Raw genomic sequence first — 57,671 nt, 5'->3', positions numbered from 1 at the left:
ACTGCCTTTGTTCGGTGAATTAATCACACGGGTTGAAACCGCCAAATTTACCCGCACCCTGGGCACTCTGGCAGACAGCGGCGTGCCCTTACTTTCAGGATTGCAGGTGGCCAGAAAAGTGGTGGGCAACACGGTGATTGCCAAAGCCATTGCCAATGCCACGGAAAAAGTGAAACACGGTTCGCCGCTGGCCGATGCGCTGGCTAAAGAAGAGGCGTTTCCAAAGCTGGCGCAGCAGTTATTGAGTGTGGGCGAGGAAACCGGCCATTTAGATGAGATGTTGGTGCGCACTTCGGACACCTATGATGGTGAGGTCAAAAACACCATTGACCGTATGCTGTCTGTATTGGTGCCGGTTCTGGTATTGATACTGGCCGGCTTAATTTTTACCATTGTGTTTGCCATTTTGATGCCCATGATGAACATGAGTGAATTAGTAGGATAATGTGAGAAATGATTATGAACAATAAGAGAAGACAACACGGTTTTAGTTTGATTGAAGTTCTGGTGGTGATGACCATTTTGGCCGTCATTTTCGGTTTGGTGGTACGCAATGTCACCGGTGGTCAGGATAAAGCCAAATATAAACAAGCCCAGTTAGAAGTACAAAAACTGACGGCAGCGGTTCAGGAATTTTATCTGGATACCGGTAATTTACCCAATAATTTAGAGCAGTTGGTCAATGACAGCGGTGATTCCATGTGGATGGGGCCGTATGTGAAAGAAAAAGAATTGACCGACCCCTGGGGAGAATCCTACCAGTTCTCCGCCCGCAGCCAGCACGGCCAGAGTTTTGATATTTATTCTTACGGTAGTGACAAAGCGCCCGGCGGTGACAAACTGGCCTCTGACATTGGAAACTGGCAGTAAAGGTGTGTTCTTGGGACTTCATTCACTTTTGTCCCCGACAAAAGTGAAAGCGGCCACGGCGAACACTTCTTATAACTTCGCGCGCTTCGCCTCTGATTGGTCTCCACGGATGGAGGTCTGCCGCGTGAGCTTGGAGCGGAAGCGGCCGCTTCGCTCACCAACCGGCTTGGCGGGTCGTGCTGCTCAGCAGCACTCCAGGTTACCACTTTGTATGGCGCATAAGCACCGCGGATTTACTTTAATTGAGATATTGGTGGTGATGGTCATGCTGGCCGTGATTGCCGGTGCGGTGGCTTATAATATGTCGGGTTCCTTGCAGGCGGCGAAAATTCGTGGCGCTTCAAAAGACATGGTGGCTGCCTTGCGTCAGACCCGCTCACAGGCGGTGGTGAAACACGAAGAACAAAGCCTGACCATAGACGTAGAAAATAAAACCTACCGCTATCCGGGTAAAGAAGAAGCCGTGGCTTTACCCGAAGGTATGGAAATAAAAGTGTATGCCGCGGCTTCTGAAGTGCCGTCTGAAAAACAAGCCGGTTTTCGTTTTTTTTCAGACGGCAGCTCCACCGGTGGTCGCATCACCTTAATCTATGAAGACCGTTTCTGGCGCATTAACGTGGCCTGGTTGACCGGAGAGATCAGATTATTTAAAGACAGTGAAATTGATGATGCCTAAGCGTAATCAACAACAGGGTTTTACCCTGATAGAAGTGATTGCCGCGTTCACCATACTAGCGATGACCTTTATGGTGGTGCTGGAAATCCTGAGTAACGCAAGTGCCAACACCATCAAATCCTCAGAACGCACTGAAATCGCCTTGGAAGCTGCCAGTAAAATGGCAGAAGTGGGTGTCACCATTCCAATTGAGGCCGGTGGTGTTTCCGGTGAGTTTGAAAACGGCCATCGATGGGATATCAGCATGACACCTTACGAAATCAGTTACGAAGGCGATACGGTTATGGACTTTGCGCCGATTGAATTGTATCGCGTGACCTTAACCATTCGCTGGGATTATGGTGATGTTCAGGAGCGAACCGCAGAATTCACCACCTTACGGGCGCTGGCAGCGACTTATGGTGAAGAGCCATGAATAACAAACAAACCGGCTTCACTTTATTGGAAGTGATTGTGGTGTTTACCCTGTTGGCCATGATTATGGCGATGATTTTTTCAGGGATTGACTCAGGTCGCCGCATGGTTGCTAAAGGTGAAGCCAAAATCACCGCCATTAATGAAATCAGGGTGATTCAAAACATCATTCGTCACCAGGTCAGTCGGGCCATGCCGGTGGCCATTGAAATGACGGACGAGGGTGAAATGGTGAAATTTATCGGTCAGCCCAAACAAATCACCTATGTTTCACCAATGCCCGGCTATCTTGGCAGTGGCGGACCCCATATTCAGGAATTAAAACTGGTGAATGCCCGCGGTGGTATGGTGTTGGAATACCGCCATGGTCTGGTGTCCAATTATGACGATGAGGATGAGCATTCCCCTTTTGAAACCTCTGAGCCGATGGTTTTACTGGAAAATATAGATGACGGATATTTTGAGTTTGTGGCCATGGATGAAGCCCGGGAACCCACGGAATGGCTGAGTGAATTGGAGAAGGGCACAGACATGCCTTTGATGGTGCGATTAAACCTGAAGATGAATGAAAACGCCAAACAATCGTGGCCGGATTTGCAGATAGCGCTGCAAATGGATGGCGGGCGACACAGTGCCAGAAGACCCTCGATATTAAATCGTTTTCAACGATTACAGTCAGGGGAGTCTCAATAATTATGTTTTATGGGCCACGCCACAGTCAACAAAAAGGTATCGCGCTGGTGCTGGTGCTTTGGGTGGCCTTGTTAATGTCTGTGATTGCCGGTGGTTTTGCATTATCTGCACGCACCGAGAGTGTTCAGTCGAGAATTTTGTTTAATCAGGTACAAGCTGAATTTCTGGCGGAAGCCGGCTTGAACCGGGCGGTGTTTGAATTGCGCAATCCGGATCCTGAAACCCGCTGGATTGCCGATGGCCGTTCATATGAATTTACCCTCGATGAAGCCAAAATCAACGTTCAAATCACTGATGAGTCTGGTAAAATCGACCTCAATTTGGCCAATGAGGAACTTCTGGTCGGATTATTTGCCTCAGTGGGGGTTGAATTTGATGAGGCCCTGGCTTTAAGCGACAAAATTCAAGACTGGCGTGACCCGGACGAAGAGACCCGTTTGGCAGGTGCTGAAGATGCTGATTATTTTAGCGCCGGATACACCCATGGCGCCAAAGATGCGCCCTTTGATACGGTGCCTGAAATTTTACAGGTGATGGGCATGAGTTATGAATTGTACCGTAAGATTGAGCCAGCGATTACGGTTTATTCCGGCCGGGGGAATCTCAATCTGGCGTTTGCGCCAAAAGAAGCGCTGATGGCACTTGGCGGTATCAATGCGCAAGTAGCTGAAGATTATATCAATCAACGCCATGAAATTTTTGATATGAGTGAATCGTTGCCGGTTTTAATCGAAGGTCAGACCGGCAGTTTGCGAAGTGGTAGCACCACCTTTAGTATAGTGGTGAAAGCCACACTGCCCAATAAACAATGGGCCGAATTAGACAGCACCATCCGGCTGGGTGGCAATGTCAGTGGTCGGCCGTTTCAAATCATACGATGGAGAGACAATAAAAACAAATGACAGCTTTACTGGACAATTTAATTAATCCGATGAGTCAATGGTATCGTGATTCCAGTATCCGTGCTTTTATGCAGTGGTGGAGCGGAGAGCTGATTCGTATGGTCCCTGAAAAATACCGTGACAGCATTTTTCCCGAAGCCCAGGCCGTCTATATCAACCAGGGTGACCGGGAAAAGCCGATGTTGTGGCGTTATCAAAACAATCAATTCACGCCTTTAGATGAGGACACTGATTTACAAAACGATGAATGGTGGCACCGGATAAACCATTTTATTGCCGAAAGTGAAGTGAATATCAGCACCACCTATTTGTTGTCGAATCAATACGCCATTGTTCGCAATGTGACACTGCCCCAGGCGGCGATGGGTGAGATTGATTCCGTATTGGCTTATGAACTGGATAAGTATGTGCCGTTTCGTGCCGATGAGGCGGTATTTGCCTGGCGACAAGGGCCTGTTGATGATGGCAGTGAAAAGGTGCTGATATTGCTGGCCGTGATTAAAAAGGATATTCTGGACAACATTCTTCAGGCCATTAACAGTAAAGGTGTTAAGCTATCGGGCATTGACATTAATGTTGGCAGCGATGAAGCGCCTCAACCGCTGGGGGTTAATTTACTGCCTGTCGAGATGCGCAAAAAAAAGGACTGGTCTAAATGGAAATTATACGGTGGACTGGGTCTGGCATTGTTGTTGCTGTTGTCTCTTGTTATGTTTAATTCGCTGGATAATAAGCGCAGTAAAATTGAAAACCTCAATGAACAGGTTGAATTACTCAGAAAAGACGCGCGTCGTGCCAAATTGTTGGAAAATCAGTTAAACCAGAGTATTACGGCCGCCAATTTTCTCGGTAATTTAAAACAACAAATTCCAAGCCGGGTGCTCATGATTCATGAACTCAATGAGAAAATACCCAACAACACCTATTTAAGCCGCATAATCATCGACAATGAACGCATGGAAATTGTCGGGCAATCGGATAATGCCAATGCATTGGTGCCGATATTGAACGACTCTGACACCTGGTATGAGCCGAAAATCGTCGGCAATGTCCGGCCTGACCCGAGAAGCGGAAAAGAGCAATTTACCATCAAAGCGGAACTGCAAGCTCAAAGTGCTGCGGAGGTGGACAATGGAGCTTGATCAGAAATCAGGCCGTTGGCTGGCATTGGCAACGTTACTCATGGTTTTAGTGATAGTTTATTTCTTGTTTTTTCACTGGTTTTTTGTGGACCACGCGAGCTTGAATGAAGAAATTAACAGCCTCAATGAATCACGCCAAAAATACATCAATGAAGCAGCCAAAACACCCTTACTGCAAGAAAAAATTCAGCAGGTCAAACAGGCTGTGGGTGACAACGATGAATTTTTAAAAGCCGATTCCGAAAATCTGGGCAATGCAGAAATCACCGCCATTTTAAAAAATATCATCACCGAGCAGTCGCCGGATAACAACGCCTGTCAGTCCATCAGTCAGTCACCGACCCAGGATCGTGATCCGCAACAGTTTGAAAAAATCATTCTTCGGGTTAGAATGCGCTGCCAGTTTGATGTCTTTATGCATGTTTTGCAACAAATAGAAGAACACAAACCCAGTTTGTTTATCGATGACTTGCGCATTGAATCCCGCAATGTGCAGCGCTATCGGCGTGGTCAGGAACAGGCTGAAGAGGAAAGTCTGGAAATACGATTCATTCTGTATGCTTACATGAAGAAATTGGTGGAGACCGGCGATGAAGAGTAATTGGCTGGTGAATGCCCTGGTTGCTGCGATTGGCTTATTGCTGATTGTGGCGGCTTTACAGTTTATCGGCTGGGGACGAGGTGTCAGCGAGATTCAGGCGGAACCTTTTGATGAAAACCAAATCGAACAGCTGGTGACCGCCAAAGATGATTTGGCGGCACCGGATATTAAACCGGAGGTGATTGATCGCATTACCCAGACCCCGTTGTTTCGTGAAGACAGACAGCCTTTTGTGGCACCTTTGGTGGTTGAAGAACAAACCGGGCAGGGGCCTGAAGTGATTGAAATTAAACCCCTCAAAGCTCAGGTAACGAGTATCATCATCACCGGTAACAGCAGTTATGTCATGATCCAGGACCAATTGACCAACGAACGATTGACTCTGAAAGAAGGGATGCCCTTAGACGGAGAACAAGGCATGTGGATGGTGGATCGGATTGATAAACGCAAAGTGACCTTTGTTGCCGAAGGCCAGGAACCGGTTGAATTGGAACTTGAAGTCTTCAGTGGTGCCTTAAACAAGAACACAGCCAATCAAAACCGGCCACAGAATAATCGTAACAACAAAAACAACCCAACTGCGGACAATGATGAGACAACATTGACGCCTGAACAACTGAGGCAAAAGAAGGCGGAAGAAATTCGCCGCAAAATTGCCGAACGACGCGCTGAAATGAGAGCCAAAGCAGCCCAAGGAAATGAACAATGAAAATTTACCCGATAACTAAATTAAGCCTTATTTTTGTCCTGATTTATTTAGGCGGATGTGCTTCCCAGCCGAGAGATTTAAGCGGTGAACTTGAACAGCCCAATTACCTCAAAGGCATGGATTCCACCGCTTACTCCGGAGAAGTCTTTAAAGAGGACAGCGACACCACGCCTGAAAAAACCGGCAATGAAATGTATCCGGGCAGCGGTGAATTCATAAATTACGATGCCACCCGGTCATCCGCACCGAGCGTTAGTCAAAAAGGGGAAATTACTTTTAACTTTGAAGGCGAGTCCCTGCAGGCGGTGGTGCATTTTATATTGGGTGAGATACTGAAAGAAAACTATGTGATTGCACCCGGCGTGAACGGTAAAGTCACCTTTGCCACGGCCCGCCCGGTGAGTCGCAAACAAATTCTGCCAATTTTGGAAATGATGCTGAGTTGGAATAACGCCGCCCTGGTGCGTAATGACGACCGCTATCATGTGTTGCCTCAAAAAGAGGCCATCAAAGGATTGTTAACGCCGCAACTGGAGCAAGCCATCAGCAGTCAGGGTTATCAGGTGATGGCCGTACCTTTGGATTACATTGCGCCGACTGAAATGGAAAAAATTCTGGAACCCTATGCCCAGGAGGGGGCCATTGTCAAAGCCGATAATGCCCGCAATATGCTGTTTTTGGCCGGCAATTATGCCGAACTGAATAACTACTTAAAAACCATCAAGATATTTGATGTGGATTGGCTGGCCGGCATGTCCACCGGCATTTTTTATTTAGAACGGGTGGATGCCGCCGATATTATCGTTGAGCTGGAAGCCCTGTTTGGTGAAGGCGCCGAAAACCCCTTGGCCGGCATGTTTCGTTTTTTGCCGCTTGAACGGCTTAATGCAGTCATGGTCATCACGCCGCAAGAAGATTATTTAAGCAAAGCGGAGAAATGGATCAAGCGTCTGGACCGGGCCGATGCCGATGGTGCCTCAAACCTGTATGTTTATAGCGTCAAAAACATCAAAGCCGATGACCTGGCCGGCTATTTAAATGATGTCTTTGGTGGCAGTGGCGGACGCAGCACCTCGCGCAAAGCCTCCGGTGGCTCGGTAACCCCCGGACAAGAAGGCCGTGAAGTGTCTTCCTCAGGAGCCGCAAACACCCCAACCTCGGTGCGCCGCAGCAGTTCGGGTGGTGGTGATAACGACATCCATATTTCGGCGATTGAAGACTCCAATCAGTTATTGATTAAAGCAGGGGTCAGTGATTATGAAAAAATATTATCAGCCATTAAGCGCCTGGATATTGAGCCATTGCAGGTTTTGGTTGAGTTAAAAATTATCGAAGTGAGTTTAGATGATCAGATTTCTCATGGTATGCAATTGTTTTTTGGCGAAGAGGCGAATACCGGACCGGTGAGTGGCCCTGAGAATAAGTCCTGGCCCTATGATTTTGGAACCATAGGTTCAACACTTAATTCAGGTGGGGCTTATTATCGTTTTGTCGGCACCAGTGCAGAAGCTATTTTAGACATGAAAGAATCATCAGGCCGGGTGGCGCTGTTATCCTCACCGTCTATGTTGGTGTTGAATAATAAAAATGCCACCATTAATGTCGGTGATCAGATTCCCATCACCAATGTGGGTAGTTTAGGCAATACCGGCAACAACACCGGCACCATCACTAATACACGTTATATCCAGACCGGTGTTCAGGTTGATATTACCCCGCGGGTGAATCCGGGCGGTTTGGTGTATATGGAAATTAATCAAGATGTGAGTGCACCCGGCACACCCAGTTCGGAGGGCGGACAACCGCCTATTTCAACCCGCGCGTTGACAACTGAAATTGCAGTACAAAGTGGCAATACCATTGTTATGGGTGGTTTGATTCAGGATAATGACATATATAATCGTTCCGGTGTGCCGCTATTAAGCCGCATACCGTTGGTGGGTAATTTATTTGGATCAAAAAGTAACACGACTAAGCGCACAGAGTTGATGTTACTCATTACGCCAACCGTTATTGAAAATCCCGAACAAGCGCGTCTTGTCACTGAAGAATACGCCAAGAAATTTAAAGGCTTGCAACCGATTAAGCCCATGACCACCACCGCAACCCGGGGCAAGTATGACACTGAAAATAATCAATCTGAAAAACCATTAGAAACTGAGCAAAATACCCAAGGAGATCAACCATGAAAAAAACCCTGTTATTGGCTGTATTAGCCGCTTTATTATCCGGTTGTGGAGAAACTGTGGATGATGTTGATACCAAAGCCGTCGAAAGATGGCAGGCTTTGGTCAACAGTGACTATAAAAAAGCCTATGAATATATTGCCCCATCCTATCGCGAGCTGGAAGATCTGGTGACTTACCAGATGCGCATCCAAAAAGCCCAAATGAATATCCAGTGGAACGGTGCTGAATTTATGGATAAAGACTGTACTGAGGATGCTTGTTCAGTCAACATGAAAATTGATTACACCTATAAGTTCTCTCGACGTGCTTTTGGTGAAGCCAGTGCAAAAACCGATATTAAGGAGAGCTGGATTAAAGACGGCGGCAAATGGTATTACCTGCCGAAGAAAAGCACCGAACTTTAATTCAGGCATACAAAAACCTTGTATTTATCTGTTAAAAGCACTTGAATTTTATTGCTTTCATGAAAAATGTTGTTAAAATAATCCATGCTTTTGTGCGAAGTAGCAGGAACTAACGAGCCCTGTTGTGCAGATCAGTGATTATTTTTTTTAAATTAGTCCTTGTGAAAGGCCTGTACTTATAATATGATTTGCCATGCTATCTTGTATAGCTTCGTTCATATGAGCGGGGATATTAATAAATAGCCCTGATTTTAATTATAATTTTGGAGTTAGAAATGAAGAAAAACAAACTAACTACTGCCGTTATCGCTGGTTTAGCGGGTGTAGCCGGTGTTGCCTCTGTGGGTAATGCCGTTCACGTTAACCCAGAAGGTACCGGTCAAGTATTGATTTATCCTTACTACAGTTTACATAACGGTTTAAACACCACGTATTCTGTTGTTAACACAACTGAAGCTGTTAAAGCGATTAAAGTACGTTTCTTAGAAGGTAAAAACTCTCGCGAGGTGCTTGACTTTAACGTTTACTTATCTGAGTATGATGTCTGGACCGGTGTGATTGGTCCTTGGACTTCTAATATCGCCAACGGTTACCTTAATCACGCTGGTGAAGACAGTGGTGCTCACGCTTCTTCAGACAATTCTTGTGCGCCGCGCTTGAACAAGTCTTTGCAAGAGTTCTTACCATATGAAATTGAAAAAGATTTCTTGTTAACTAATGACCCTTCAACTGCGGATTTAGTTCGTTCACGCGAAGGTCACTTTGAAGTATTGGAAATGGGTGAAGTAATTGGTGCTCACGGTGCTGCTGCGACCCATACTAGTTCTGGTGTGCCACTTGACTGTGGCTTCTTAGAAGACTCTTGGAACGCAGGTGCTTGGGCCGTGAACCCTAACACAGATATGGAACCTGCTACCGGCGGTTTATTCGGTGCGGCTTCTATTGTGGGTGTTGAAGAAGGTTTTAACGTCAGCTATGACGCCGTTGCTTTACAGGACTTCTGGCCTGAGGGTTCATTCAACCATACCAACCCAGGTTCTTTGTCACCAAACATTGCTGATGGTACTACCAACAGTGTCGTATTTAACGATGGTGTAGCATTGTCAAGCTCGTGGATATCTGGTGCACAAGCTGTATCTGCCGTGTTTATGCGTGACGAAGTGTACAATGAGTATAACTTTGAATCTGACGTAGAAGGTAAGTCACAATGGGTCGTTACATTCCCAACTAAATACTTCCACGTTAATGGCACGACCATTCCTCCGTTCACCAGCCAATGGGATGGTTATAAAGCTTGTGAAACATTCACCATTAATGTTTGGGATCGTGAAGAGAAATTTAATACCACTCAAGGCGGTATTTCTCCACCTCCTCCAGGTGGCTCGGATCCACAATTGTGTTACGAAGCGAATACAATTGAATTCCGTCCTCCAGGTGGTGTTGTTGGTGATTACAACTTCTTGGGTGCTAACAACCTGACTTCAGTGGAAGGCGTCAGCGGCGGAACTGCAAACGGTTGGGCGCGTGTTAACTTTAAAAACCCAGCTAATGTGATGGTACCTGCTAACGGTACTCCTTATGTTGGTCTTCCGGTTGCCGGCTTTATGGTACAACGTTTTACAAACAACAATGCTCAACCAGGTCTTCTGGCTCAGTATGGTGGTTTGTTTAACCACAAAGGTCGCGTTAATTCAGCGTTGCCTACACAGCCATAAACCAAAAGTTGGTTTGAAAATAAAAGGCAGGTTTTATACCTGCCTTTTTTTATGGTTTTAGGTCAATATAAATAGGATTGTTGCCAATTTATTTTAATTACCATTTTAAACTGAATAAATATATAAAAAATTAACATTATTTTGGCTATAATGTGGGTTACTGCGAAAATGAGATTCTCTATGAAAAAAATTAAATCCTTAACTTATATGGCTTTGTTACTGATGGTGTTAACCGGTGTGTCCCACGCACAAAACAAAAAGTTAATTTTCAGTAACGGCCAACAAACAGACATTCAAGGTAATGCCACCATTGATATCAACACCGGTGACATTACTGTACAAACCATTGGCAATAAATTGATTGTCGATGAGCCGCCCTCTCAAAAAGCCATTATCGGTTTTTACCCGAGTGAATACGCCATTAACCCCAATGACACGATTGATGTCAATTGGGCTGTTGCTTATACCGATGGAACCAACTGCAGCGCTTCTGTTACTCAGGGAGCGGCTTTATGGTCCGGTAACAAAAATGCGGCACCGGGCGCATATGTCCAACCCAATGTAACCGTAACCCAGTTGCCAACAACTTTACGTTTAACCTGCAACAACTACAATACAGGCAGCAGTTATCAAGAGTTTCAGTTGGTGCAGAAATCAGGTGGTAATACAACTCCAACCACTCCAACAATCAATACTTTTCAACTTTCTCAATATCCCGGTTCCAATCCGACCATTCCCAATGATGGCAATTACACCATTCAATGGAGTGTCTCTAATCTAACGGGGTCCTGTACTGCCACCAGTACAGCGTTTAATAATGGTGGATGGACCGGAACACGTGGTAGCTCCGGATCAGAGTCTATTTTTATCGAAGATGAACCTGTTTTACGTTTGACCTGTACTAATTCGGGCGGCAGTCCTGTTCAAAGAGCCATTACCATCGATAATGCAAGTAGCGGTGGTGGTGGAACTCCGGCCAATTGCGCTCAGGTTGATATTTGGAAGCCGCCGAGTTTAACAGCAACCGTATGGGATTATACCGACACATATACAGCTGGGAAAAGAGCCACACCTGGTGTTAATGGATTTGGCGCACCTTTTTATCACCCGGATAACACCACCAAACAAATGATTAATCACATTAATCCGGAAGTGAATTTTATCACCATTGAAAATGTACAGGTGCCCAATCAGGATTTAGATATTAAATTCTCATTTACCACTTCTCCGGGCTGGGGAGAACAAGGACCCACCACATTCTCAATCAGTGAATGTCCGGGTAACTTCAATCCTGCTACAGCGCGATGTGTTGCTCAAATCGTAGGAAATAACGTGTTGTTATCGACTCGAAGTGCGGTTGCTAATTCTTTTTGGGGTAATCAGCCTAACTTCTGTCATTTAGAAAAAGGTAAAAAATATTACATTAATTTTGTGTTCTCACAACCCTATGACGGTACCAACTTTAATAATGTCTTACAGGGTCCGGGTGAGGAATGTAATTCAGCTATCAGCAATGGCTGTGCCATTTTCTGGGGTGAAAAAGCATGGGATCCCTTTTAATATGAAACTAGTTGTATTGTTTATGTTGTTGCTCGGTCAAGGTGAAGTCTTGATCGAGCAACATGGCGCTCAGGTTCCGGTCGGTGATGTGGACAGTTATATCCATGATTTGCCCGGGCATGTCAGAAAAAGCATTTCCTATGATAAATATCAGTTAGAAAAAGATATTTTGGGTATGCTGAATATGAATATCATTAACCAGTACCTGAAAGATTCAAAATTAATAGATGACCCGTATTTTCAAGCTGTTATCGAAGATATTAAACAAAGTGAAAATGAATTGGATGATGAATTCATAAATCGAATGGGTTTATCGGTGGAAGTGTTTAAAAAATCTTATCAAGATTATTTAACTAAAAAAGCCTTATATGCGGCCCTGAAAGAATATATTTTGCAGGATATCGACCGAAAACAAGCGGAAAAATTGGCTTATGATCGCTACCGAACTGCCAAGTCGAATTACGTCAAACCAGAACAGAGGGATTTGGCCATGATTCAACTTTCGCAGGATAAGTATAGCCAGCAAGAGGCATTAACATTGGTTAAACAACTGATGGCGGATGATACGGTGTCGGCCTTTTCTGCAAAAGCCCAAGAATTATCAGAAGACAGCACCGCTGATATGAATTCAGGTCAATTGGGTTTATTTAAACAATCAGGTTTCCGCTATCCATTTGCGGATCAGGTCTTTCAATCTCAAATTGGTTTGGTTTCGGCTGTTTTTGAAAAAGATGAAAACTGGTATATTGTTCGTGTTAATAATATCTTAGCGGCTCAACCAATCCCTTTTGAGCAGGTAAAAGAAGAGATGGTTAACGAAATAGTGGCCAAAAGTATGCAGCGACGTTTCCAGAGTGTTATTGATGAGTATGCCCAATATGAAGTTGTTGTGAATAAAGAAATAGTGGATGATATATTCAGTCGCTATGAGGTGTTTCAATAACGCCTATTTATGTTCAGTTATTTTTTACGTAAAGAGATAACTGACCGTTATCTGGGAAGTTCATCGGCCTTATTATGGGTTGTGGTACAACCGGTGGCTTCCCTTTTCGTTTATTATCTGGTATTCGGTTTTATCTTTAAAGCCCGGGTTCCGGATCTTCCTCAAGAACTCTTTATAACCTATCTGGCTGTCGGTTTGTGGCCATGGATGGCTTTTTCAGAAGCGGTTTTAGGCAGTTTAATGACCATCTTAAATCGCAAAGATTTACTGGGGAAAGTCAAAATCGATTTACGTCAGGTGTTGTTGGCCGGTGTCACCGGCCATTTTATTTTGCATGGCATCGGCTTTATCGCCATTTTATTGATGCTGATGGTGATGGGTCGCTTAACGCCGCAATGGTCGTTGCTGCTGTTGATACTTCCTTATATAAGCTTGTTTTTGTTTGCGGTGGCTTTGGCATTTTTGTTTTCTGCCTTACAGGCTTTTTACCGTGATCTCAAACAAATCGTCACCGCCTTTATGCCACTGTGGTTTTTTACCACGCCAATTATCTATTCCTGGTCATTGGTGCCGGATGCCGGTCAGGCCATTCTGGTCTATAACCCGCTGTTGCCGATTATTCATTTTATTCATGCTGTAAGTTTAGGGGTTAATAGTCCAGATTACATCGCCTTGTTGATGGTCACTGCTGGGATTGTTGTTTTTATGTTTTTAAGCCATTTGTTTTTCCAAAAACTGGCACCACGTTTTGATGATTTTGTCTGATGCCGCTGATTGAAATAAAAAACCTCAATAAATTTTATCCGCATGTGAGTAACAATAAACAGCGGGTGAAAAGTATGTGGCAGATTTTAAATAACCGACCGGTGACAACCGGGAGCCATGTACTTAAAGACATTAACCTAACCGTTCATAAAGGTGAGTCTCTGGCCATTGTTGGTCGCAATGGTGCAGGCAAAAGTACCCTGCTTAAAATTTTGTCAGGAGTGATTCAACCAACTTCCGGTGATATTCAAGTCAACGGCACCATTGGTGCGCTGCTTGAACTGGGATCAGGTTTTGATCCGGAATACACCGGCATAGACAACTTAAAATTATCTGCTGCCTTAGCCGGCATTCGCGGCCAGCAAGCCAAAGAAAAGATCAATCGGATGATCGAATTTGCCGATATTGGTGATTATATCCGTGAACCGGTTAAGAATTATTCATCGGGTATGGTGGTGCGTTTAGGATTTGCGGTCATTACCGAAACCAAACCGGATTTATTGATTACTGATGAAGTGTTGGCTGTGGGGGATGAAAATTTTCAACGTAAATGTCTGGCCTGGATCGACCATTATTTAAGCAGCGGCGGTACCTTGTTATTGGTTTCCCACAGTATTTATCACGTACAAAAAATTGCACACCACGCCATCTGGCTGGAAAAAGGTCACATAAGAATGCGTGGCTCAGCCTATGATGTTTCGCAGGCCTATCACTATGACAGTGTCAGTGAGTTACCGGAAATCACCCCGGCCAAAGTGGATCAGTCAGGTTTTCATGTGGCTGAGGCTGCCATATATAATCATGAGCATCAGGTGATTGATGAAGTCAGGAGTGGAGAAACGGTTTATTTTAAAGCCAGGCTGTATTCCCCCACGGGGGAAGCGCCCGGTTTGTGTTTTGGTGTTGTCAGTTTTGATAATCAGCCGGTGTATGGGGTGTATTCGGAACAATTTAAACAACAACCCAAAAAAGCAGCCGATGGCTTATTTGAGTTTACCCTGCGCATTAAAAATATACCGTTGTTACCCGGTCGCTATCACATCAAATTCCATACCATGAGCCCTGATCAACTACAGCTCATTGATACACTGGAAAAACCATTGACCGTCAAAGGTGAAACCCGTGAAATGGGTATCACCAGATTGCCGATAGAATGGTTGTAAACGGAAAAAATCGCATACAAGTGGTGGTTCCTGTGTACAAAGCCCAACAGGCCACCGCCCAATGTCTGACTTTATTGTTAAAACACAACAAAAATGATGAAGTGGTGATAATAGATGATGGCTCTGATGATGCGGCAATCTCGTCTATGTTGTCAGATTTTGTGTCACAATCACCGCACTGGCAGTTATTTGTAAATCCGGAGAACGTGGGATTTGTTAAAACCGCCAACAGAGGGCTTAAACTCAGTTTTGGTCACAGTCTTTTACTCAACACGGATACATTGGTTTCTGCCGGCTGGTTGCAGAGATTTAAAGAATGTTTGCGCCATGTGCCTGATTTGGCCACCGCAACGCCCTGGTCAAATAATGCCGAAATTTGCTCCTGGCCAGACACCCTGCAAAACAACCCGATACCCACAGATATAGATGCGCTGGCCGGTGCTTTAAATCAATCGCATCAACCGGTTTATCCCGAACTACCCACAGCTGTGGGTTTTTGTATGTTGATTACGGCGCAAGCCAAACAAAAAATTGGTTATTTTAATGAGGCCGTTTTTGGACACGGTTATGGTGAAGAAAATGATTATTCATTGCGGGCAACTGCCTCCGGCTTGCGAAATGTGCTGGTAGATAATGCTTACGTGGCCCATGTGGGTAACCAATCTTTTGTGGAGCTGGGGCTGCAACCTAACCAGAAAACCATGCAACGGCTTCTGGCCATTCACCCTGAATACAGTGAATTAATTGATGACTTTATTAAAAAAGACCCGCTGGGGACATTAAGACAGTCAATCACTGATAAAATAGGCCGCTTTTGACAATACGAACTGTGTCATGACTGAACAGAAATTAGAATTTACAGGTGAACGCTTTGTGCCCGAGTGTGAACGTGAGATATGGTATGAACATTATCACCGATATCTGATGGCCTGTGATTTTGTGCACGGCAAAAAAGTTTTGGATGCAGCTTGTGGTGAAGGTTACGGAAGTCACCTGCTGGCCGGCTATGCTGATAAAGTGGTGGGTGTGGACATTGACCCACAAACCATCCATCATGCCAAACAACGTTATCACAAAAATAACTTAAAATTCATCAAAGCCGACGTCCTTAACATACCGATTCCTGATAATAGTTTTGATGTGGTGGTTTCGTTCGAAACCCTGGAACATTTGGCAGAGCAACACGCTTTGCTGGCAGAGTACAAACGGTTGCTGACAGAAGATGGTGTGCTGATTATCTCGACACCTGATAAAGCAGAGTATTCAGATAAGACCGGCTTTCATAATGAATACCATGTAAAAGAACTTTACCGGCATGAATTTCAAGACTTACTTAATAATTACTTTTCACAGCAATTGTGGTTTGGTCAAAAACTGATGTTTACATCCACCCTTTGGCAACTAGAAAAGTCATTAAATACGGTTAAATGGCAACATCTTGAAGATGAAAAAAACCTGCGTGAACAAGGGTTATCCTATGCGCCCTTGTATTATGTGGTGGTGGCCTCAAGCAATGAGAAAAGCATGACAGCAGTGAATGACAGTTATATTTTTACCGAACAGGCAGAATCCGTCTACGGCCATTACCATGCTGTGATACGCGCCCACATTCAAGCAGAACAGGACCATCGGGCGTTGGTGGAAAAACAACAAAAATGGTTGAATCATCCGGTTATCGGTCGTTTGATTCGCTGGTTAGATCGAGGATAAACCATGGAATTTGAATTTAATTTTGGCGAACAGCAATTAACACCCGGCCAGCCCCGTGACAATACCTTGTATGCATCTGTGGATGGCATTGCACAGCCATTGGACCAAGATGAGTTGGTTTTTATGGATTATGAAACCGGTCAAAACCATGTGATGACATTACAGGTGTTACAGGCCATGGGTTTAACCCAGCAATTCAGACCCATGCATGAGCACATCCAGCAAATAGCTGCTGCCATCCCTGAGTTAAAAAATCAACAGCAGGCGATTGAAAAAGTGTTGCGGTTTTTAAAGGATAAGCGATTAATCATCAGTGCGGATGACTGGTTAAACCAATTAAAGCACACAAAAGCTCAAAAGGATAACAGGCCTTATGCCGGGATGGTGGTTCGCACCTGTGATCGTCCGGAACAGTTAAACCGTTTGTTAGACAGTTTAAATGCTTATCAGCAAAAACACGGCAGTGAGCACCCGGTGCTGGTGTTTGATGATTCTAAAAATGCAGATAACCGCTCGGCCAATGAAAAAATTTGTCAAAAGGCTGCTGTTCATGCCACCTATCACGGTGAGTCCTGGCAGCAACAATTTATCGCCATGTTGCTAAAAGAATGGCCACAACATGAACAGTCGATTAAATGGTTATTACAAAAACGGGGCGGTTTTACAGGCGGTCGGGTGTGGAATCTGGCTTTATTGGCACTGGCCGGAAAACGCTTTGTTTTTTTTGATGATGATTACCTGATGCAGGCCAGAATGGCCAATGATGTTAAGCCGGATGAAATCAATCTCTCCGATGAAAAACCCTTGTCGGTTCAGTTTGGCCTGAACGTCCGTGACATCAAACAAAAAAGTGCGCCCTATGATAAGGATTTATTGCAGGAAATGGTGGAGGCCTGTGGTCAGTCATTTGGCGAGTGGTTATCCGCACATCCGCACATCAACAGCAGTTCACTGTATGGTTTAAGGTTAATGGACTTAAACCGCATTGCGGCGCAATCCACCATTAAAACCACCGGCAACGGCACCTGGGGCAGTCCGCGGGCGGCCGGTAACTACTGGCTGTATTTGCTCAAAAAAGAACAAAGGGAAGCATTTTGGCAAAACCGAGAAACCTATCTGGATAATATTGAGGCTTCTCAGTTGCTCCATTATTCAGACCATTATCAAGTGTTAAGTCAGGCCAATTTCGCACCCTCCTCCATTGACAACAGCGAATTTTTACCTTTTACCATGCCGACTGAAACCAATGAGGACTATTTTTTCGGAGGCATGACCGAAGCGTGTTATCCTGACAATGTTTCATTACAATTCCCAGTGATGTTGGGGCATTTACAAACTGAAGACAGGGAAAGAAGCCAATTTAATCATATTGCCAGACGACCGGGTATCAACAGCTTTGTGGCAGATTATGTGACCTCTGTGGCCCATCATTTTTTTGGTTGCAACCCCATACAAAGATTTGAGAGCACCCGGGCGGCATTGGCAGATTTAATGGAGAACCCTGATCACATGTTGCTGAACCGTTTACGCGAATATTTAAGCCGGACTCAGGCACAACTTATTCATCAGCTTCAAAGCGTATTGGCAGAAGTGGACAATCCGCCCATCTATTGGCAGGCCGACGTCAAAGAGCTGATCGAAGCCAATGGGGCCGCGATTAAATCCAATGATGTACCGCGCCTCGGGGGCTGGCCGAAGGATCTGGATGCTGACAGCTGTGTTAAAAAGTTGCGTGCTGAATTGTCTGAGATTATTAAGGCCATGGAGGTTTGGCCTGAATTATGGGATTTTTGCCGGGCTCAGTAATATGTTGCAGTGGGACCTTGTGACCATCACTTATCAAAACCAATCGACCCTCAACCGGTTTTTAGCCCCATGGTTATCGGATGATCAACGATTTTGTTTATGGGTGGTTGATAATGGGTCGAAGGATACCACGGTTGCTCAACTCAAAGCCCAGCTGAAAAATACTCAATATGAGTTCAATGCAGATAATCGGGGTTATGCATCAGCCGCCAATCAGGGTGCATCCATGGGATATTTTGATTATATTGTTTTTATTAATCCTGATTGTTTTGCAGGCCCTGATGACATAGAGCCCATGGTTGAATATTTACGGGACAATCCGCAAACCGGACTTGCAGGTTGTCGGGTGTTGAATGAAGACGGTCATTTGCAGCCGGCCAGTTGTCGCCGATTACCCACTTTCTGGCGTGTGTTTATTCACATGAGCGGTCTATATCGCCTGGGATTGCCGGGAATTAATAAATCGGCTCATAACGCCGAGACTTCGGGTTACGTGGAAGCTGTCAATGGTGCTTTATTCGTTGTTCGGCGTGATTTGTTTGAACAATTAGGGGGGTTTGATACAGACTTTCCTTTGCACTTTGAAGACCTTGATTTGATGCGACGTTGTCTAAACGCCGGTTACCGGATTCATTATCAGGCAGATGTCAGAGCGACCCACCTCAAAGGCCAGTCTTCTACCCGTTCAGATCTTATAAAACAGTGGAAAAAACAGGGCATACAGCGTTATTTTAGTAAGCACCGACCGCGCTGGGAGCAATGGATTCTTAATCGATTGCTTGTGTTGTTTTAACCTTTTTACAAACCGCTGATAAATTCATAAACCATCTTTTTGTTTATATCATAATGTTCTGCGACCACCGCAGCCGCCTGTTTGGGTGGCAGCAACGGTTTGAGTTGCCGAGCCAGGCGGCGGCTTTGGGCATCCATCGGATGCATCCGGGCTTTTGTCTGGCCGCTGACAGCCACCACAAATTCTCCTTTCTGGTGGTTTTTATCGGATTCAATGTCAGCCATCACTTTTTCAGCGCTACCAATAAAGAGCTGCTCAAAGCGTTTGGTTAATTCGCGGCCAACAGAAACCTGCGCATCGGCGCCCAAAACCAAAACCAGATCGTTTAATGAGTTGACAATGCGATGCGCAGATTCATAAAAAACATGGGTTTGATTCAAGGGTAATAAGTGCTGATAAAACGCTTGGCGCTGGTTTTGTTTGGGGGCTATAAACCCATGAAAAGTGAATGGCTGGACCGACAAACCGGCCACAGATAAAAAAGCAATCACCGCACTGGGCCCGGGAACAGGGACAACCTGAATGCCCTGTTGATGGGCCTGCTCAATCAAAGGAAAGCCGGGATCACTGATTAAAGGGGTGCCGGCGTCACTGATTAAAGCCATATTCTGGCCGGCTTTGATTTGTGCCAGCAGCTCCGGTGTGAGCTGATGTTCATTGTGGGTATGCAAGGACCGGGTGGCGGTTTCAATCCCATAGGTTTGCAGTAAACGCTTTGAATGGCGGGTGTCTTCACACAATACTAAATCACAGCTTTTCAGGGTATTAATCGCGCGGTAGGTGATGTCGTCTAAATGACCAATCGGTGTGGCCACCACATAAAGTGTGCCTGAATCTTTTGTATTCGCTTCTGTCATAACAAAGTATTTTAGACAATAATGCGGTAAAATCCTATTTATGAAATTGCATACGATTAAATACCTGATTCCATTGTTGACGCTTCTGTTAGCGGCCTGTGCCTCAGGTCCCGGCCGTGAACGGCCGAAAGACGAACGGCAGCTTGACAGAGCCTTAACGATTTATCAGCAGGGACGTTACTTTGAAGCGGCCGAATTGTTGTACCCCATGTGGCAACAGGATCCATCGAATCTTCAGGTTTACGAAGCTTTGTTGGACACCTATTTCCAATTGGGCGAACTGACCAGAATCTGGTCTCTGCAACAAAAGAACCGTCTGGACAGTGTGAAAATCGACGTTATTAACGCCGAGGTGGCCAATGTCAGTGAAGACTGTAAGGAAAATCTGCCGCTGTTATTAAATGCTGACACCACGTCACTGTCGCGCGAATGGCAACAGCGTTTGTACCGTATTCGCGCCTTGTGTGCCTTTGCTGCCGGTGACAAACTGGCAGCTGTTATTGATCGCATTCGTTTGGCCGACATGGCAGAGCCGGATCAACAATGGTTACTTTACGATGATATTGTGACTGATTTGAGCGCGCTTAAAACCGCTGATTTAATCATGCGCATTAGAGACTTCCAGAATGAGCCTTTGATTGAAGGGTGGCTGGAGGCGGCCTATTTGAATTTTGGTTCTGATGGCGAATCCACGCAGTTATTTCTTTCAGATTGGCCCAATCATCCGGCAGCGCGTTATTTTTATGGTTTTCAGGGTGATAAGGGTATGCGTAAAATCGCCGTCTTATTACCTTTGTCAGGACGTTTTGCCGGCGCCGGATTGGCGGTGCAAAAGGGCATGTTGACGGCCGCAAGCGATGATTTTGAACAAAGCCATGAGCTGTTGTTTTTTGATACCGGCAGTGCCGGGGAAAACATCGCAGGTGCCTGGTTTTCTGCACAGGCGGCTCAGGTGGACATGATCATTGGGCCACTGGACAAAGCATCGATTGAGCAGCTGACTCAGTTTTCTCCCCCCAGTGTCCCGATGATGGTGCTCAATCAGACTGATCAGGACTACTTTCAGTTTACTTTATCGCCCGAAGGTGAAGCGGAACAAGCGGCAAAGCGAATGTGGGAAGATGGATTGCGTCGGGTTTTGATATTTGCACCCGGTGGCGATTGGGGTCAGCGTATGAGTCAGGCTTTTGCGAATGAATTTGTTGCTTTGGGCGGTCAAATTTTAAACAATCATTACTTCAACCCGGCAACACGTGATTACTCGGCAACACTTCGTCAGCAGCTGGGTTTGGTGGAAAGTCAGTTGCGGGCTAAAAACCTGCAAAGCTATTTAAAGCTTGATTTGCAAAGTGAAGTGGTGGTCAGTGCTGAAATTGACGGTATTTTTATGCCTTCTCATCCTGATTTTGCGCGGTTACTGGTTCCTCAGCTGTTATTTAATCATGCAGGTCATGTGCCTGTGTATGCCACCTCTCACATTTACATGGATTCAAATGAATCACTGAATAATGATTTGTCCGGTGTTATTTTTGCCATCAGTCCCATTCAATTTCCCGACGGCTCCCTGCGTGAAACCCTCAATTTTGATTTAAACCGGATTGGTGACAGCCGTGATTTGTTTGCCCTGGGCTATGATGCCCTGTTACTGGTGGATCGCTTGCAATGGATGTCACGGGTCAGTGGAGGTCGTTTGCAGGGTCTTTCGGGATTACTGAGTATGGGACCGGATAAAAAAATCTATCGGACTTTACAATGGGCATTATTCGACAAGGGTGGCGTCGTTTCCATCAACTGATTTCGGGTCACAATAAACTGCCCGGAATCAATCGGTGGGAGCGCATGGCCTGCGAGTTTTTACAACAGCAGGGTCTGACCTTGCTCACCGGAAATTTTCGCATCAAAGCCGGTGAAGTGGATTTAATTATGCAGGACGGAGATACCGTTGTGTTTATCGAGGTACGTTACCGCCGTCATCAACAATGGGCCAGCGCAGAAGAATCCGTGACCCGTGCCAAGCAACACAGAATTTGTCAGGCGGCTGCGGCCTATTTGAAAAAAAAGCACATGACCAACCGCTGTTATTGCCGTTTTGATGTGGTGGCCATTAACGGTTCTTTAACCCCGCCACGTATAAACTGGATTGAGAATGCGTTCCAACAAACTTTTTTTAACTGAGGATTATTAAAAAATGAAAAAAATACTGCTGTTACTGATGTGTGGTTTACTGTTACAAGGCTGTGCCGCTGTTTTGGTGGGAGGTGCCATCGTCACAGGTGTCAATGTGGCGCATGATCGCCGTTCCAGCGGTCAGGTTTTGGACGATAAAATCATCACTGCCAGCGTTAAAAACGAAATCCGCAAACAAGTTGAACATGACAGCCGCATTAAAGTAGATACGTATAATGGCGTGGTGTTACTAGCCGGTGAAGTCAAAAATAATCAGGATCGCATTCGTGCGGAAGATGCCGCCGCCGTGAAAGATGGTGTGATGAAAGTTGTCAACCAGCTTAAAACCGTGGAAGAGGTCTCTAAAATGGGGCGACGTACCAAGGATAAATACATCGCTTCAAAAGCCAAAGGCTCGCTGTTAAAAATTGATATTCCCGATTTTGATCCAACCCGGGTGAAAATAACCGTTGCCAACGGAGAAGTCTTTCTCATGGGTTTGGTAACCCGGGATGAAGCCGATGCTGTGGTCGAACGCATCCGTCACTTACGGGGCGTGCACCGGGTGGTTAAAGTGTTTGAATATAAAGGTTAATCGGGTATCAGTCATTCAGACCTAAAAATTGTTGCAAATCGGCCATTGACAGTTGTTGCTTAACCAGCCAATGCTTGTCCTTTTTACTTAAACGTTTGATATGGTATTCTAAATTTTGGGCCCGGGCGCGACTTCCAACAGAGACCTGATAAACAAGCTCCAGTTGTTTAAACCGTCGGGTGAATTTAGCCCCCGGCGGTTTTTTTGACCGGTGTTGTTTTAGTCGGACTTCGGGATCGATGGCAATCCCGGTGTAAAGGAAATCTTGATCGCAATACAACAGGTAGAGACAATAAACCGGCGCTTTATTCACGTCGATTCAGGGTTGCTTGTTGTGGCTTTGTGGCTTTGTCGCGCTTTTTCTTTTTGGTTGGCATCACGTTTGTTTTTTAAAGCCACCAAAAGTGCCAGAGCAAAAAAAGCCCCCGGCGGTAACACCGCCACCAAAAAACCGCTGTATTCCGGGATCAGGGTGAGGGTCAGGTGTCGTCCCCAGTCACCGAACAACAAATGGGCTTGTGAGAACAAAGTACCCTGGCCGATTAATTCTCGTATGGCGCCGATGGCTATCATCACCAAAGCAAAACCCAGACCCACAAAAAAGCCGTCTTTAACCGATGACCACAGTGGATTTTTTGAGGCATAAGCTTCTGCACGACCCATGATTAAGCAATTGGTGACGATTAAAGGAATAAAGATACCTAAAATTAAATACAACTGGTGAAAATAGGCATTCATCACCATTTCTATCACCGTGACCACGCTGGCAATGAGCAACACAAAAAGCGGAATACGAATTTCTTGTCGGGTGATGGGGCGTATCATAGACACTAAAAAGTTGGTAATCACCACCACTGTAACGGTGGCAATGCCCATACCCAAGGCATTAATCACCGTATTTGAAACTGCCAGCAAAGGGCACAGTCCCAACATTTGTACCAAAGCGGCATTGTTGTCCCACAGCCGTGTCTTTATAAAATCACGCATCGTCTTTAACCGCTTCTTTTAACATTTTAAGGTCCAAAGTCTGTTCATAAAGCAAAGCTTTTTTAATCGCTCCCACCACCGCACGCGGGGTGATGGTGGCGGCGGTAATCTGATCAAATCGCCCACCGTCTTTTTTGACTTTCCAGTTTTTTGTAACCGGATTATCAAGAGAACGTCCGGGAAATTGCTGCAACCAGTCACTTTTTCCGCGTTCAATCAAATCACCCAGACCGGGTGTTTCCTTATGGTTAATGATGGCCACGTCGGTGATTTCACCGTTGACTTTAATGCCCACCATCAGTTCTATATCACCGGAATAGCCATTGCGTGCTGTTACCGGAACGGCCACCGCGCTGAATGCGCCATTTTTGCGGCCGATATACAGTTGTTTGGGTTTGCGATGACCCAGAGCGTCCGGTTCAAAAATCGTCACCGCATCAGCAATCACATCATTATCAACCAGCTGTTCCGGCAACAGCCGCTGCAATGATTTAAGGCGTGCTTGCAGACGCTGTCGTTCAATGGTATCTTTGGTGAGTTCGTGGGTTAGCATCAGCACCGCACTGGTGATTAAAGTAATCACCGCCAATATAACCGGCAATGTCCAGGTGTTTTTTTGGTTGGATTTTTCTTCGCTCATGGCTGACCTTTTTTGCCGTAAGGCTGGGGAATGGTTAAACGGTCAATCAAAGGCGCGGATAAATTCATGAGTAAAACCGCAAAAGCCACCCCATCGGGGTAAGCACCAAAATTTCGGATCAGAACGGTTAAAATGGCCACCCCTGCACCAAAGATAATTTTACCGCGGTTAGATGAGCAACCGGAAGTCGGATCGGTGGCAATAAAAAAAGCCGCCAGCATGATGCCACCTGAGAAGACATGCTGCTGAGGTGACATGTAAATATCGGCATTAAACAAATAAAACGGTGTGGCCGCTGCAATGGTGGTCATCAATACAGCTGCCGGTACATGCCAGGTAATCACCCGTTTAAACAATAACAACAGACCCCCTAAAAACAGCCAGTTGGCAATCCATTCCCAACCCAAACCACCGAAATCACCAAACACCGCGCCGGTGACAATCTCGCTTTGGGCAAAGCCTTGTTGCAAACCGGTTTTTAATGCCGTTAACGGGGTGGCCGCAGTCACCGCATCCACCGATATATCGGCGGGTAAGCCCGCAAAAACAACGTATAAAGTTTGTTGCCAGCCAATGGATTGTAAATTGTCGCCTAACTGTATCAAGCCGGCAGGCGGCAGCCACAGTGACATGGATTGTGGGAAAGCCACTAAAATGGTGGCAAAGCCCACCATCGCCGGGTTAAAAATATTATTGCCCAGGCCACCGTACAAATGTTTGGCCACCACAATCGCAAAAAACATGCCCACCACGGCCACATACCACGGTGCGATCGGTGATAAACACAAGGCAAACAACACCGCCGTCACCGGTACGGTTAAATCCGTTAAAAAAGGTTTGAGTGGTTGTTGGCGCCAGCGTAAACACCACCCTTCAAATAAATAGCCGGCGGCAGTGGCGAGCAGTATTTGAATGACTATGCCCACACCAAAATAAAACACATGGGCGGTGATGGCAGGAACCAAAGCCAGCAACACCCATCCCATGACTTTGGTGACACTGAAACGGGCCGGAATATGGGGTGAGCCTGATGTGTTTAATGCCGTAGTCATTGTTTATGGTCCTGGTCGGCTTGTTTGTTTTTAATGCGATCGAGCACCGCTGAGATTTCTTTTTTGGCGGTGCTTTTGTCTTTCAGTTTTTCGGCTTTGGCACGGCGTTGGGCCTGGCGTTCAGCTTTGATATCTTGTAAGCGCTGTTCGCGGTTTTCATGGCGTTGTTTGGCCAGTTGAGCCTTGGCTTTTTTGTAATCCTGGTAAGTTAATTCAGACTTGGCATACCGATAATAACTGACTAAATCAATGTGACTGGGACACACCCAGGAACAGGCACCGCATTCAATGCAATCAAATACATGGTGATTACGGGCTTTTTCCAAATCATCGCCCTGAATATACCAGAATAACTGCTGCGGTAATAAGTCCTGCGGGCAAGCTTTGACGCAATCACCGCAACGAATGCAGGGCAGCGTGGTTAAATCCGGTTGGCTGCTGTCTTTATTCAGCAGTAACAGGCAATTGGTGGTTTTGTCCACACCAATTGCCGAATTCGGCATCGGATAGCCCATCATCGGGCCGCCGACCACCAGCTTTTCGATACCTGACAGTGTACATTCTGCCGTTGCCAATAAGCGCTCAAAAGACGTGCCGACAGGGGTTAAATAGTTACCCGGTCGGCCCACCTGATCCCCGGTCACTGTCACCAACCGTTCGGTCAGTGGCCGGTTGTGTTCCACCGCATCATACACCGCTTTGGTGGTGGCCACATTTTGCATAATAATCCCCAGAGATAAGGGTGTTTGACCGCTCGGTACTTCAAGACCCGTGAGTACCTTAATCAATTGTTTTTCACCCCCTGTGGGGTAGATGGTGGGTACTTTGATGACCTCAATACCAGTCAATTCGAGGGTGTTGATGGTTTTATCCAATAAGGATTTTACGCTACCCAAATTGTCCTCAATCGCAATCACGGCACGTCGCGCATCGGCAGCCTGCATGAGTAAATCAGTGCCCTTCAGTAAAGCTTCGGCTTCATCCAGCATCAGGCGTTCATCGCAGGTGATATAGGGCTCACACTCGGCACCGTTAATGATAAGTAAATGATCCTGGTTGTGAGTTTGGTGATCATACTTTACATGGGTGGGAAAACCGGCACCGCCCATGCCCAGTATCCCCGCTTTCTGGATACGCTGAATCAGACTGGTGCGGTTAATCGATTGTAAAGGCGGTAAATATTCAATGGTTTCGTCCTCTGCATCGGTGTCTAAAATGATGCAAGGTGCCACTTCGGCATCCGGTGCAGCCGTGGGTCGTTCCTCAATGGCATGAATGGTGCCCGAAAAAGGTGCATGTACCACCACCCCAAAAGGGTGTATCGGTTGGGCAATGACCTGGTATTTATTAACCCGGTCGCCGACTTTCACCACCGGTTGTGAAACGTGGCCACGGTTGACCCGTAAAGAAATCACCAGTTGTTCGGGCCGATCAATGGCAATCACCTCACTGCGCACGGATAATTCCTTGTGGTGTTTAAGCACCAAGCCGCCATGAAAGCTGTCGAGACGGTCTTTTATCCGGGCCATTGTTGTGCCTCCTCAATGGTCATCATCAGCCGGGGTTTTTCCTGACGGTGAATGCGGCTGGGCAAAGGTGCTGGGATTTGGATAATACAATCCACCGGGCAGGCGGGGATACACAAATCGCAGCCCGTGCATTCATCACCAATAATCGTGTGCATATGTTTGGCGGCCCCGACAATGGCATCCACAGGGCACACCTGAATACATTTGGTGCATCCGATGCAATCGGCTTCGATAATTTCTACAATCGTATCCACTTCATCCTCAACCCCGTTGTCAGGATTGAGTTCCAGCTCTTCCACATCCAGCAGTGCAGCCAGTTTGCGAATTCCTTCCTGGCCACCGGGCGGGCATTGGTTGATTGGTGCTTCGCCTTTGGCAATCGCTTCGGCGTAGGGTTTACAGCCGGGATAGCCGCATTGGCCGCATTGGGTTTGGGGCAATACCTGGTTAATTTGCTCCACCACCGGATTGCCTTCGACTTTAAATTTGCGCGCCACCCACACAATCATAAGACCGAACAGGCCGGCCAGTATCAGCATACCGAGTAAGGCCAGAAGATAATTCATGTGCTTACCATGCCGCCAAAGCCCATAAAAGCCAGCGCCATAATGCCGGCCGTAATCAAGGCAATTGGAATGCCTCGAAAAGATGCGGGTATATGAGCCATCTCCAGGCGTTCACGGATGGCTGAAAACAACACCAATACCAAGCCAAAACCAAAAGCAGCCCCAAAACCGAACACCGCTGACTCCAGTAAACTGTTTTGTTGTTGGACGTTTAACAAGGCCACACCCAAAACCGCACAATTGGTGGTGATTAAAGGTAAAAATAAACCCAATACCTGGTACAGCAAGGGAGAAGATTTGTGCAGAATCATTTCAGTCATTTGTACCGTGACTGCAATCACCAGAATAAAACTCAAGGTTTTTAAGTATTCAATCTGCAAAGGTACTAACAGGTATTCATTCACCAGATAACTGACAATCGATGATAAGGTCAGTACAAAAGCGGTGGCATAAGCCATGCCGAGGGCTGATTTGTATTGACTGGACACGCCCATAAACGGACACAGCCCTAAAAAGCGAACCAACACGAAGTTATTCACAAAAGCTGCACTGATGAAAATGACAAAAAAAGTGGTCATTGACCTGAACCTGTCCGCTTAAACTATTTCACCCGCATACCGGCTTTGGCACCGTCATCCGGTGTTAACAAAAAAACATCCTCACCACCGGGGCCCGCGGCCAGCACCATCCCCTCTGACAGGCCAAAACGCATTTTACGCGGGGCTAAATTGGCCACCATCACCGTCTGCCGGCCCACCAGGTCTTCAGGTTTATAGGCGGCTTTGATGCCGGCAAAAACGTTTTTTTCAAGACCGCCGAGATCCAACGTTAATTGAATTAATTTATCGGCTTTTGGTACCGCCTTAGCCGCCACGATTGTGGCCACGCGAAAATCCAGCTTGGCAAAATCATCAAAACTGATTTCTTCGCTGATGGGGTCATCGACCAATGGGCCGGTGGGTTGTTTTTCCCGGGTGGTTTTTAAGTCTTCCTGGCTTTGTTGCATAATGGTTTCTAAGGTATCAGTTTCTATGCGTTGTAACAAGGGTTTAAACGGCTTGATGGTATGGTTTAACAAGGGCTTTTCAGCGGCATGCCATTGCGTCAGGTCAGTGTTCAAAAAATCAGCGGCTTTCTTCGTAGTGTGCGGTATCACCGGCGCCAACCAGGTCATCAGCACCCGAAACAAATTTAAACCGGTGGTACACACTTGATGCACTTCTTCGAGGCGGTTTTCATCTTTTATCGCCACCCAGGGCTCTTTTTCGGCAATGTACTGATTGGCCTGATCCGCCCAGTGCATAATCAAACGAATGGCGGCACTGTATTTTCTGGCTTCAAACAATTCGGCCACCGTGTCATGTTGGTCCATAAACTGTTCATATAAATTCGCTTGATCCAATTGATCGGCCAGGCGCAAATCAAATTGCTTTTTGATAAAGCCGGCGGTTCGGGAAGCGATGTTCACCACTTTGCCCACCAAATCGCTGTTAACACGTTGTCGAAAATCATCCATATTCAGATCTATATCAACCAGGTTGTCGGATAATTTAGCCGCAAAGTAATAGCGTAAATAATCGGGGTTTAAATGGTCCAAATAAGTTGAAGCCTTAATAAACGTGCCCCGTGATTTACTCATTTTGGTGCCGTTAACGGTCAAAAAACCATGGGCATACACCGCATTGGGTTGTTTCATGCCGGCACCGCACAACATGGCGGGCCAAAATAGGGCATGAAAATACAAGATATCTTTGCCGATAAAATGCACCATCTCATGATCACTGTCAGGGTCAATCCAGGGTGCAAAATCTTCACCCCGCTGCTCACACACATATTTCAAACAGGCCAGATAACCCACCGGCGCATCCATCCAGACATAAAAGTATTTATCTTTTTCACCGGGGATTTGAAAACCAAAATAGGGCGCATCCCGGGAAATGTCCCAGGATTGTAAGCCTGCCTCAAACCATTCATTGAGTTTGTTTTTAACCTCATCCTGCAAAGTGCCTGAAGTCACCCAGTCCTTGAGCATGGGTTCAAAATTGTTGAGGTTAATAAACAAGTGCTTGGATTCTTTTAAAACAGGCGTGGCACCACTGACGGCTGATTTTGGGTTTTTCAGATCAGCCGGATCATAGGATGCGCCGCAGGCTTCACAGTTGTCGCCGTATTGATCGTCGGCACCACATCGCGGACAGGTGCCCCGCAGGAAACGGTCCGGTAAAAACATATTTTTTTCAGGATCGTAATATTGGGCAATGATTTTTTCATCAATATGACCGGCGCTTTTGAGCTTGTTGTAAATGTCGGTCACCAGTGACCGGTTTTCTTCGGAGTGTGTGGAATGGTAATGGTCGTAAGAAATGCCAAAAGCCTGCAAATCGCGCCAGTGCTCTTCACGCATACTGTCCACCAGTTGTTCAGGGCTTAAACCCTTTTTTTCGGCGAGCAGCATTATTGGGGTGCCATGGGCATCATCGGCACACAGGTATTTGATTTCGTGGCCTAAACTGCGCATTAAGCGCGCCCAGATATCCGATTGGGTGTGCTCGACCAAATGGCCCAGATGCAAGGAACCACTGGCATACGGCAGGGCAGACGTGACTAAAATTTTACGGGGTTGTGCGGACGCTTGAGTCATCAGATAATGGCGGTTAAAAAAACCCGCCTATTATCTCATGTGCGCCCGCAAACTTCTATACGAAAGGCCGGCTTGCTTAGTTTGATGATTGACTTTTCTCACCAATATGCTGGTCTAAGAAATCCAACATTTTATTGTACAATTCGATGCGATAAGGTACTTTTTGAAAGCCGTGTCCGTCTTTTTTATAGAAGGTTTCATAGCGAATATTCTTTTCTTTTAATTTTTCTTCAAGGATTTCAGCGTTTCCAATGGTAACCCGAACATCTTTTGTTCCGTGAACAATCATTAACTTGGCTTTTAATTTATCAAGATGATAGACTGGTGAGCGTTCTTTGTTTAATTCCTCGAAGTTTTCACCCAGCATTCTGGTAAAAAACCATTCTTTAAGAGAATTATTGCCCTTAAACATATCCGTAGATTTCATATGATAAGCCAGTTCATAAGTTCCAGCATCGGGAATCGAACATTTGTATAAATCGGGTTCTTTAACGACAGCTTGCATAGCGGCATAACCACCATAACTTATACCGTGAATACAAATTCTATTTTTATCGGCATAACCTTTATCGATAGCCCAAAGCGTGGCATCAGTTATGTCGTCTTGCATTTTAGCGCCCCATTCATGATATCCAGCTTCTTCAAATTCGCTGCCGTAACCTGACGAACCTCTGTAGTTGAGCTGAAGAACTAAGTAGCCCCTGTTTGCAAATAATTGTGGGCGAGGATACCATCGCCAGGTATCCATGACCCCATATGGACCGCCATGGGGGAAAACAATGAGCGGTAGGTTTTTTAATTCTTTATTTTTAGGAATTGTTAACTGACCGTACATTTTTAAACCATCTCTGGTTTGAATGGTAAAAGGTTCAACCTTAGCCATTTTGTTTTTATCTATGCTTGGTAAAACACTGGCTAAATAGCTAACTTTATTTTGGTTTTTATTAAATATGTAATAGTCACCTGGATTTCTGTCACTTCTTACAAATAAGGTAGTAAGGTTTTTATCCTTTGTGTAAGTTCCTATGGATACAGTGGATTGTGGAAAACTGGCGCGAATAGATTTGTGAAAATTGACTTCTTCTGCCACATCATCATCTTCCAAATAATAATAGTTTGGATATCCTGCTTCATAGTAAGCACCAATAAATTCTTCATTTTTACCATAGGCACCAGAAATAACATCGGCATCAGGATGCCTGAATAAAAGATTGATTTCATTGGTTTTAAAATCATATTCAAATAATCCATTAGCCCCTTTTCCTGGAAGATCGTAATTTGAGATAAAATAAAACTTATCATTGGCTTTGTTATATCCCAATCCGGAAAATACAGGCTTTTCTTTTCTTTGATTGTTAACTTTTAAAGATTTCCAATCCCCATTTGATGAACGTACATGAATGTACAAAATATCATCGTCATAATTTTTTTTGTCTACCGGATCAAATTCATAGGCAAGTCGGGCATTGTCATTGTGGTCAAAACTAATAAACTGAATTGTTGAATGCATACCACCTACAGTTTTAGGTTCAACAGCCTGGTAATCAGTTTTTAAGGTATGGACATTCATTTTGTGGACTTTTACACCATCTTCAAAATACTTATTGATTAACACATAATCAGGTTCATTTTCTAAAAATGAAACTATATTGCTGTACTGAACCGGAATCGATTTTCTTTTTTTACCATTTAAATTTGCAAAATAGGCTCTGTAGTTTTTTGGCGCCCCATCAAGCCATCCTGTAATATCTGCTCCTAAAAAGTAAAGACGATTGTTATTGACCCAATCAAATTGAACGATTTCCCGATCAGCACCTACGTCAAAGGCGTAAATTCCTTTTTTTGTTTTTATATTCATTGTGCCAAGTTTAACCCGGTCTCCCTCCTCAAATGTATAAGCAAGGTGTTTGCCATCAGGTGAAATTTTGACAGATTTGAATTGAACTTTAGCGGCAAAATTCTCAACCGGAACGGGTTCTGCCTGGCTGAGAACTGGGCTGATAAGTAAGGGTATAAATAACAGAATTTTAAACATAATAGATGGGTTGTTGCTTGAAAAATAAGAAAAAAATGAGCACCAGGGAAGCATCTTAATCAATGCGGTGCGGATTTGACAATTTCTTTTTTCATTATCAGTAAATTGCCATAGCCGTCTTTGGGGGTGGCAAATTCCCAGGAATCCATCACCGTGTCAATAAAATTAATGCCCATTTGGCCGGGTTGCAGTTGTGACAGGTCGCGGGGTTTGATGCTGCTGTCATAGACTTCCGGGGCAAAATCCCGCAAATAGAAACTTAAGGTGCTGTTCTGACGCAAAATAGCCAGTTCAATTTCACCATCATCAGTGTTTTTATAGGCATGTCGGATGATGTTGGTGATGGCCTCATCCAGAGCCAGTATGATTTTTTGTTGTTGTGAGGCGTTAAAGCCCACATCAATAACAATGTTCTCCACCTGCTGTCTGATTTTTTTCAGTTCACAGGGGTCTGCCATAAAACGGATATTCAAAAGTATATGGTCGGTCAGGTGATGACGTTTTTCAATTAAAATAAGGGTCGCATCATCATTCAGCCGGTTGCGTCGGGTGGCGGTAATCAGCTTGCCAATTCTGACTTCGGGTGCCTCAGATTCGAGGCTTCGGATGTGTTGAATTACGCCGGCCAGTTCCATGCGCTGGTTATTTTCATTGCGGGCGTCGGTCAAGCCATCGGTCAATAAATACAAACCGCCTTTGTTGAGTTTTTTGGATTGCTGATTAAAAGAAATTGAGCTGGCTTTGATTCCTAAAGGCGGCGCATCGGCCTGCCATGTCTCGGTGTCACAATCGGGGCACATATAAATGACCGGTGGCAAACCGGCATTGGACCAGGTGACGGTGTCAGTTTTGGGGTGGTAATATCCCACCGCTGCACAGACAAACAGGCCGCGTGATGATTTTTCGCACAGCTCTTTATTGGCTTTGGCCAGCCATTGGCCCGGCGGCAATTGGTCTTTGCCAATCCAGCGTAATAAACTGCTGGCACGCACCATCAGCATGGCCGCGTCCAGTCCTTTTCCGGAAACATCACCGATAAAAAACCCCACCGTGCCATTATTGAGTTCAAAAAAATCATAAAAATCGCCGGACACCTCGTTGGCTGATAAGTTACTGCCAACCACCGGGAATGGCGGATCCTGACGTCCCGGCAATAAAGAGCGTTGTAACCTTCTGGCCAGGGTCAGTTCTTTTTTGAGGCGTTTTTGTTCAACAAATTCAAGGGTATAGCGGGCATTGACAATGGCGAGCGCCAGCGGTGTGGCCAGAAGCCGTAAAATGTCCACATCCCGACTGTCAAATAGGGTGTTGTCCTGATGGTTTAACAGCTGAATAACGCCAATGGTCTGATCATTGCTTATCAAAGGAGAGCACAGCACTGAGTGGGTTCGAAAGCCGGTCAGGGTGTCCACATGGCAGACAAAATCTTTGTCTTTTTGGGCGTCTTCAATAATCTGACATTTGCCCTCCAGATAGGTGCGGCCGATAATGCCGCTGTCAATTTTGATGGACATATCGGTGATGTCCACCGGTCCTGAACTGGCGCGACAGATTAAGTTCTGTTCATTTTTATCTGCCAAAAAGATACTGGCGGCCTCTGCATTCATGTAATCACGAATGCGTTTTACCGCGCGACGCAAGACTTCGTTTATGTTCATGGTATTCACGAAATCCTGTGTTAAATCCGCCAACAGGGTCAGCTGTTGTAGTGTGCCCGCGGATTGTTGACCGTCTTCTGTGCTGAAAAAAGTTTTTTTTTCGGTCATGGCATTGGTTTTTTGGGGTCTTGGGTGTTTTGTTTGGCTTTTTGACTGCGTTTTTGTCGTTTTTGGCGCAGGCTGTGGATGGTCAACACCACGCCTGAAATGGCATAAGCACTAAAAGTTACAAATAAGACCCATTGGGTTTTTATGGCCAGCAACACAAATACCAGCACCAAAATTAAAACCCAAATGAATGAGACGTTTTCTTTAAAATTGATGGTCTTAAACGAATAATACCGCAAACGGGAGACCAACAACAATCCCACAACAATGGTCAAAGGTAAAGCCACAAATTTCAGATCCGGACCGGCGAGTTCCAAATCAAGGCAAATCCACACAAAGGAAGCGAGAACCGCCGCCGCTGCCGGCGATGGCAAGCCTTGAAAATAAGCCTTGTCGATGGTGCCAATTTGGGTATTAAAGCGGGCCAGTCGTAAGGCCGCACTCACGGCATAGATAAAAGCGGCCAGCCAGCCGATTTTTCCCATCACCGGATGAATGTCGCCCAAAGTGATTAACGACCATTTGAACATGAGAACTGATGGCGCAATCCCAAAAGACACCAAATCGGACAGTGAATCATATTGCTCACCAAACTCGGATTGGGTGTTGGTCAGTCGCGCCACACGGCCGTCTAAAGCGTCCAGCAAAGCCGCAATAAATATACTTAAACAGGCCATTTCATATTTTTCGGCAATGGCTGCAATAATGGCGTAATATCCGGAAAACAAAGCACCGGTTGTAAACAGATTTGGCAATAAATAAATGCCTTTTTTCCTGGCGGTGTCTAATTTAGTCATGTTTGTAAATAATTTAACTGATTATTAATTGTACAGAAAATAGAATGGTCATGCTTGCTATTTACAGGGAATATTTTTATTATTGAGATGTATTGTACGTGGAGAACGTGATGAAATTAAGCATTCTGTTATTTCTGTGTGTGTTGGGTGCCACAACACTTGCTGCCACAAAGGTCTATAAGTGGGTGGATAAGGATGGCAATATTCACTATTCAGAAAAAAAGCCGCCGAATCAACAGGCCGATACTTTGCGTATCAAAGAGCATAAACCACAACCCGCGCCGAATCAAAACGACCCAGCCGCGAATCAATCTGATTTAGAAAGTGAATCCGCTGCGGCCGATGATGACGCTGTTTTGCGGGAACAATCTGAAAAAGCGTTGGCGGCGGCCGATCAAGTGAACAAACAAAAGCTATGTCAACAAGCCAAAGCCAATCGGGATGCTTTAAATGCCAGTGTGCGGGTATCCAGAATCGATCCCAAAACCGGCGAACAAGTCCGGATGACGGATGATGAACGGGTGAATGCTTTACAGAAAGCCGAAAAAACCATCATAGAATATTGTCAATAATCATCGGTTCACAAATCAAAAAACTGTGATTCTCATACGCGCGTTTCCGCTTTCGACATACGCAGCACATTGCTGGGGCTGATGTGTCTTTTCAGGATTTAACCACCGGGTCGGATGCGCTCAATGAGCGGCCCGACTGGTTGTCGGCCTTTCCCTTTATTCGCCAACACTGGCCCGCGGTCATCAAAATCCGGCAACGCTATCCGCTATTATCGGATTATCAGGTCATCAGGGATTGGCAAACCTTTTATGACAGTAATCAATCAATCGGTTTGTCGGCCTGTTTGCGGCGATTTCGACAAACACGCTTGGCCTATATTGCTGCTCAGGATTTAGACCAGGCAGTTGGCAGGCATTTAACGGCATTGCATGCTGTGAGTGATTTGGCCGATACTTTAATACAACAAGCCTACCATGCGGCGGTTTCTGAGATGACCGCGCGCAGCGGTGTTGTGCGTGATGCGCAAAATAATCCGCAATATTTACACATCTTTGCGCTGGGAAAATTAGGCTCAGGTGAACTGAATTATTCGTCAGATGTTGATTTGGTGTTTGTTTATGAGCAAGGGAATTGTTCAGACGGCCAAAAATCTTTGGAAGCCGGTCGATATTTTAACCGGCTTGGCCAAAAACTCATTCAATTACTTGATCAATATACCGATGAAGGTCGGGTTTACCAGGTGGATATGCGCCTGCGGCCGTTTGGTACGGTGGGGCCTTTGGCTTGTTCTTTGGAGGCCTTGCAGCATTATTTACTTCATGAAGGCCGGGAATGGGAACGTTTTGCCTGGATGCGAGCCCGGCAGGTGGCCGGTGATCAGACAACCGGTGAGCGAATTTTAGCGGCCATTAAACCGTTTATTTATCGACGTCATCTGGATTATTCTGTCTTTGAATCGCTGGCCAAAATTAAAGCGGATATGACCTTATTCACAGATTATGAAGCGGATGATTTAAAGTATGGTTTAGGCGGTATTCGTTCGGTTGAGTTTGTGGTGCAATCCTTGCAAATGACCTTTGGTGGTCGTGATGAGACGCTGCAAGGGGTGTCCATTTACAATCAAATTCTACAGTTGTATGAAGCCGGTAAATTGTCTGCCGCAGATAAAGACATTTTAATGATGGGCTGGCTGTGGTTACGTAAAAGCGAAAATACGCTGCAGGTGGTGAATGACCAGCCCAAGCATGCTTTTTCGTTTCCGGATGGATTAAAAAACCACATAGCGCGGTTTTTTAATCAAGCCGATTGGCACGCATACCAACATCAATTGCAGTTATTCAGAAACCAGATTGATGTCATTTTCAGACATTTGTTTGCAGATATTGCCACGGCCGAAGTGGCACTTACCGCAGATGAACAACGACTGATCAATGAGAAAATGGCTGAATTACCCTTACAACGTTTGCCAAAATCGACTTCTGAAAAAGTCTACGGTGTTCTTCAACAGGCTGTTTTAATTGGCCGCAATGCGCAGTCGGTCCAATCACAATCATCCCGACTGCATGCGGCTGCAGACCCTGAGGGTTTTCATGAAGATAATAAAACCCCGGTTATTGCCTGGCAGCGATTGATGCAAGTGATCAGGGCCATTGTCAAACGACCCAGCTATTTATCGATGCTGGTCAAAGAACAACCGGTTCTGGTGGCTTTGTTGCGGCTGATTCAAAAACATGATTATGTGGCCCAAACTGTCGCCCGCTTTCCGGTGCTGTTGGAGTTGTTGTTTGAAGCCCATGATTTGCCACAAGAATTAACACTTGAATGGTTGCAGCAATCCTGGGAACAACAACGGATGCCGGTTGATGATGTGGAACAGTGGATGGAAGCTTTGCGCTATTTTAAGCTCAGCACCCAGTTTCTGATTATCTGCGATTGGCTCAATAATAAACACGGCCATCGCCATACCTGCCATCGTTTGTCTCGCCTGGCAGAATTTATTCTGAAATGCGTTATCGAATTCAGTCACCGGGAAACTTGTGAAAAGTTACAACCTCATGCGACATCAATCATTAACAGTCAACAATTAATGGTCATTGCCTATGGCTCATTGGCTTCGGGACAAATGAAACTGTCATCGGATATGGACCTGGTTTTTGTGATAGATTGTGAGGTTATTTCCAATGAGCAGCGTTATTTTATGCAACGATGGGTGAAACGCATCACCCATCATTTGAATGCGAGGCTTTATCACGGTCATCTTTATGACATTGATTTACAGTTGCGTCCCAATGGCAACTCCGGCAGTCTTGTGACTTCCTTAATTGAATTTACCGATTACCAAAAAAACCGCGCCTGGATTTGGGAACATGCGGCTTTGATCAAATCCAAACTGGTGTATGGCACAGAGCGGCAACACAAACTTTTTAAACAATTAAGACACAGTATTTTAAGCCGGCCGAGACAACCTGATGACGTCCATCAGGCGCTCGATGATATGCGTAACAAGCTGGTGAAAACCGACAGTGAACATCAGCTGGAATTTGAGGTGATGGCTGCGGTGCTGATTCACAGTCACGCGCACCCGGAACTGGCTGAGCAGCAATATTTATCGGATATGTTCACCATCTTAAAAGACCTCAAACTGCTCAGCACCCAACACACTTTGCCGGCACCTCCCATTCCGGTTAATTAAAAAAAGCCCGGATAAAACGGGCTTTTTAATCAGATTAAACAATGGATTCGCTAAGCGATTTTAGCTTCTTCACGGGTGGTGTAAGCCTGGGTTCGGTCAAAAGCATCATGCGGAAAATCATCCACAGCAATCACTTCGGCAACCTGTGCCCTGACTTTGGTCAGGGTGTTAAATTCGCTTTTGTTAATAATATCGCGTTCCAGAGCCTGGTTAAGTTGTTCAGTGGGTTCGATGGCGTCAATTTCACCGCTTTTTTCTGCTTTCAAAATCCGCCGTTCCAGAGGTTCGGTGTCGATGACTTTGGCCAGTACCTGATTCATTTTCGCCACCAGATTGTTTTCTGAAACTTGTTTGTCGATGCCATCACACAACCGATCACGGGTTTCATTGGGCGATAACATCAAAGAAGCCACCTTATGACCCAAACGGTCACCCGGTGGTAATTCATGGGTGCCCAAAGGGAATATGGTTCGGCGCAACATAAAGCCAACGGCTTTGTTGGGAAAATTGTAACTGAGTATTTTAAGGGCCTGCTCGATTTCATAAAAATGATGGTGCAGCGCCCAGGCCACCAGCGGTTGATCCGCGCTTTGTTCACCTTGGTCACGGTAGCGTTTAAGCACCGCTGATGCCATGTATAAGTGGCTCAGGACATCCCCTAATCGGGCTGAGGTGGATTCACGTTTTTTCAGAGAACCGCCGAGGGTTAACATGGCCACATCGGCAGCAAAACCGAAGGCGGCACTGTATCGGGTGATTCTGGAATAAAATTGCTTGGTGAATTTATCACCCGGACCCGGTTCCAGCCGCCAACTGCCCAGACCCATAAAGAATGAGCGAACTGCGTTTTGGAAAGTATAACCCATGTGTTTAAACAACAGATGGTCAAAGGTTTTTAAGGATTCTTCTTCATCGGCTAAATTGGCGGCTTCCATCTCTTTTAGTACATAAGGATGACAGCGAATCGCCCCCTGACCAAAAATGATTAAGCTGCGGGTTAATATATTGGCACCTTCCACAGTAATCCAAATCGGCGCTCCCATCCAGGCACGACCCAGATAATTATTGGGACCCATAATAATGCCTTTACCTCCATGAATATCCATGGCATCGGCGATGATATCGCGCGCCATGTCGGTGGTGTGCATTTTGGCAATCGCTGAGGGCACCGATGGCCGTTCACCGCGGTCCACTGCGGCTGCGGTCATGGATGAAACGGCCGCACATGAGTAGGTTTTGCCGGCAATCCGACACAAGGCTTCTTCGATGCCTTCAAACCGGCCAATCGGTAGATTAAATTGTTTGCGGATGCGGGCGTAAGCGCCGGTGGCATAAGCCACCATTTTGGCACCACCTGTGGAACTTGATGGCAGGGAAATGGCGCGACCCACGGCCAGTACTTCAGACAGCATACGCCAGCCGTGGCCAATCATTTTTTCGCCGCCGATGATGGCATTCATTGCTACAAACACATCTTTACCACGCACCGGACCGTTCATGAATAAGACATCCAGCGGTAAATGTCGGCGACCAATGTCCATGCCGGGTGTGTCGCTTGGGACCAATGCCAGGGTAATACCCAGATGTTCTCTATCGCCCAGAATCTTATCCGGGTCGGTCATTTGAAAGGCCAGTCCCACCACGGTGGCCACCGGTGATAAAGTGATGTATCGTTTATCAAAGGTGAGGCTGATGCCGAGCACCTCTTTGCCGTCAATTTTTTTCTTGCAAACCACCCCTTTATCGGGAATCGAAGTGGCATCTGACCCGGCGCTGGGTGCGGTTAAACCAAAACAGGGAATTTCCTTGCCTGCGGCCAATCGGGGCAGATAATGGTTTCTTTGTTCATCGGTACCGTAATGTAATAACAGTTCAGCCGGACCCAGGGAGTTGGGTACAGCGATGGTGGCACCGGCCACGGCACTGCGCGAGGCCACCTTTTGTAAAACATAAGAATGGGCCAGTGCAGAAAAACCCAGCCCGCCGTACTCTTTGGGGATAATCATGGCGAAAAATTTCTCATTGGCGATAAATTCCCAGACTTTTTTGGGCATATCGCCTTTCACATGGTTATACTCATGTTCATCAATCATTTCACACAAAGTCTGAACGGGGCCATCCAGAAAAGCCTTTTCTTCCGTACTTAATTCGGGTTTTTTCATGTTATGCAGACGCTTGAAATTGGGTTTGCCGCTGAATAATTCGGCATCCCAATGGACGGTTCCTGCCTCTAAGGCAACCCGTTCAGTTTCTGACAATTGGGGCAGCGCTTTACGGAAAAAAGTTAAAAAATGTTGGGTGAAATATTGCTGCCGAATGCTCTTAATATTTAAAAACAATGCCGGTAATGCAAATAAAAGTAAAATGAAGAACCCGGCCCAAAATGAACTGTCGGTCAAAACAATACTTGCGATGAGGACAATGGCGGTGGCCAGGGTCCAGGTTTTTACAGAAGTGCGTACATATGCACAGGCCAGGGTGACCAGAATATACATGCCTAATAAAGCCAGAAAACTCATGATGGTGCCTTAATAATGTTTAACATACGGTACAGTATGGCGACTGTTGACGCTGATGTCAATACGCAGGCGTATGGAAAATCTAAATTTCTCATTGACCCCGTTCAAAATGTGGTTATGATAAAGCCATGATGAAGCAAAACAAGGCCATTAGCGAAAGCACCAAAAAGAAATCATTGAACCCAAAAGACTGGGAGCAAGCCACATTAGAGGTGATTGCGCATCAGGGCGTCAGTGCGGTGGCCGTGGAAACCATTGCCAGGGTGTTGGGTGTAACCAAAGGTAGTTTTTACTGGCATTTTACGAACCGCAAAGACCTTATTATTGCAGCCTTAAAACGCTGGCGTAACGAAGATAATAAAGTCATAAAACAACGCGTCCTGTCTGTTAATGACCCTTACAAACGTCTGAAAACCTGGTTTTTGTTATCATCAGAGCCCTATCAAAGTCATTTGATCTACGCCACCTTGCTGGCTGACCGGCAACACAGTTATGTGTCAAAAGTGCTCAAAGAAGTGACTGTTGAGCGCCTCAGTTACTTACAACAATGCTATCAGGACATAGGTTATACGGAGACCAAAGCCAAACAGCAGGCCTTGTTGGCCTATTCTGTCTATGTGGGTTATCTGCATATGACCAAAACCCTCCACGGTCAGTTTAAACATGATGATAACATTGAAGCCTACGTCAAACATGTGGCCGGTCAGTTAATACACCCGCCTGAAGCCATATCCATCGATTTATCGCCGCAAAATCTCTAAAATATCCCCGGGCAAAGCCTGAAGTAAATTGATGCTTTAAAATTGGATTTAAACCTGAATAGTCAAGTGATGTTAGGCAAATAAATAGCTTGTTTAGGCGACTTTTTTTTGCTAATATCGGCTTTTATACGGTATTTAACTATAATAATTATACAATGAGACGAGCTGTCCTTTTACTTTTTGCCTTTTTATGCATGCCCGGTCAGGTTCTGGCGGTCAAAGGTTATGCGGTGGCAGATGACAGTTTTGATTACCCCGATCACATTGTTGAAATTGATTTAAATTCCGGAGATTTTCAAAGTTTTGGCCAGATTGCCGATCCCTATATCGGTATCGAAGGTATGGCCATTTCAAATAACAACATCATTTATGGCGCCGATGACAACACCAAAACATTGGTGCAGATTGATATTTCCAATGCCCGGGCTCTGCCGGTGGCCAATGTCAAGCAAAATTTTGGTTTTGCCAATCTTCAGGAAAGTCACGATTACGGCATGACTTTTGCCTGTGACGGCAGTCTTTATCTGGTTGTTAAAAGCAACCAGAGTCTCTACCGGGTCAATCCGCAAACGGGTAAAGCCTCACTTATCGGTGTTACCGGACATAATTTTACTTCATTGGCCTCCTGGGACAATCGTTTGTATGCCGTTGCATCAGGTGATTTCAACTTATACGAAATCAACCCGCAAACCGCTGACGCCAATTTAATTGGGCCTTTGGGTGACTTGGGCGGGGGTGTTGAATTGTACGGCTCCGGCATGAGTTTTGATGCCGATGGTCAATTATGGATGGTTATTAACTTGAGATTATCTGACCCGCTCAATCCATTGCAGTCACGTATTTTTAAAGTGAATCATCAGTCCGGCCATGCGGACTATATTGCGGATACTTTGGTGGGCGTGGAGTCTTTGGCCATTGCCAATGGTCAAGGTTGTTCTCGTGGAACCCCGCTGATGGAACAGGTTCCGGCTTTGTCTCTATTTAACCTGTGGTTATTGGCTATGGTTATGATTCCATTTGGCTTGTTTTCAGTGCGCAAAAACGCATAACCGCTCTTTTATCTTTTCCTTCTATTATTTTCTTAAAGCGCTTGGTTTCTGGAAAGCTGCTGAACAGCTTGACCCGCCGAGCCGGTTAGGCCAGGTAAATGAAGTCATGCGGTTTTGCGAAGCAAAGAAGCGTGACGGAATGTCCGTTAAGGCCGTGAGCGTAGCGACCGCTTCCGCTCCAAGCTCACGCGGCAGACCTCCATCCATGGAGGCCAATCAGAGGCGATAAGAATAGCCAATGTGCATATGGCGGTTTTGACGAAGTCAAAGAAGCCTTATGTGAATAGCGTCATTCGTGCGAGGTTATAAGATATAGTCGCCGCGGCCGCTTTCATTTTTGTCGGGAACAAAAGTGAATGAAGTCCCAAGATTATTCCATTATAATACGAATTTAAACAGTCAACCCTTTGGAGTTATTTATGGGTATTAGTGTAACGCAACTTGTTATCATTTTAGTGGTGGTGGCTTTGATTTTCGGCACCAAGAAGCTTCGCAATATCGGTGGTGATTTAGGCGGTGCCATCAAAGGTTTCAAAAAAAGTATGCAAGATGATGAACCGGATGAACTCACCAACCAAAAAACTGAACAGACCGAATCAAGCCGGGAAGCTAAAAAAGAAAAATAAGTTATGTTTGACATAGGTTTTACCGAATTGTTATTGGTTTTTGTGGTGACTTTATTGGTGGTGGGTCCTGAAAAATTACCCGGTGTGGCCCATAAAATGGGACGTTTTTTTGGACAAATTAAACGCACTTTTAACCAGATTAAACATGATGTCGAACAGGAACTTGAAATTGAAGCGGTGAAAGCCAAATTGAAAGAAAACGCCATGGCCGAAGAAGCCCGGCAACTGGCTGAAGAAATGTCAAAAACCATTGACATTGAATCTGAATCAAGGCCAGACGCGAACACCCAAGGCAAGTCGCACCCTTCAGCTGAACAAAAACCCAACAAGGAAACGCATGACTGATTCAGAACAGTCGATTATCGACCATCTGATCGAACTGCGCAGTCGCTTACTCAAAGCGGTTATGACCGTGCTGGTTTTAATTGTTATTATGTTTCCCTTTGCCGGCAAAATCTACACGTTGATTGCCAAACCGGTGATGATAAATTTATCTGCCGGCACCGAGATGATTGCCACCGGTGTATTATCACCATTTTTAACCCCGTTCAAAATGGTGATAATTCTGGCTGTAATTATCAGCATGCCGGTTATTTTCTATCAGATATGGGCCTTTGTGGCACCGGGCTTATATCGTCACGAAAAACGCATTGCCATGCCCATTTTATTCAGCGGTATTGTGTTGTTTTATTTAGGTTGTGCCTTTGCTTATTTTGTGGTGTTTCCGATTTTGTTTGTTTTTCTGCCAAGCATCGCCCCTGAAGGGGTGGTTTATATGCCAGACATCAATTCCTATTTAGACATTGTGATAAGGCTGTTCTTCGCTTTTGGGCTGGCTTTTGAAATTCCTGTCGCGGTGATTATTTTGATTGTTTTGGGTGTCACATCATCCGCTCAGCTGGCAGCGAAAAGACCCTATATTATCGTCGGAATTTTGGTGGTGGCCATGCTTTTGACGCCACCGGACCCAAGTTCTCAAGTGTTACTGGCCATTCCCATGTGGATTCTGTTTGAATTTGGTCTTATCATGGGTCGGATTTTGCGTCAACGCAGACACCATGCAGAACACAGTGCCCGCGATTAATGGTGATAATTTAATGCGATTTGACGGCATCTTGTCACCCTGTCAAGCTATTTAATGGATACATCATGACACAAACGAAGAAAGAAATATTTAGAGCTGATTATCAACCACCCAATTACTGGGTGCGGTGGGTTGATTTGGCCTTTCTGGTTGAGCAAGACCATACATTGGTGAGCGCCCGAATCCTGTTTAAACGCAATCGGGCAATCATGGATAATACATTGTTTTTGGACGGTCAACATTTATCTTTACAGCGTCTATCCATTGATGGTGATGAAGTCGCTGTTGATGATTTGTATCTGACTGACCGGGGATTGTTGCTGCATGATTTACCTGATCAGTTTGAATTGCGCAGTGAAGTAAAAATTTACCCCGCGGAAAATACAGCCTTGGAAGGCTTGTACCAATCGGGGGAATTTTTTTTAACCCAGTGTGAAGCCGAAGGCTTTCGGCGCATCACTTATTACCCTGATCGACCGGATGTGCTGGCTCCCTTTACGGTGACTATTGTGGCAGATAAAACCCGTTATCCGGTTCTGCTTTCCAATGGCAACCGGTTGGCTGCCGGTGACTTGTCTCATAACCGTCATTACTGTAAATGGGTTGATCCACACCCCAAACCCAGTTATTTATTTGCCATGGTGGCCGGTGATCTGGCTTATATTGAAGACCAGTTCACCACCGCCAATAATAAACAGATTCAACTGCGCATATTCACAGAACAACGCAATATAGACGCTTGTGATTACGCCATGCAGTCACTTAAGAATGCCATGCGTTGGGATGAAGAGCGGTTTAATCTGGTCTATGACTTGGATGAATATAACATTGTGGTCACCGATGATTTTAATATGGGTGCCATGGAAAACAAGGGATTGAATATCTTTAATTCCAAATATGTGCTGGCCAAACAGAATACTGCCACCGATCAGGACTTTATTCACGTGGAGGCGGTCATCGGTCATGAATATTTTCATAACTGGACCGGTAACCGGATCACCTGTCGTGACTGGTTCCAGTTAAGTTTAAAGGAAGGATTAACCGTGTTTCGCGATCAGGAATTTACGTCCGATCAGCAGTCGCGGGCTGTAAAACGAATAGAAGATGTGCGACATCTTCGCAGTGCTCAGTTTGCAGAAGATGCCTCTCCCATGTCGCATCCTGTGCGACCGGATTCATACATTGAGATTAATAATTTTTACACCCTGACAGTATACGAAAAAGGTGCCGAAGTGGTGCGAATGTATCACACCCTGCTGGGTGAGACCGGTTTTCAAAAAGGTATGGATTTATATTTTAAACGCCATGACGGAACGGCTGTCAGTTGTGATGATTTTCGTCATGCCATGGCTGATGCCAACCAAATGGATTTGACTCAGTTTGGGTTGTGGTACAGTCAAAACGGCACGCCGGTTGTCACCGCTGAGTCAGAATATGATGCCGATGAAGCCTGTTATCGGCTCCGTTTTGAACAACATCCGCCGGACAGTTACCGTGGAAAGACTGCCTGGCAACCGATGCATATCCCCATAAAACTGGCATTGTATGATGACACCGGTCGTCCCCTTAAATTAAACCGACAGAGCGACACACACATTGTTTTTGAATTGACCCAAAAACAACAATCGTTGGAAATCGAAAATGTGTCAGGCCGGCCAACGCCCTCTTTGTTACAGGGATTTTCAGCGCCGGTACGTCTCAAACAGAAACTGACTTTTGAGGATTGGGCGTTTTTGGCGCAGCACGATCAGGATGCATTTAACCGATGGGATGCAGCGCAACAATTGCAACAAAATATCATTTTAGCCAAATACCGTGCTTTGCAAGACAATGAAACACATAAAACACCCAAGCTATTTTTTGATTCTTTTAGACAGTTACTGTTAAATGAAAAACTGGACAAAGGTTTGGTGGCACTGGCCATTACCTTGCCCACTTTGCAATCGCTGATTGTGAACATGGATGCCGTCGATGTGGCGGTGCTGCATCGGGCCAAAGAACAGCTGGTGGATGAAATCAATCAGCATCTGCAGGTTGAGATTTTATCGGTTTATCACCAAAACCATACAGATGAACCTTATCAGGTCAGTGCCCGGCAAGTGGCGCAAAGAAGCCTGAAAAACCGTTGTTTATGGTATCTGGTACAATCCGGCAACAAAGAATTTTATCATCTGTGTCATCAGCAACATAAAAATGCGGATAATTACACCGATACCATCACCGCTTTAACTTTATTGGCTCATCGCCAAGCGCCGGGTTATGAAGACCTTTTGGCAGACTACTACAATCAGTGGCAAGAACATCCTTTGATGATTAATAAATGGCTGTCCATTCAGGCGACGATTCCCGCTGAAGATACCCTGGATCGGGTCAGACAATTGATGGAACTGCCGGTTTTTTCTTTGAAAAATCCCAATGCGGTACGCGCCGTTCTGGGGGCCTTTTGTGCCGGTAATTTGACCCGGTTCCATGCCCCGGATGGTTGTGGCTATGCATTTTTAGCTGATCAGGTTTTGGCTTTGGACACCATCAATCCGCAAATCGCCGCCAGAATGGTGAGTTTATTGAATGATTTTAGACAATTTCACCCGGATTTGCGTCATCAGATGCTGTCGCAGATAAAACGCATCCATGCGGCTGATAAGCTTTCGGCCAATGTTTTTGAAATTGTGGACAGGGCCTTGCAGTCGTCCGAATCATGACGCATTATCCAACCATTAAGCAGTTGCGCTATTTTAATGCCCTGGTGGATCACAATCATTTTGGTCAGGCTGCAGCCAGCTGTTTTGTTTCCCAGTCGGCATTCAGCGTGGCGATCAAAGAGCTGGAGAAAACGTTGGGTGGTCAGTTGGTGGACCGCACCAATAAAAGTGTCACCATCACCAATTTAGGCCGTGAAGTTTATCAGCAATCACAAGCTGTGATGACGGAATTGCAAAAATTATATGATCTGGCTCAGGGTAATTTAAAACCGTTGTCAGGTCGGCTGGCGATGGGCATGATTCCCACCATTGGTCCTTTTGTGATGCCGGACTTGTTGCCCTACCTGAGTCAACATTTTCCGGATTTACAGTTGGAAATTCACGAAGGCAAGACCCATGATGTTTATGAGCAATTAATGGAAGGCCGTTTGGATGTTGTTCTGTTGGCTTTGCCTTATGAATTACGCAGCGTTGAAACATTGTCATTGTACAAAGATCCGTTTCGTTTGATACATGGCCGTGATTATCAATTCAATAATCAAAAATCCTTCAATATTAATCGGATTGAAGATGGTTCAGTGTTGTTGCTGGATGATGGTCACTGTTTGCGGGATCACGCCATCAGTGCCTGCCGCATTCAGCATGTGGATAAGGTCAGTCATTTTACCGCCAGCAGTTTATTGACTTTAATCGCCATGGTGCGACAAAATCTGGGGGTCAGTTTTATCCCGCAAATGGCTGTTAATTCGACCCTCATTGATAATGAAATCGTGATCAGAGACATGGATAAAAAAGCTTATCGGGAAATTGGCCTTGCCTGGCGCAAAGGCAGCATACGGGCACAGGAATTCAGATTATTGGGCCAGGCACTTATCGAAGCATGTGACATTAAGAAAGAGGTTCTTTTGGGCTGATCCAAATCATTGAAGCTTGTCTGCCGGGAGATTTGTTTAAACGCCATGAGTCGTAACTGTTATCTTCATACGTACAAATAGCGGCATCTTCAATGCGGCAAATTTTATAATCAGTCAGCTGAACAGAGGCCAGTTTTTTTAAATCCGCATAACAGTGGTTATCAATCACTTCAGTAAAAGCCCGATCCGCGTCCGGATGGGTCTTAAGATAATGGTTTTTAAAAGTGTTGTCCACCTGATAATGATGGGGGCAGATGGATGGACCAAACCAAACAATCAGTGGATGCGGTGATTGAATTTTCTGTAAAAGTTTCGTGAGTATGCCTTGATAAAGACTGCGCCAGCCGCAGTGCACAGCCGCCACAAAACTCACGGCTTCATCAGTGATCAATACCGGTAAACAATCGGCGGTCATGATGACGCACAAAATACCTGTCTGACGGGTATAACAGGCGTCCGCGGACTGCCAAAAATGCTGTGATGGCACGCTGTTTAATTCAAGGCATGTATTGCCATGAACCTGTTGCATAAAAACAGGACGGTGCGGTAAGTTAAAGATATGGGTGATTTCCTGCAAAACGTGAGTACCACCACCGGTTGGATGAATGTTCAATCGTGGGTGTGACGTGATTAACAAATCACGGTGGGTTTGTAAAATTTTGACGATTTTCGATTTGGTTTGGTGAACAGTGTAAGGATTATACATGCTGTAAAAAAATAAGGCCGGCTGATAATGCTAATGTGGGAGAGGGAGTAAAGCCACAAGTATCTAAGGTTTGTTCAACCGGCCCGTTAGTGCTAACAAATAAGTTATAACTAACCAATAAGCCCATAATACCTAAAAAAACGAACATATGTTCATTTTTAGTGATTTATTCGGCATATTCCACCTCAAAATGATCATTTTCAGCATCCGGCCGGTCTAAATCATGCAAATCATCCAAAAGGTGACATAAATCGTCAGGTATTGGCGCGGTTACCTCAATCTGTTTATCGAGTAAGGGGTGGGTAAAGGCCAGTTTGTGGGCATGCAGAGCCTGTCTCGGAAACGCTCGGATAATGGTTTTAAGTTCGCCGTCAACCGAGGCATTGAGCCGGTTTTTATTGCCATACACCGGATCGCCCACCAGCGCGTGTCCCAGATGGTGCATATGAACACGGATTTGGTGAGTACGCCCGGTTTCCAGTTGTACCCGCAGCACGGTGAAATTCTTAAAATGCTCAGTTGGCCAATAATGGGTTACAGCCGGTTTACCTTTGGTCGTGACTGCCATTTTAGTGCGCTGGCTGGGATGTCGGCCGATGATGGTTTCCACCGTGCCGGGTTTTTTAATGCAGCCTTTGGCGACACAAAAATAAGTCCGTTCCACCCGATGGGCTTTAAGCATATCGATCAGTTTTAGTTGACATTCAGCCTCTTTGGCAACCACCATTAAACCGGAAGTTGCTTTGTCAAGTCGATGAACAATACCCGCACGCGGTAACATGCGTTGGGCCTCACTCAGCCCCAATAAGCCATTTAATAAGGTACCATCCGGATTGCCACTACCGGGATGAACAACCAGGCCGGCCGGTTTATTGATAACCATTAAGTGCTTGTCTTGATAACGAATATCTAAGGGCATGTTTTCAGGCCGATCTTCAACCGACTGTTCAATTTTGACCGCAAGGCAAATTGTTTCAAATCCTTTCAAAATATATTTACTTTTGGTATTATGACCGTCGATTTTAACGGCACCCTGTTTGATCCATTGCTGTACAGCATTGCGAGAAAAGTCAGGGAACTGTGCCGATATAAATTGGTCTATGCGTGTACCTGCATCATCTGACTGTGCATACAGTGTTTTTTTTATGTGTTGAGTCTGTTCATTCATACGCCTATTTTAATTGACCTCAGGATATAAACCCATGTTATATACCAAAAAATTTAATCGACTGACCCGCATTTTGGTGTTGATTGTCAGTATTACGCTGTTACAGTCATGTGGCAAAAAGGATGATGTCCGTGAAGTTGAAGTCACTAAACAAACAGCGTTGGAAATGTATTTAGAAGCCAAGCGCGCATTGGATGCCGGTGTCTGGACCGCGGCCGAAAACAAATACAAGGATTTAAGATCTCACTATCCTTTTGGTCACTACACTGAACAAGGGTATCTGGAACTGGCATTTGCTCAATATAAATTATTTAAAATGGAACAAGCCATTTCAACCGTTGACAGATTTATTAAAAATTACCCCGCACATAAAAATCTGGATTATGCCTACTATCTGAAAGGTTTGATTTATTTTAACAGTGAACGCGGTTTGATGCAGCGTATTAACCCCAGTGAATCGGCAGATCGTAATCAGGAAAACATTCGCAATGCTTTTTCGGCATTTAAAAACTTTGTCGAACGTTATCCAGACAGCGACTATGCCCCGGACGCGCGTCAGCGGATGGTCTATTTGAAAAATCAATTGGCGGCCTATGAAGCCCAGGTGGCAGCCTATTATTTGCGGCGTGGCGCGCCGATTGCCACCATAAACCGCTGCAAATTTGTGCTTCAGGCCTACCAAAATACACCGGCTGCAGCGGATGCTTTGGCGCTCATGGCAGCGGCCTATGAAAAATTAGATGAGCCTGCATTGGCAGAAGAAACCAAAAGTATTCTGGTTGCAAATTATCCTGATCATGAATATTTAAGTACCGGTGAGGTCAACACACAAACTCAGGTACTTAGCTGGCAAGAAATCTGGCCGTTTTAAAAAAATCGCAGCCAGGGGTTACTCGTGGACATTTTATCTGCCACCATATTACTTTTTTTGATTATGGATCCATTGGGTAATGTGCCCATTTTTTTAAGTTATTTGGAACGCTGTGAGAACCGCTATCGGGTGCTTGCCCGAGAGCTGATTATGGCGCTGGTGGTGTTATTTTTGTTCTTGTTTGTGGGTGAGCAGATGCTCAGATTTCTGCATCTCGAACAAAGTTCGGTGTCTCTGGCCGGAGCCATTATTTTATTTATTATCGCCTTGCGCATGATTTTCCCGGTTACCCGGCAGTACGGTGATGAGGAAGAAGAAGAGGAGCCTTTTCTGGTGCCTCTGGCCATTCCTCTGGTGGCCGGACCATCGATTCTGGCCACCCTGATTCTGATGGCCAGTAAGCATCCGGATGAATTGGGCACCTTATCGATTGCTTTATTGGTGGCATGGGTGTTGTCATCCATTATTTTGTTTTCTGCCACCGCCATGCAAAAATACCTGGGTAAAAACGGTATGATTGCCATTGAACGCCTGATGGGCATGTTGCTGATTGCCATCGCGGTTCAAATGTTTCTGGACGGGATTCGAAATTTTGTTGGCACCGTATAAATAACATCCAGCAATTCACTGGCTATTCAGACGACAGCCTTTATAATACCCACAGCGCTGATTGTTGACAACAGCGACTTTTTACAAACCAAAACGAACTCAGGACTTGATCAATGCAACGACAGGTACCCACAACATATCTGCTCATCGGTGATGGCCGCCTGGCACGTCATCTTGCTCATTATTTTACGGCCCAAAAATTGCTGTTTGAACAGTGGAGTCGACGTCGCCATGATGACCAGATCTTACAAAAAATGGCAGCCGATGCAGACTGTGTTTTGTTGTTAATCGATGATGATCAGATTGATGATTTTATCAACAGCCATGCATTTTTAACCGTTAAAACCTTGATCCACTGTTCAGGTTCTTTAGTCAGCCGCTTTAGCCGTGCCTGTCATCCGTTGATGACTTTTGGAGACACGCTTTACCCAGATTCATTTTATACAAACATTCCTTTTGTGTGTGATGAAGAGGCTAATTTTAACCAGCTTTTTCCACAGCTCAATAACCCGAGTTTTTCACTGTCCCAATCCAAAAAATCGCTTTACCATGCTATGGCGGTGATGGCTGCTAATTTTCCGCAGTTTATCTGGCAAAGTTTGTTTCAAATGTGGGATGAAAATTTAAATCTGCCGCATCAATTACTCAAACCGCTGGTACAGCAAAGTATGCTCAATAGCTTTGAATCACCGCAAAAGGCCCCCACCGGCCCTTTTGTGCGTGGAGACTCCAAAACCATTGAACGGCATCAACAGGCCCTTAAACATACACCACTGGCAGATTTATATGAGTGTTTTCACCATTGGATTTTGAATAAAGAAGGCGGGGTTAGGGTATGAATTTAAATGATTTAAAACAAAAACATGCCAACGCTGAAAAACTCGCCATGCTGACTTGTTATGATTTTAGTTCAGCCAAAATCATGAACCGGTCTGCAGTTGATATGATTTTAGTGGGTGATTCTGCGGCCATGGTGATGCATGGTGAAAACGCCACATTGCCGATGGATATTGAGCGCATGCGTGACCATGTTCGTGCTGTGGTGAAAGGGGCGCCGGATAAATTTATCATTGCCGACATGCCATTTCTCAGTTTTCGTCAATCCATTGATGCTGGTATGCAAGCGGTAAAAACTTTGATGCAAGCAGGTGCCCATGCCGTCAAGTTAGAAGCGGTTGATGGCCATGAAGAATTGATTCAACACATTGTGCAGTCTGGCATACCGGTGATGGGTCACGTCGGATTAACACCTCAATTTATAAATCAGTTCGGTGGCTTTAAAGTTCAGGGAAAAGACCGGGTCAGTTACGATAAAATACGTGCCGATGCGTTAAAATTACAAAAATTGGGTTGTTTTTCCGTGGTTTTAGAGTGTGTGCCGTCTGAATTGGCTCAACAAATCACAGCAGAAACTGATTTGATCACGATTGGTATCGGCGCCGGTTCGCAGGTGGATGGCCAGGTGTTGGTGATGCACGATATGCTGGGTTACCCTTCTGCCTTTAACCCTAAATTTGTGCGGCATTATTTAGATGTTTCCAATTTGTTTGAGCGTGCTTTTAATCAATATGTTGAAGATGTTAAGAAAGGCGATTTTCCGGCCGATAAGGAGAGTTATTAATGCGGGTTTTAAAGGACATTGAGGCGTTACACAGCTGGCGACGTGATAAACAGGAACTGGGATTTGTGCCCACCATGGGTGCTTTGCACGACGGGCACTTACAGTTGATAAAAAAAGCCACCCAATCAGTGGATTGCGTATTGGTCAGTATTTTTGTAAACCCCACGCAGTTCGATCAGCAGCAAGATTTAGAAACCTATCCGCAAAGCCTTAAAGAGGATTTGGCATTGCTGACTGACGCCGGTGTGGATGCCGTGTTTGTGCCTCATGAACATCACATCTATCCTCAGGGGCATCGGTTTGATATCTGTGAAAATGAATTAAGCCGGCTGTTTTGCGGGGCACATCGGAAGGGTCATTTTACCGGTGTTTTAACGGTGGTGATGAAATTGTTTCAGCTGGTTCGGCCCGATTTTGCTTACTTTGGAGAAAAAGATTACCAACAACTGCAGTTAATCAAGGCAATGGTCCGGGATTTCTTTTTGCCGGTTAAAATTATTGCCTGCCCCACAGTGCGCAATCAAGATGGTTTGGCTTTAAGTTCGCGAAACCGAAGGTTAAGCCCCGAAGAACTCAATTTAGCGCCTATGTTTTATCAGACATTGATTGATGATGACGACATCGAATCCAAAATAAGTCGTTTACAGGCTTTGGGTTTTCGGGTTGATTATTTGCAAGTTTATGAAGACCATCTGCTGGCTGCAGTCTACTTGGGTGATGTGCGCTTGATTGATAACGTTCCGCTGAACAAATCGACATGAAAAAGCTGCTGTTAATGTCCGGATCCATTGCCTGTGCCAAAACCAGTGGCTTAATTTCAGCCTGGGTTAAAGCCGGTGATCAGGTTCAAGTGGTGGTAACGCCATCGGTTAAACAATTTATCGGTTATGCAACGCTGGAGGGATTGAGCGGTCGTGCTGTTATGGACAATGTGTATGTCTCGGGCGCCATGATGGACCACATTAATATCAGTCGATGGGCTGATGCCGTGATTCTGTGTCCGGCCACCGCCAATGTGATGAATAAAATTGTGGCCGGTATTGCCGATGAGGTGGTATCCACGGTCTGGATGGCGGCTTATGGTCAGAACAAACCTATGGTTGTGGTGCCGGCCATGAACACTAAAATGTGGGACTACCCGGCCACCCAATCATCGGTGAAAACCTTGAAAAAATGGGGCGTGAATATCATTAAACCGAAGAACGGTATTTTGGCCTGTGGTGAAGAGGGGGCCGGTCGGCTGCCTGAAGTGGACGAGTTGCTGACAGATATTGAGGCCTTATTATGCAAATCTTAATCACTGCCGGCGGTACCCGTGAGCCGATTGACGGTGTTCGTTATATAGGTAATACCAGCACCGGTCGAACCGGTGCTGTATTGGCTGATTATTTGCAGACACAAGGTCATGATGTGACCTGGTTGGGTGCACAATCTTCTCTTAAGCCAGGTTTGGTTACCGATTGTCATATTTATGTGACCAGCCGACAGCTGGCAGATGGCTTGCAATCTTTATTAAGCAGCCGCTCGTTTGACGCTGTTTTTCATGCCGCTGCGGTGAGTGATTACCAAGTAGATTCCGTGACCAGCCTTGGTGAGTCTGTGTTCAGTGAGAAAAATCTAAAAATACATTCCGATGCAAATACATTGCAAATTAATTTAAGCCGACAGCCTAAAATTATTGATTCCCTGAAACAATGGTCTTCGAATAAGTCTGTTCAAGTGGTGGGTTTTAAACTCACCCACAGTAAAGACCCTGAGCAGCATAAACAGGCCATCGAAAAACTATTGAACCGGGAAGGTGTTGATGCTGTGGTCCATAATGATATGAACGACATCAGTGAAAGTCATCATCCTTTTACCTTGCATGTTCCGGGCCGTTCCCCCATTGACTGTGATGATATATTAACGGTTTATCGTGTGTTGGCGACTTTATGGGAGATGAACGCATGATACTTTGTTTAGATGTGGGTAACAGTCACATGCATGGTGGCGTTTTTGATGCAGATTCACTAATAATACAGTTTCGCATGGCCTCTAAATCAGGTGCCTCTTCCGATGAATTTGGTTTATTTTTGCGCAGCGCTCTGCGCGAAAACGGCGTTAATCCCAATACCATAAATGCGGTGTCGTTGTGTTCTGTGGTTCCGGAAGTGCTCTATTCCATTAAGTCAGCCTGCCAGAAATACATGAAACTGGAGCCTTTTGTTTTGCAAGCAGGTGTCAAAACAGGGTTGCAAATCGGTTATCAGAACCCGCAAGAGGTTGGCACTGATCGCATTGCCGGCGCCATGGCAGCCGCTTATTTATTCTCTGATCAGAATTTGATAATCATTGATCTGGGAACGGCCATCACTTTTTGTGCGGTTTCTGCACAAAAACAATACCTGGGTGGTGTAATCATGCCGGGTCTCAAAATGGCCATGCAGGCATTAGCCGGCGGGGCTTCAAAATTAGGCACTGTTGAGATCACACAACCGCAAAAAACCCTGGGCCGCAACACCGTGCACAGCATTCAATCGGGTCTTTTTTATGGTGTCGAAGGTGCCATTAAACACATTATCGAACGGCTGACTGATGAATTGTTTAAATCACAACCGCCCACAGTGATTGCCACCGGAGGTTTCGCGGCCATGTTCAGCGATGGTCAATTATTTAATCACACAGTACCGGACCTGGTTCTTAAAGGCTTAAGTCTGGCGTACCGTTTAAACCATTAAACCACTAACAATATGAATATCGAATTACTCTATTGCAAAATTCACCGTGCCACGGTGACCCAGGCCAATCTCGATTACGAAGGTTCCATTTCCATTTGTCCGCATTTGATTGAGGCTGCCGGACTTTTTATCAACCAAAAGATTGATGTCTTAAATTGTAACAATGGATCGCGTTTAACCACCTATGTCATTAAAGGCTCACCGGGGCAAATTTGTCTCAACGGCGCTGCTGCCAGACACAACCAACCGGGTGACAACGTGATTTTGGCCAGTTATGCTTCTATGAGCCGGGAAGAAGCTAAAACCCATCAACCCAATTTGGTGTTTGTGGATGCTGAAAATCGCATTAAAGTGCTGAAAAATAATGAATTGAGCAATAATCCTTCATGGCATCATTTGGCAAAGTAATAAAGGGTTGTTACGGTAACAACACACATTTATATTTGGCAAAAGTACCACTGTCCACTATAATGCAAACACGATAACAAAAGCTAATCTAACAGGACTATTTCATGAGTGATCGAGATTCGGTGTTTTTCAGAAACTTCGCTTTTTTTACAGCGGCATTAACTGTGCTGACCATTGTGTTGATATTAATTGGACGATCTGTACATCATTATGCCATGGATGACCAAAGTAGCCAGCTTGACCGCGGCGCGGTACATAAAAATATTCAGCCTGTTGCCACGGTTAATACAGACCCCAATGCCACTTCAGCCACGCCCGAAGTGGCTGTCAGTGAAGCGCCATTTGGCGGTTCTGTGGATGGACAGGTTATTTATGACAATGTTTGTATGGCTTGTCACACAACCGGTGCCGGTGGTGCCCCCCAGCTCGTTCACGCTGAATGGGACGCCAGAGTTGAACAGGGTATAGATACACTCTATAAGCATGCCATTGAAGGCTTCACCGGTGACAAAGGACTGATGCCGGCCAAAGGCGGTCGTTCTGATTTAACCGATGAACAGGTTAAAGCTTCCGTGGACTATATGATCGACCACCTGCAATAAGTTTTTCAATAAGCCGTAATTAAAACCGCAACGCCATAAACGTTGTGGTTTTTTTGTTTAGATTGGATTGATATTAGATGAATCGGCATAAAATAATGGATTGATTTTTTAAAACCCCTTTACAAAGCACAATGAATGGCTATAATGCGCATTCTTTGCAAACATCGGTTGTCAAGCCGGTGTTTTTTTATCGCTGAAAACAGTTGATAAAAAAGCTTGCAAAGCAGAATTTTCGGGAGATAATACCCGACCTTTGAGCAAGGTCATTGGCAAGAAATTGTTGATGAGGAAAGCGGAATTAAAAATAGTTTCAAAAAAGCTTGCAAAAGGAAAAAAATCAGCGATAATATCGCACCTTTCCCGAGCGAAATGCCGGGATTATTTTAAGGTTAGAATCGGTATGATTTTAGCTTTAAAAAGAGTAATTTAAAAACTCAAATAGATAACTTGTGTGGGCACTTGAGTTGATGTTAATAACAGGTACAACGACAAAAAGTGACCATAACTATCACGTAATTTCTTTTTAAGATAATACAGTTAGGTCAAACCGAGAGAATGTAACAGTTTTCTCACAATGAATAAGGTGCTGATACTTTTTAGTATTGGTATCGCAATTTAATTGAAGAGTTTGATCCTGGCTCAGATTGAACGCTGGCGGTATGCCTAACACATGCAAGTCGAACGGTAACAGAGAGTAGCTTGCTACTTTGCTGACGAGTGGCGGACGGGTGAGTAACGCGTGGGAATCTACCCAGTAGTTGGGGATAGCCCGGAGAAATCCGGATTAAAACCGAATAATATCTACGGATGAAAGGGTGCCTCTTCTTGAAAGCACTTGCTATTGGATGAGCCCGCGTTAGATTAGTTTGTTGGTGGGGTAACGGCCTACCAAGACTGCGATCTATAGCTGGTTTGAGAGGATGATCAGCCACATTGGGACTGAGACACGGCCCAGACTCCTACGGGAGGCAGCAGTGGGGAATATTGGACAATGGGCGCAAGCCTGATCCAGCAATACCGCGTGTGTGAAGAAGGCCTTCGGGTTGTAAAGCACTTTTATGTAGGAAGAAGGTGTGTGTGTTAATAGCACATGCATTTGACGGTACTACAAGAATAAGCACCGGCTAACTCCGTGCCAGCAGCCGCGGTAATACGGAGGGTGCGAGCGTTAATCGGAATTACTGGGCGTAAAGGGTACGTAGGCGGCTTAATAAGTCAGATGTGAAATCCCCGGGCTTAACCTGGGAACTGCATTTGAAACTGTTGAGCTAGAGTGAGTGAGAGGTTAGTGGAATTCAAGGCGTAGCGGTGAAATGCGTAGAGGTCTTGAGGAACATCAGTGGCGAAGGCGACTGACTGGCACTACACTGACGCTGAGGTACGAAAGCGTGGGGAGCGAACAGGATTAGATACCCTGGTAGTC

At 45.4% G+C, this 57,671-nt stretch carries 57 protein-coding genes and 1 rRNA gene (1 of these 58 running past the window's edge); 43 read left to right on the top strand and 15 right to left on the bottom strand.

The window, feature by feature from the left end:
* The 20 genes from IEV16_RS06025 to IEV16_RS05930 form a co-directional block, all read left to right on the top strand.
* Positions 1-445, top strand: partial view of a type II secretion system F family protein gene (locus IEV16_RS06025; protein WP_188364784.1) — the final stretch only. Its footprint begins 767 nt before the window's first position; only the last 445 of its 1,212 coding nucleotides appear in the window; the start codon falls outside the window, past its left edge; the stop codon is at positions 443-445.
* A gap of 14 nt (positions 446-459) precedes the next feature.
* Positions 460-870, top strand: a complete 411-nt coding sequence (gene gspG, locus IEV16_RS06020) for a type II secretion system major pseudopilin GspG (RefSeq protein ID WP_188364783.1) — start codon at positions 460-462, stop codon at positions 868-870.
* A gap of 211 nt (positions 871-1,081) precedes the next feature.
* A complete protein-coding gene (locus IEV16_RS06015) occupies positions 1,082-1,546 on the top strand; it encodes a GspH/FimT family pseudopilin (protein WP_188364782.1) in 465 nt (154 codons plus the stop codon).
* Positions 1,536-1,961: a type IV pilus modification PilV family protein gene (locus IEV16_RS06010; protein ID WP_188364781.1), complete on the top strand. Its 426-nt coding sequence runs from the start codon at positions 1,536-1,538 to the stop codon at positions 1,959-1,961. Before IEV16_RS06015 ends, IEV16_RS06010 begins: the two co-directional genes overlap by 11 nt.
* Positions 1,958-2,653, top strand: coding sequence for a prepilin-type N-terminal cleavage/methylation domain-containing protein (locus IEV16_RS06005; RefSeq protein WP_188364780.1), 696 nt, complete (start codon positions 1,958-1,960; stop codon positions 2,651-2,653). The genes IEV16_RS06010 and IEV16_RS06005 overlap by 4 nt, the downstream gene beginning before the upstream one ends.
* Positions 2,654-2,655: 2 nt before the next feature.
* Positions 2,656-3,555: a type II secretion system minor pseudopilin gene (locus IEV16_RS06000; RefSeq protein WP_188364779.1), complete on the top strand. Its 900-nt coding sequence runs from the start codon at positions 2,656-2,658 to the stop codon at positions 3,553-3,555.
* On the top strand, positions 3,552-4,697 hold the full coding sequence (locus IEV16_RS05995) for a PilN domain-containing protein (RefSeq protein WP_188364778.1): 1,146 nt from the start codon (positions 3,552-3,554) through the stop codon (positions 4,695-4,697). Before IEV16_RS06000 ends, IEV16_RS05995 begins: the two co-directional genes overlap by 4 nt.
* Positions 4,687-5,298 (top strand): type II secretion system protein GspM, encoded by a 612-nt coding sequence (gene gspM, locus IEV16_RS05990; RefSeq protein WP_188364777.1) that lies wholly within the window; start codon positions 4,687-4,689, stop codon positions 5,296-5,298. Before IEV16_RS05995 ends, gspM begins: the two co-directional genes overlap by 11 nt.
* Complete coding sequence (locus IEV16_RS05985; RefSeq protein WP_188364776.1) at positions 5,288-6,007, top strand: hypothetical protein; 720 nt, start codon at positions 5,288-5,290, stop codon at positions 6,005-6,007. Before gspM ends, IEV16_RS05985 begins: the two co-directional genes overlap by 11 nt.
* Positions 6,004-8,196: a type II secretion system secretin GspD gene (gene gspD / locus IEV16_RS05980; RefSeq protein ID WP_188364775.1), complete on the top strand. Its 2,193-nt coding sequence runs from the start codon at positions 6,004-6,006 to the stop codon at positions 8,194-8,196. Before IEV16_RS05985 ends, gspD begins: the two co-directional genes overlap by 4 nt.
* Positions 8,193-8,600: a lipoprotein gene (locus IEV16_RS05975; RefSeq protein WP_188364951.1), complete on the top strand. Its 408-nt coding sequence runs from the start codon at positions 8,193-8,195 to the stop codon at positions 8,598-8,600. Before gspD ends, IEV16_RS05975 begins: the two co-directional genes overlap by 4 nt.
* 275 nt (positions 8,601-8,875) lie before the next feature.
* Entirely contained in the window at positions 8,876-10,315 is a 1,440-nt protein-coding gene (locus IEV16_RS05970; protein WP_188364774.1) for a hypothetical protein, read from the top strand.
* A 180-nt stretch (positions 10,316-10,495) separates the two neighbouring features.
* On the top strand, positions 10,496-11,875 hold the full coding sequence (locus IEV16_RS05965; protein ID WP_188364773.1) for a hypothetical protein: 1,380 nt from the start codon (positions 10,496-10,498) through the stop codon (positions 11,873-11,875).
* A gap of 1 nt (position 11,876) precedes the next feature.
* Positions 11,877-12,818: a peptidylprolyl isomerase gene (locus tag IEV16_RS05960; protein ID WP_188364772.1), complete on the top strand. Its 942-nt coding sequence runs from the start codon at positions 11,877-11,879 to the stop codon at positions 12,816-12,818.
* Between the two features lie 9 nt (positions 12,819-12,827).
* The gene (locus IEV16_RS05955) at positions 12,828-13,583 is read left to right on the top strand and encodes an ABC transporter permease (RefSeq protein ID WP_188364771.1); all 756 of its coding nucleotides are present in this window, start codon (positions 12,828-12,830) and stop codon (positions 13,581-13,583) included.
* Positions 13,583-14,746: an ABC transporter ATP-binding protein gene (locus IEV16_RS05950; protein ID WP_188364770.1), complete on the top strand. Its 1,164-nt coding sequence runs from the start codon at positions 13,583-13,585 to the stop codon at positions 14,744-14,746. The genes IEV16_RS05955 and IEV16_RS05950 overlap by 1 nt, the downstream gene beginning before the upstream one ends.
* Entirely contained in the window at positions 14,737-15,564 is an 828-nt protein-coding gene (locus tag IEV16_RS05945; protein WP_188364769.1) for a glycosyltransferase family 2 protein, read from the top strand. The genes IEV16_RS05950 and IEV16_RS05945 overlap by 10 nt, the downstream gene beginning before the upstream one ends.
* 16 nt (positions 15,565-15,580) lie before the next feature.
* Positions 15,581-16,456 carry a class I SAM-dependent methyltransferase gene (locus IEV16_RS05940; RefSeq protein ID WP_188364768.1) on the top strand — a complete coding sequence of 292 codons (876 nt, stop codon included), beginning with the start codon at positions 15,581-15,583 and terminating at the stop codon, positions 16,454-16,456.
* 3 nt (positions 16,457-16,459) lie between these two features.
* A complete protein-coding gene (locus tag IEV16_RS05935; protein ID WP_188364767.1) occupies positions 16,460-18,262 on the top strand; it encodes a hypothetical protein in 1,803 nt (600 codons plus the stop codon).
* A gap of 1 nt (position 18,263) precedes the next feature.
* Positions 18,264-19,055, top strand: coding sequence for a glycosyltransferase (locus IEV16_RS05930; RefSeq protein ID WP_188364766.1), 792 nt, complete (start codon positions 18,264-18,266; stop codon positions 19,053-19,055).
* A gap of 5 nt (positions 19,056-19,060) precedes the next feature.
* Here the strand turns inward: IEV16_RS05930 and rsmI are convergent, their stop codons facing one another.
* Positions 19,061-19,912, bottom strand: a complete 852-nt coding sequence (gene rsmI / locus IEV16_RS05925) for a 16S rRNA (cytidine(1402)-2'-O)-methyltransferase (protein WP_188364765.1) — start codon at positions 19,910-19,912, stop codon at positions 19,061-19,063.
* Between the two features lie 40 nt (positions 19,913-19,952).
* On the opposite strand from rsmI, the gene IEV16_RS05920 reads away from it, so the two are divergent.
* Genes IEV16_RS05920 through IEV16_RS05910 form a run of 3 tightly spaced genes read left to right on the top strand, consistent with a single transcriptional unit; the run spans position 19,953 to position 22,673 of the window.
* Positions 19,953-21,707: a penicillin-binding protein activator gene (locus IEV16_RS05920; RefSeq protein WP_188364764.1), complete on the top strand. Its 1,755-nt coding sequence runs from the start codon at positions 19,953-19,955 to the stop codon at positions 21,705-21,707.
* The gene (locus IEV16_RS05915) at positions 21,665-22,087 is read left to right on the top strand and encodes a YraN family protein (RefSeq protein WP_188364763.1); all 423 of its coding nucleotides are present in this window, start codon (positions 21,665-21,667) and stop codon (positions 22,085-22,087) included. The genes IEV16_RS05920 and IEV16_RS05915 overlap by 43 nt, the downstream gene beginning before the upstream one ends.
* A gap of 13 nt (positions 22,088-22,100) precedes the next feature.
* A complete protein-coding gene (locus tag IEV16_RS05910) occupies positions 22,101-22,673 on the top strand; it encodes a BON domain-containing protein (RefSeq protein ID WP_188364762.1) in 573 nt (190 codons plus the stop codon).
* Between the two features lie 7 nt (positions 22,674-22,680).
* On the opposite strand, the gene IEV16_RS05905 is transcribed toward IEV16_RS05910, so the two are convergent.
* The 11 genes from IEV16_RS05905 to pssA form a co-directional block, all read right to left on the bottom strand.
* Positions 22,681-22,986, bottom strand: a complete 306-nt coding sequence (locus tag IEV16_RS05905; RefSeq protein WP_229728264.1) for a GIY-YIG nuclease family protein — start codon at positions 22,984-22,986, stop codon at positions 22,681-22,683.
* A complete protein-coding gene (locus IEV16_RS05900) occupies positions 22,983-23,660 on the bottom strand; it encodes an electron transport complex subunit E (RefSeq protein ID WP_188364761.1) in 678 nt (225 codons plus the stop codon). Before IEV16_RS05900 ends, IEV16_RS05905 begins: the two co-directional genes overlap by 4 nt.
* Positions 23,653-24,300, bottom strand: coding sequence for an electron transport complex subunit RsxG (gene rsxG / locus IEV16_RS05895; protein ID WP_188364760.1), 648 nt, complete (start codon positions 24,298-24,300; stop codon positions 23,653-23,655). The genes IEV16_RS05900 and rsxG overlap by 8 nt, the downstream gene beginning before the upstream one ends.
* Complete coding sequence (locus IEV16_RS05890) at positions 24,297-25,352, bottom strand: RnfABCDGE type electron transport complex subunit D (RefSeq protein WP_188364759.1); 1,056 nt, start codon at positions 25,350-25,352, stop codon at positions 24,297-24,299. Before IEV16_RS05890 ends, rsxG begins: the two co-directional genes overlap by 4 nt.
* Positions 25,349-26,881, bottom strand: a complete 1,533-nt coding sequence (rsxC, locus tag IEV16_RS05885; protein ID WP_188364758.1) for an electron transport complex subunit RsxC — start codon at positions 26,879-26,881, stop codon at positions 25,349-25,351. Before rsxC ends, IEV16_RS05890 begins: the two co-directional genes overlap by 4 nt.
* The gene (gene rsxB, locus IEV16_RS05880; RefSeq protein ID WP_188364757.1) at positions 26,869-27,447 is read right to left on the bottom strand and encodes an electron transport complex subunit RsxB; all 579 of its coding nucleotides are present in this window, start codon (positions 27,445-27,447) and stop codon (positions 26,869-26,871) included. Before rsxB ends, rsxC begins: the two co-directional genes overlap by 13 nt.
* A complete protein-coding gene (gene rsxA, locus IEV16_RS05875) occupies positions 27,444-28,025 on the bottom strand; it encodes an electron transport complex subunit RsxA (protein ID WP_188364756.1) in 582 nt (193 codons plus the stop codon). The genes rsxB and rsxA overlap by 4 nt, the downstream gene beginning before the upstream one ends.
* A 23-nt stretch (positions 28,026-28,048) precedes the next feature.
* The gene (gene metG, locus IEV16_RS05870) at positions 28,049-30,088 is read right to left on the bottom strand and encodes a methionine--tRNA ligase (protein ID WP_188364755.1); all 2,040 of its coding nucleotides are present in this window, start codon (positions 30,086-30,088) and stop codon (positions 28,049-28,051) included.
* A 76-nt stretch (positions 30,089-30,164) separates the two neighbouring features.
* Positions 30,165-32,123, bottom strand: coding sequence for an alpha/beta hydrolase family protein (locus IEV16_RS05865; RefSeq protein WP_188364754.1), 1,959 nt, complete (start codon positions 32,121-32,123; stop codon positions 30,165-30,167).
* Between the two features lie 59 nt (positions 32,124-32,182).
* On the bottom strand, positions 32,183-33,889 hold the full coding sequence (locus IEV16_RS05860) for a SpoIIE family protein phosphatase (RefSeq protein ID WP_188364753.1): 1,707 nt from the start codon (positions 33,887-33,889) through the stop codon (positions 32,183-32,185).
* Positions 33,886-34,686 (bottom strand): CDP-diacylglycerol--serine O-phosphatidyltransferase, encoded by an 801-nt coding sequence (gene pssA / locus IEV16_RS05855; protein WP_188364752.1) that lies wholly within the window; start codon positions 34,684-34,686, stop codon positions 33,886-33,888. The genes IEV16_RS05860 and pssA overlap by 4 nt, the downstream gene beginning before the upstream one ends.
* Before the next feature lie 110 nt (positions 34,687-34,796).
* Between pssA and IEV16_RS05850 the strand changes: the two genes are divergently transcribed.
* Entirely contained in the window at positions 34,797-35,258 is a 462-nt protein-coding gene (locus IEV16_RS05850) for a DUF4124 domain-containing protein (protein WP_188364751.1), read from the top strand.
* A gap of 83 nt (positions 35,259-35,341) precedes the next feature.
* The gene (gene glnE, locus IEV16_RS05845) at positions 35,342-37,891 is read left to right on the top strand and encodes a bifunctional [glutamate--ammonia ligase]-adenylyl-L-tyrosine phosphorylase/[glutamate--ammonia-ligase] adenylyltransferase (RefSeq protein WP_188364750.1); all 2,550 of its coding nucleotides are present in this window, start codon (positions 35,342-35,344) and stop codon (positions 37,889-37,891) included.
* A gap of 50 nt (positions 37,892-37,941) precedes the next feature.
* Here glnE and IEV16_RS05840 read toward each other — a convergent pair whose 3' ends face one another.
* On the bottom strand, positions 37,942-40,401 hold the full coding sequence (locus tag IEV16_RS05840; RefSeq protein WP_443093954.1) for an acyl-CoA dehydrogenase: 2,460 nt from the start codon (positions 40,399-40,401) through the stop codon (positions 37,942-37,944).
* A gap of 137 nt (positions 40,402-40,538) precedes the next feature.
* Between IEV16_RS05840 and IEV16_RS05835 the strand changes: the two genes are divergently transcribed.
* The 7 genes from IEV16_RS05835 to IEV16_RS05805 all read left to right on the top strand — a co-directional run bounded on the left by IEV16_RS05835 (position 40,539) and on the right by IEV16_RS05805 (position 47,546).
* The gene (locus IEV16_RS05835) at positions 40,539-41,171 is read left to right on the top strand and encodes a TetR/AcrR family transcriptional regulator (protein ID WP_188364748.1); all 633 of its coding nucleotides are present in this window, start codon (positions 40,539-40,541) and stop codon (positions 41,169-41,171) included.
* An 89-nt stretch (positions 41,172-41,260) separates the two neighbouring features.
* A complete protein-coding gene (locus IEV16_RS05830) occupies positions 41,261-42,220 on the top strand; it encodes a DUF6923 family protein (protein ID WP_371869799.1) in 960 nt (319 codons plus the stop codon).
* Positions 42,221-42,639: 419 nt separating this feature from the next.
* On the top strand, positions 42,640-42,846 hold the full coding sequence (locus IEV16_RS05825) for a Sec-independent protein translocase subunit TatA (RefSeq protein ID WP_188364746.1): 207 nt from the start codon (positions 42,640-42,642) through the stop codon (positions 42,844-42,846).
* Positions 42,847-42,849: 3 nt separating this feature from the next.
* Entirely contained in the window at positions 42,850-43,191 is a 342-nt protein-coding gene (gene tatB, locus IEV16_RS05820; protein ID WP_188364745.1) for a Sec-independent protein translocase protein TatB, read from the top strand.
* Entirely contained in the window at positions 43,184-43,930 is a 747-nt protein-coding gene (gene tatC / locus IEV16_RS05815; protein WP_188364744.1) for a twin-arginine translocase subunit TatC, read from the top strand. The genes tatB and tatC overlap by 8 nt, the downstream gene beginning before the upstream one ends.
* 65 nt (positions 43,931-43,995) lie before the next feature.
* Positions 43,996-46,632 (top strand): aminopeptidase N, encoded by a 2,637-nt coding sequence (pepN, locus tag IEV16_RS05810; protein WP_188364743.1) that lies wholly within the window; start codon positions 43,996-43,998, stop codon positions 46,630-46,632.
* Positions 46,629-47,546, top strand: coding sequence for a hydrogen peroxide-inducible genes activator (locus tag IEV16_RS05805; protein ID WP_188364742.1), 918 nt, complete (start codon positions 46,629-46,631; stop codon positions 47,544-47,546). Before pepN ends, IEV16_RS05805 begins: the two co-directional genes overlap by 4 nt.
* Here IEV16_RS05805 and pgeF read toward each other — a convergent pair.
* Both pgeF and rluD read right to left on the bottom strand, forming a co-directional pair.
* Complete coding sequence (gene pgeF, locus IEV16_RS05800) at positions 47,521-48,252, bottom strand: peptidoglycan editing factor PgeF (RefSeq protein ID WP_188364741.1); 732 nt, start codon at positions 48,250-48,252, stop codon at positions 47,521-47,523. The two genes, IEV16_RS05805 and pgeF, sit on opposite strands and share 26 nt — an antisense overlap.
* A gap of 166 nt (positions 48,253-48,418) precedes the next feature.
* Complete coding sequence (gene rluD / locus IEV16_RS05795) at positions 48,419-49,420, bottom strand: 23S rRNA pseudouridine(1911/1915/1917) synthase RluD (protein ID WP_188364740.1); 1,002 nt, start codon at positions 49,418-49,420, stop codon at positions 48,419-48,421.
* A gap of 34 nt (positions 49,421-49,454) precedes the next feature.
* Between rluD and IEV16_RS05790 the strand changes: the two genes are divergently transcribed.
* From IEV16_RS05790 to IEV16_RS05740, 11 genes are all read left to right on the top strand, one after another.
* A complete protein-coding gene (locus tag IEV16_RS05790; RefSeq protein WP_188364739.1) occupies positions 49,455-50,291 on the top strand; it encodes an outer membrane protein assembly factor BamD in 837 nt (278 codons plus the stop codon).
* A 24-nt stretch (positions 50,292-50,315) separates the two neighbouring features.
* Entirely contained in the window at positions 50,316-50,900 is a 585-nt protein-coding gene (locus IEV16_RS05785) for a YhgN family NAAT transporter (RefSeq protein ID WP_188364738.1), read from the top strand.
* A 113-nt stretch (positions 50,901-51,013) separates the two neighbouring features.
* Positions 51,014-51,739, top strand: coding sequence for a DUF2520 domain-containing protein (locus tag IEV16_RS05780; RefSeq protein ID WP_188364737.1), 726 nt, complete (start codon positions 51,014-51,016; stop codon positions 51,737-51,739).
* Entirely contained in the window at positions 51,736-52,521 is a 786-nt protein-coding gene (panB, locus tag IEV16_RS05775; protein WP_188364736.1) for a 3-methyl-2-oxobutanoate hydroxymethyltransferase, read from the top strand. Before IEV16_RS05780 ends, panB begins: the two co-directional genes overlap by 4 nt.
* A complete protein-coding gene (panC, locus tag IEV16_RS05770; RefSeq protein WP_188364735.1) occupies positions 52,521-53,282 on the top strand; it encodes a pantoate--beta-alanine ligase in 762 nt (253 codons plus the stop codon). The genes panB and panC overlap by 1 nt, the downstream gene beginning before the upstream one ends.
* Complete coding sequence (locus IEV16_RS05765; protein WP_188364734.1) at positions 53,279-53,818, top strand: flavoprotein; 540 nt, start codon at positions 53,279-53,281, stop codon at positions 53,816-53,818. The genes panC and IEV16_RS05765 overlap by 4 nt, the downstream gene beginning before the upstream one ends.
* Positions 53,806-54,471 (top strand): phosphopantothenoylcysteine decarboxylase domain-containing protein, encoded by a 666-nt coding sequence (locus tag IEV16_RS05760; RefSeq protein ID WP_188364733.1) that lies wholly within the window; start codon positions 53,806-53,808, stop codon positions 54,469-54,471. Before IEV16_RS05765 ends, IEV16_RS05760 begins: the two co-directional genes overlap by 13 nt.
* Positions 54,468-55,238 (top strand): type III pantothenate kinase, encoded by a 771-nt coding sequence (locus IEV16_RS05755; RefSeq protein WP_188364732.1) that lies wholly within the window; start codon positions 54,468-54,470, stop codon positions 55,236-55,238. The genes IEV16_RS05760 and IEV16_RS05755 overlap by 4 nt, the downstream gene beginning before the upstream one ends.
* Positions 55,239-55,250: 12 nt before the next feature.
* Positions 55,251-55,646: an aspartate 1-decarboxylase gene (gene panD / locus IEV16_RS05750; protein WP_188364731.1), complete on the top strand. Its 396-nt coding sequence runs from the start codon at positions 55,251-55,253 to the stop codon at positions 55,644-55,646.
* A gap of 104 nt (positions 55,647-55,750) precedes the next feature.
* On the top strand, positions 55,751-56,248 hold the full coding sequence (locus IEV16_RS05745) for a c-type cytochrome (RefSeq protein ID WP_188364730.1): 498 nt from the start codon (positions 55,751-55,753) through the stop codon (positions 56,246-56,248).
* A gap of 616 nt (positions 56,249-56,864) precedes the next feature.
* Positions 56,865-57,671: ribosomal RNA gene (locus tag IEV16_RS05740) — 16S ribosomal RNA — on the top strand; the annotation flags it as partial.

The organism is Marinicella pacifica (genome assembly GCF_014636635.1).
Lineage (GTDB): Bacteria > Pseudomonadota > Gammaproteobacteria > Xanthomonadales > Marinicellaceae > Marinicella > Marinicella pacifica.
The sequence above is the reverse complement of the archived record's forward strand: the minus strand, read 5'-3'. Positions and strand labels throughout refer to the sequence as shown.

Excerpts from the sequence above, each read along its gene's own strand:
- tatB (WP_188364745.1), top strand. The coding sequence starts at position 42,850 with ATGTTTGACATAGGTTTTACCGAATTGTTATTGGTTTTTGTGGTGACT.
- IEV16_RS05890 (WP_188364759.1), bottom strand. The coding sequence starts at position 25,352 with ATGACTACGGCATTAAACACATCAGGCTCACCCCATATTCCGGCCCGT.
- panB (WP_188364736.1), top strand. The coding sequence starts at position 51,736 with ATGAATTTAAATGATTTAAAACAAAAACATGCCAACGCTGAAAAACTC.
- rsxG (WP_188364760.1), bottom strand. The coding sequence starts at position 24,300 with ATGAGCGAAGAAAAATCCAACCAAAAAAACACCTGGACATTGCCGGTT.
- IEV16_RS05915 (WP_188364763.1), top strand. The coding sequence starts at position 21,665 with ATGGGCATTATTCGACAAGGGTGGCGTCGTTTCCATCAACTGATTTCG.
- IEV16_RS06005 (WP_188364780.1), top strand. The coding sequence starts at position 1,958 with ATGAATAACAAACAAACCGGCTTCACTTTATTGGAAGTGATTGTGGTG.
- IEV16_RS05865 (WP_188364754.1), bottom strand. The coding sequence starts at position 32,123 with ATGTTTAAAATTCTGTTATTTATACCCTTACTTATCAGCCCAGTTCTC.
- IEV16_RS05985 (WP_188364776.1), top strand. The coding sequence starts at position 5,288 with ATGAAGAGTAATTGGCTGGTGAATGCCCTGGTTGCTGCGATTGGCTTA.
- panC (WP_188364735.1), top strand. The coding sequence starts at position 52,521 with ATGCGGGTTTTAAAGGACATTGAGGCGTTACACAGCTGGCGACGTGAT.
- metG (WP_188364755.1), bottom strand. The coding sequence starts at position 30,088 with ATGACTCAAGCGTCCGCACAACCCCGTAAAATTTTAGTCACGTCTGCC.
- IEV16_RS05920 (WP_188364764.1), top strand. The coding sequence starts at position 19,953 with ATGAAATTGCATACGATTAAATACCTGATTCCATTGTTGACGCTTCTG.
- IEV16_RS05930 (WP_188364766.1), top strand. The coding sequence starts at position 18,264 with ATGTTGCAGTGGGACCTTGTGACCATCACTTATCAAAACCAATCGACC.
- rsxB (WP_188364757.1), bottom strand. The coding sequence starts at position 27,447 with ATGAATTATCTTCTGGCCTTACTCGGTATGCTGATACTGGCCGGCCTG.
- IEV16_RS05850 (WP_188364751.1), top strand. The coding sequence starts at position 34,797 with ATGAAATTAAGCATTCTGTTATTTCTGTGTGTGTTGGGTGCCACAACA.
- IEV16_RS05765 (WP_188364734.1), top strand. The coding sequence starts at position 53,279 with ATGAAAAAGCTGCTGTTAATGTCCGGATCCATTGCCTGTGCCAAAACC.
- IEV16_RS05955 (WP_188364771.1), top strand. The coding sequence starts at position 12,828 with ATGTTCAGTTATTTTTTACGTAAAGAGATAACTGACCGTTATCTGGGA.
- pgeF (WP_188364741.1), bottom strand. The coding sequence starts at position 48,252 with ATGTATAATCCTTACACTGTTCACCAAACCAAATCGAAAATCGTCAAA.
- IEV16_RS05940 (WP_188364768.1), top strand. The coding sequence starts at position 15,581 with ATGACTGAACAGAAATTAGAATTTACAGGTGAACGCTTTGTGCCCGAG.
- IEV16_RS05945 (WP_188364769.1), top strand. The coding sequence starts at position 14,737 with ATGGTTGTAAACGGAAAAAATCGCATACAAGTGGTGGTTCCTGTGTAC.
- IEV16_RS05860 (WP_188364753.1), bottom strand. The coding sequence starts at position 33,889 with ATGACCGAAAAAAAAACTTTTTTCAGCACAGAAGACGGTCAACAATCC.
- IEV16_RS06015 (WP_188364782.1), top strand. The coding sequence starts at position 1,082 with ATGGCGCATAAGCACCGCGGATTTACTTTAATTGAGATATTGGTGGTG.
- panD (WP_188364731.1), top strand. The coding sequence starts at position 55,251 with ATGAATATCGAATTACTCTATTGCAAAATTCACCGTGCCACGGTGACC.
- IEV16_RS05825 (WP_188364746.1), top strand. The coding sequence starts at position 42,640 with ATGGGTATTAGTGTAACGCAACTTGTTATCATTTTAGTGGTGGTGGCT.
- gspD (WP_188364775.1), top strand. The coding sequence starts at position 6,004 with ATGAAAATTTACCCGATAACTAAATTAAGCCTTATTTTTGTCCTGATT.
- pssA (WP_188364752.1), bottom strand. The coding sequence starts at position 34,686 with ATGACTAAATTAGACACCGCCAGGAAAAAAGGCATTTATTTATTGCCA.
- rsxC (WP_188364758.1), bottom strand. The coding sequence starts at position 26,881 with ATGGCCCGGATAAAAGACCGTCTCGACAGCTTTCATGGCGGCTTGGTG.
- pepN (WP_188364743.1), top strand. The coding sequence starts at position 43,996 with ATGACACAAACGAAGAAAGAAATATTTAGAGCTGATTATCAACCACCC.
- IEV16_RS05960 (WP_188364772.1), top strand. The coding sequence starts at position 11,877 with ATGAAACTAGTTGTATTGTTTATGTTGTTGCTCGGTCAAGGTGAAGTC.
- rsmI (WP_188364765.1), bottom strand. The coding sequence starts at position 19,912 with ATGACAGAAGCGAATACAAAAGATTCAGGCACACTTTATGTGGTGGCC.
- IEV16_RS05835 (WP_188364748.1), top strand. The coding sequence starts at position 40,539 with ATGATGAAGCAAAACAAGGCCATTAGCGAAAGCACCAAAAAGAAATCA.
- rsxA (WP_188364756.1), bottom strand. The coding sequence starts at position 28,025 with ATGACCACTTTTTTTGTCATTTTCATCAGTGCAGCTTTTGTGAATAAC.
- IEV16_RS05745 (WP_188364730.1), top strand. The coding sequence starts at position 55,751 with ATGAGTGATCGAGATTCGGTGTTTTTCAGAAACTTCGCTTTTTTTACA.
- gspG (WP_188364783.1), top strand. The coding sequence starts at position 460 with ATGAACAATAAGAGAAGACAACACGGTTTTAGTTTGATTGAAGTTCTG.
- rluD (WP_188364740.1), bottom strand. The coding sequence starts at position 49,420 with ATGAATGAACAGACTCAACACATAAAAAAAACACTGTATGCACAGTCA.
- IEV16_RS05970 (WP_188364774.1), top strand. The coding sequence starts at position 8,876 with ATGAAGAAAAACAAACTAACTACTGCCGTTATCGCTGGTTTAGCGGGT.
- IEV16_RS05995 (WP_188364778.1), top strand. The coding sequence starts at position 3,552 with ATGACAGCTTTACTGGACAATTTAATTAATCCGATGAGTCAATGGTAT.
- IEV16_RS05790 (WP_188364739.1), top strand. The coding sequence starts at position 49,455 with ATGTTATATACCAAAAAATTTAATCGACTGACCCGCATTTTGGTGTTG.
- IEV16_RS05950 (WP_188364770.1), top strand. The coding sequence starts at position 13,583 with ATGCCGCTGATTGAAATAAAAAACCTCAATAAATTTTATCCGCATGTG.
- IEV16_RS06010 (WP_188364781.1), top strand. The coding sequence starts at position 1,536 with ATGATGCCTAAGCGTAATCAACAACAGGGTTTTACCCTGATAGAAGTG.
- IEV16_RS05910 (WP_188364762.1), top strand. The coding sequence starts at position 22,101 with ATGAAAAAAATACTGCTGTTACTGATGTGTGGTTTACTGTTACAAGGC.
- IEV16_RS05755 (WP_188364732.1), top strand. The coding sequence starts at position 54,468 with ATGATACTTTGTTTAGATGTGGGTAACAGTCACATGCATGGTGGCGTT.
- IEV16_RS05975 (WP_188364951.1), top strand. The coding sequence starts at position 8,193 with ATGAAAAAAACCCTGTTATTGGCTGTATTAGCCGCTTTATTATCCGGT.
- IEV16_RS05760 (WP_188364733.1), top strand. The coding sequence starts at position 53,806 with ATGCAAATCTTAATCACTGCCGGCGGTACCCGTGAGCCGATTGACGGT.
- IEV16_RS05805 (WP_188364742.1), top strand. The coding sequence starts at position 46,629 with ATGACGCATTATCCAACCATTAAGCAGTTGCGCTATTTTAATGCCCTG.
- IEV16_RS05935 (WP_188364767.1), top strand. The coding sequence starts at position 16,460 with ATGGAATTTGAATTTAATTTTGGCGAACAGCAATTAACACCCGGCCAG.
- gspM (WP_188364777.1), top strand. The coding sequence starts at position 4,687 with ATGGAGCTTGATCAGAAATCAGGCCGTTGGCTGGCATTGGCAACGTTA.
- IEV16_RS06000 (WP_188364779.1), top strand. The coding sequence starts at position 2,656 with ATGTTTTATGGGCCACGCCACAGTCAACAAAAAGGTATCGCGCTGGTG.
- IEV16_RS05780 (WP_188364737.1), top strand. The coding sequence starts at position 51,014 with ATGCAACGACAGGTACCCACAACATATCTGCTCATCGGTGATGGCCGC.
- IEV16_RS05900 (WP_188364761.1), bottom strand. The coding sequence starts at position 23,660 with ATGCGTGATTTTATAAAGACACGGCTGTGGGACAACAATGCCGCTTTG.
- IEV16_RS05965 (WP_188364773.1), top strand. The coding sequence starts at position 10,496 with ATGAAAAAAATTAAATCCTTAACTTATATGGCTTTGTTACTGATGGTG.
- tatC (WP_188364744.1), top strand. The coding sequence starts at position 43,184 with ATGACTGATTCAGAACAGTCGATTATCGACCATCTGATCGAACTGCGC.